The 56,097-nt window shown below is 73.1% G+C and carries 55 protein-coding genes and 1 riboswitch (1 of these 56 cut by a window edge); of the genes, 27 read left to right on the top strand and 28 right to left on the bottom strand.

Features of this window, described 5'->3' with window-relative positions; genetic code table 11:
* Positions 1-113: 113 nt before the first annotated feature.
* From ACIRQ9_RS13850 to ACIRQ9_RS13860, 3 genes are all read right to left on the bottom strand, one after another.
* On the bottom strand, positions 114-890 hold the full coding sequence (locus tag ACIRQ9_RS13850) for a polysaccharide lyase family 7 protein (protein WP_404171390.1): 777 nt from the start codon (positions 888-890) through the stop codon (positions 114-116).
* Positions 891-1,015: 125 nt separating this feature from the next.
* Positions 1,016-2,236 (bottom strand): carbohydrate-binding protein, encoded by a 1,221-nt coding sequence (locus ACIRQ9_RS13855; protein ID WP_404171393.1) that lies wholly within the window; start codon positions 2,234-2,236, stop codon positions 1,016-1,018.
* Positions 2,237-2,404: 168 nt separating this feature from the next.
* Positions 2,405-2,644 carry a DUF2071 domain-containing protein gene (locus tag ACIRQ9_RS13860; RefSeq protein WP_404171749.1) on the bottom strand — a complete coding sequence of 80 codons (240 nt, stop codon included), beginning with the start codon at positions 2,642-2,644 and terminating at the stop codon, positions 2,405-2,407.
* A 177-nt stretch (positions 2,645-2,821) separates the two neighbouring features.
* On the opposite strand from ACIRQ9_RS13860, the gene ACIRQ9_RS13865 reads away from it, so the two are divergent.
* The 4 genes from ACIRQ9_RS13865 (at position 2,822) to ACIRQ9_RS13880 (ending at position 8,528) form a co-directional block, all read left to right on the top strand.
* Entirely contained in the window at positions 2,822-4,633 is a 1,812-nt protein-coding gene (locus ACIRQ9_RS13865) for an FAD-binding dehydrogenase (protein ID WP_404171396.1), read from the top strand.
* A 305-nt stretch (positions 4,634-4,938) separates the two neighbouring features.
* On the top strand, positions 4,939-6,042 hold the full coding sequence (locus tag ACIRQ9_RS13870; RefSeq protein WP_404171399.1) for a GNAT family N-acetyltransferase: 1,104 nt from the start codon (positions 4,939-4,941) through the stop codon (positions 6,040-6,042).
* Positions 6,043-6,619: 577 nt separating this feature from the next.
* Entirely contained in the window at positions 6,620-7,444 is an 825-nt protein-coding gene (locus ACIRQ9_RS13875; RefSeq protein ID WP_404171402.1) for a PP2C family protein-serine/threonine phosphatase, read from the top strand.
* 82 nt (positions 7,445-7,526) lie between these two features.
* Positions 7,527-8,528 carry an MASE1 domain-containing protein gene (locus ACIRQ9_RS13880; protein WP_404171752.1) on the top strand — a complete coding sequence of 334 codons (1,002 nt, stop codon included), beginning with the start codon at positions 7,527-7,529 and terminating at the stop codon, positions 8,526-8,528.
* 44 nt (positions 8,529-8,572) lie between these two features.
* Here the strand turns inward: ACIRQ9_RS13880 and ACIRQ9_RS13885 are convergent, their stop codons facing one another.
* Both ACIRQ9_RS13885 and ACIRQ9_RS13890 read right to left on the bottom strand, forming a co-directional pair.
* On the bottom strand, positions 8,573-9,064 hold the full coding sequence (locus tag ACIRQ9_RS13885; RefSeq protein ID WP_404171405.1) for a peptidylprolyl isomerase: 492 nt from the start codon (positions 9,062-9,064) through the stop codon (positions 8,573-8,575).
* Positions 9,065-9,143: 79 nt separating this feature from the next.
* A complete protein-coding gene (locus ACIRQ9_RS13890) occupies positions 9,144-10,061 on the bottom strand; it encodes an SGNH/GDSL hydrolase family protein (protein ID WP_404171408.1) in 918 nt (305 codons plus the stop codon).
* A 285-nt stretch (positions 10,062-10,346) separates the two neighbouring features.
* On the opposite strand from ACIRQ9_RS13890, the gene ACIRQ9_RS13895 reads away from it, so the two are divergent.
* Complete coding sequence (locus ACIRQ9_RS13895) at positions 10,347-11,051, top strand: SDR family oxidoreductase (protein WP_404171411.1); 705 nt, start codon at positions 10,347-10,349, stop codon at positions 11,049-11,051.
* A 177-nt stretch (positions 11,052-11,228) separates the two neighbouring features.
* Entirely contained in the window at positions 11,229-13,361 is a 2,133-nt protein-coding gene (locus tag ACIRQ9_RS13900) for a discoidin domain-containing protein (RefSeq protein WP_404171414.1), read from the top strand.
* Positions 13,362-13,365: 4 nt separating this feature from the next.
* Here ACIRQ9_RS13900 and ACIRQ9_RS13905 read toward each other — a convergent pair whose 3' ends face one another.
* From ACIRQ9_RS13905 to ACIRQ9_RS13925, 5 genes are all read right to left on the bottom strand, one after another.
* A complete protein-coding gene (locus tag ACIRQ9_RS13905; protein WP_404171417.1) occupies positions 13,366-14,487 on the bottom strand; it encodes an acyltransferase family protein in 1,122 nt (373 codons plus the stop codon).
* 280 nt (positions 14,488-14,767) lie between these two features.
* The gene (locus ACIRQ9_RS13910) at positions 14,768-15,247 is read right to left on the bottom strand and encodes a hypothetical protein (RefSeq protein WP_404171420.1); all 480 of its coding nucleotides are present in this window, start codon (positions 15,245-15,247) and stop codon (positions 14,768-14,770) included.
* On the bottom strand, positions 15,231-15,722 hold the full coding sequence (locus tag ACIRQ9_RS13915) for an RNA polymerase sigma factor (RefSeq protein ID WP_351734333.1): 492 nt from the start codon (positions 15,720-15,722) through the stop codon (positions 15,231-15,233). The genes ACIRQ9_RS13910 and ACIRQ9_RS13915 overlap by 17 nt, the downstream gene beginning before the upstream one ends.
* A 93-nt stretch (positions 15,723-15,815) precedes the next feature.
* Entirely contained in the window at positions 15,816-16,424 is a 609-nt protein-coding gene (locus ACIRQ9_RS13920) for a class F sortase (protein WP_404171423.1), read from the bottom strand.
* On the bottom strand, positions 16,421-16,795 hold the full coding sequence (locus ACIRQ9_RS13925; RefSeq protein WP_404171426.1) for a sortase-dependent protein: 375 nt from the start codon (positions 16,793-16,795) through the stop codon (positions 16,421-16,423). The genes ACIRQ9_RS13920 and ACIRQ9_RS13925 overlap by 4 nt, the downstream gene beginning before the upstream one ends.
* Positions 16,796-17,029: 234 nt before the next feature.
* Between ACIRQ9_RS13925 and ACIRQ9_RS13930 the strand changes: the two genes are divergently transcribed.
* From ACIRQ9_RS13930 to ACIRQ9_RS13955, 6 genes are all read left to right on the top strand, one after another.
* Positions 17,030-17,467: a Fur family transcriptional regulator gene (locus ACIRQ9_RS13930; RefSeq protein ID WP_404171429.1), complete on the top strand. Its 438-nt coding sequence runs from the start codon at positions 17,030-17,032 to the stop codon at positions 17,465-17,467.
* A 37-nt stretch (positions 17,468-17,504) separates the two neighbouring features.
* Positions 17,505-19,697 (top strand): catalase/peroxidase HPI, encoded by a 2,193-nt coding sequence (gene katG / locus ACIRQ9_RS13935; RefSeq protein WP_404171432.1) that lies wholly within the window; start codon positions 17,505-17,507, stop codon positions 19,695-19,697.
* 321 nt (positions 19,698-20,018) lie between these two features.
* Positions 20,019-21,863, top strand: coding sequence for a M1 family aminopeptidase (locus ACIRQ9_RS13940; protein WP_404171435.1), 1,845 nt, complete (start codon positions 20,019-20,021; stop codon positions 21,861-21,863).
* Positions 21,864-22,123: 260 nt separating this feature from the next.
* Positions 22,124-22,747 carry a DUF6230 family protein gene (locus ACIRQ9_RS13945; protein WP_404171438.1) on the top strand — a complete coding sequence of 208 codons (624 nt, stop codon included), beginning with the start codon at positions 22,124-22,126 and terminating at the stop codon, positions 22,745-22,747.
* Entirely contained in the window at positions 22,738-23,268 is a 531-nt protein-coding gene (locus ACIRQ9_RS13950; RefSeq protein ID WP_404171441.1) for a DUF6114 domain-containing protein, read from the top strand. The genes ACIRQ9_RS13945 and ACIRQ9_RS13950 overlap by 10 nt, the downstream gene beginning before the upstream one ends.
* Positions 23,255-23,932 (top strand): hypothetical protein, encoded by a 678-nt coding sequence (locus ACIRQ9_RS13955; RefSeq protein WP_404171444.1) that lies wholly within the window; start codon positions 23,255-23,257, stop codon positions 23,930-23,932. Before ACIRQ9_RS13950 ends, ACIRQ9_RS13955 begins: the two co-directional genes overlap by 14 nt.
* Here ACIRQ9_RS13955 and ACIRQ9_RS13960 read toward each other — a convergent pair whose 3' ends face one another.
* Positions 23,933-24,739, bottom strand: a complete 807-nt coding sequence (locus ACIRQ9_RS13960) for a thioesterase family protein (RefSeq protein WP_404171447.1) — start codon at positions 24,737-24,739, stop codon at positions 23,933-23,935.
* Positions 24,740-24,854: 115 nt separating this feature from the next.
* A complete protein-coding gene (locus ACIRQ9_RS13965) occupies positions 24,855-25,559 on the bottom strand; it encodes a GNAT family N-acetyltransferase (protein WP_404171450.1) in 705 nt (234 codons plus the stop codon).
* Between the two features lie 214 nt (positions 25,560-25,773).
* Here ACIRQ9_RS13965 and ACIRQ9_RS13970 point away from each other — a divergent pair, with 214 nt between their 5' ends.
* The 5 genes from ACIRQ9_RS13970 (at position 25,774) to pgm (ending at position 30,238) form a co-directional block, all read left to right on the top strand.
* Entirely contained in the window at positions 25,774-26,832 is a 1,059-nt protein-coding gene (locus tag ACIRQ9_RS13970) for an enoyl-CoA hydratase/isomerase family protein (protein WP_404171453.1), read from the top strand.
* Between the two features lie 68 nt (positions 26,833-26,900).
* A riboswitch (cobalamin riboswitch) is annotated at positions 26,901-27,039 on the top strand.
* A gap of 38 nt (positions 27,040-27,077) precedes the next feature.
* The gene (locus ACIRQ9_RS13975) at positions 27,078-27,299 is read left to right on the top strand and encodes a CbtB-domain containing protein (RefSeq protein WP_046732744.1); all 222 of its coding nucleotides are present in this window, start codon (positions 27,078-27,080) and stop codon (positions 27,297-27,299) included.
* A gap of 21 nt (positions 27,300-27,320) precedes the next feature.
* Entirely contained in the window at positions 27,321-28,073 is a 753-nt protein-coding gene (locus ACIRQ9_RS13980) for a CbtA family protein (protein ID WP_404171456.1), read from the top strand.
* A 194-nt stretch (positions 28,074-28,267) separates the two neighbouring features.
* On the top strand, positions 28,268-28,477 hold the full coding sequence (locus tag ACIRQ9_RS13985; RefSeq protein ID WP_404171459.1) for a hypothetical protein: 210 nt from the start codon (positions 28,268-28,270) through the stop codon (positions 28,475-28,477).
* A gap of 120 nt (positions 28,478-28,597) precedes the next feature.
* The gene (gene pgm, locus ACIRQ9_RS13990) at positions 28,598-30,238 is read left to right on the top strand and encodes a phosphoglucomutase (alpha-D-glucose-1,6-bisphosphate-dependent) (protein ID WP_404171462.1); all 1,641 of its coding nucleotides are present in this window, start codon (positions 28,598-28,600) and stop codon (positions 30,236-30,238) included.
* A 160-nt stretch (positions 30,239-30,398) separates the two neighbouring features.
* On the opposite strand, the gene ACIRQ9_RS13995 is transcribed toward pgm, so the two are convergent.
* The 4 genes from ACIRQ9_RS13995 to ACIRQ9_RS14010 form a co-directional block, all read right to left on the bottom strand.
* On the bottom strand, positions 30,399-31,658 hold the full coding sequence (locus ACIRQ9_RS13995; RefSeq protein WP_404171465.1) for an RNA polymerase sigma factor: 1,260 nt from the start codon (positions 31,656-31,658) through the stop codon (positions 30,399-30,401).
* Positions 31,655-31,996, bottom strand: a complete 342-nt coding sequence (locus ACIRQ9_RS14000) for a YciI family protein (RefSeq protein WP_404171467.1) — start codon at positions 31,994-31,996, stop codon at positions 31,655-31,657. The genes ACIRQ9_RS13995 and ACIRQ9_RS14000 overlap by 4 nt, the downstream gene beginning before the upstream one ends.
* Positions 31,993-32,739 (bottom strand): nuclear transport factor 2 family protein, encoded by a 747-nt coding sequence (locus ACIRQ9_RS14005; RefSeq protein WP_404171470.1) that lies wholly within the window; start codon positions 32,737-32,739, stop codon positions 31,993-31,995. The genes ACIRQ9_RS14000 and ACIRQ9_RS14005 overlap by 4 nt, the downstream gene beginning before the upstream one ends.
* Positions 32,740-32,822: 83 nt before the next feature.
* On the bottom strand, positions 32,823-34,169 hold the full coding sequence (locus tag ACIRQ9_RS14010; protein WP_404171473.1) for an FAD-binding protein: 1,347 nt from the start codon (positions 34,167-34,169) through the stop codon (positions 32,823-32,825).
* Between the two features lie 331 nt (positions 34,170-34,500).
* On the opposite strand from ACIRQ9_RS14010, the gene ACIRQ9_RS14015 reads away from it, so the two are divergent.
* From ACIRQ9_RS14015 to hypE, 7 genes are all read left to right on the top strand, one after another.
* On the top strand, positions 34,501-35,595 hold the full coding sequence (locus tag ACIRQ9_RS14015; RefSeq protein ID WP_404171476.1) for an acyltransferase family protein: 1,095 nt from the start codon (positions 34,501-34,503) through the stop codon (positions 35,593-35,595).
* Positions 35,596-35,752: 157 nt separating this feature from the next.
* Positions 35,753-36,334, top strand: a complete 582-nt coding sequence (locus ACIRQ9_RS14020) for a hydrogenase maturation protease (RefSeq protein ID WP_404171479.1) — start codon at positions 35,753-35,755, stop codon at positions 36,332-36,334.
* A 64-nt stretch (positions 36,335-36,398) separates the two neighbouring features.
* Positions 36,399-37,115 carry a hydrogenase nickel incorporation protein HypB gene (hypB, locus tag ACIRQ9_RS14025; RefSeq protein WP_404171481.1) on the top strand — a complete coding sequence of 239 codons (717 nt, stop codon included), beginning with the start codon at positions 36,399-36,401 and terminating at the stop codon, positions 37,113-37,115.
* Complete coding sequence (gene hypF, locus ACIRQ9_RS14030; protein ID WP_404171484.1) at positions 37,112-39,472, top strand: carbamoyltransferase HypF; 2,361 nt, start codon at positions 37,112-37,114, stop codon at positions 39,470-39,472. The genes hypB and hypF overlap by 4 nt, the downstream gene beginning before the upstream one ends.
* Positions 39,473-39,475: 3 nt before the next feature.
* Positions 39,476-39,766: a HypC/HybG/HupF family hydrogenase formation chaperone gene (locus tag ACIRQ9_RS14035; RefSeq protein ID WP_351936011.1), complete on the top strand. Its 291-nt coding sequence runs from the start codon at positions 39,476-39,478 to the stop codon at positions 39,764-39,766.
* Positions 39,763-40,890 (top strand): hydrogenase formation protein HypD, encoded by a 1,128-nt coding sequence (hypD, locus tag ACIRQ9_RS14040; RefSeq protein ID WP_404171488.1) that lies wholly within the window; start codon positions 39,763-39,765, stop codon positions 40,888-40,890. Before ACIRQ9_RS14035 ends, hypD begins: the two co-directional genes overlap by 4 nt.
* A 67-nt stretch (positions 40,891-40,957) precedes the next feature.
* Positions 40,958-41,947 (top strand): hydrogenase expression/formation protein HypE, encoded by a 990-nt coding sequence (hypE, locus tag ACIRQ9_RS14045; protein ID WP_404171755.1) that lies wholly within the window; start codon positions 40,958-40,960, stop codon positions 41,945-41,947.
* Positions 41,948-41,999: 52 nt separating this feature from the next.
* Here hypE and hypA read toward each other — a convergent pair whose 3' ends face one another.
* The 10 genes from hypA to ACIRQ9_RS14095 form a co-directional block, all read right to left on the bottom strand.
* Positions 42,000-42,338, bottom strand: a complete 339-nt coding sequence (gene hypA / locus ACIRQ9_RS14050; protein WP_404171758.1) for a hydrogenase maturation nickel metallochaperone HypA — start codon at positions 42,336-42,338, stop codon at positions 42,000-42,002.
* A 7-nt stretch (positions 42,339-42,345) separates the two neighbouring features.
* Positions 42,346-42,522 carry a hypothetical protein gene (locus ACIRQ9_RS14055; RefSeq protein WP_404171491.1) on the bottom strand — a complete coding sequence of 59 codons (177 nt, stop codon included), beginning with the start codon at positions 42,520-42,522 and terminating at the stop codon, positions 42,346-42,348.
* 22 nt (positions 42,523-42,544) lie between these two features.
* Positions 42,545-42,751, bottom strand: coding sequence for a hypothetical protein (locus ACIRQ9_RS14060; protein ID WP_404171494.1), 207 nt, complete (start codon positions 42,749-42,751; stop codon positions 42,545-42,547).
* 29 nt (positions 42,752-42,780) lie between these two features.
* Positions 42,781-43,392 (bottom strand): DUF5947 family protein, encoded by a 612-nt coding sequence (locus ACIRQ9_RS14065; protein ID WP_404171497.1) that lies wholly within the window; start codon positions 43,390-43,392, stop codon positions 42,781-42,783.
* Positions 43,389-43,937, bottom strand: coding sequence for a NifU family protein (locus tag ACIRQ9_RS14070; protein WP_404171500.1), 549 nt, complete (start codon positions 43,935-43,937; stop codon positions 43,389-43,391). Before ACIRQ9_RS14070 ends, ACIRQ9_RS14065 begins: the two co-directional genes overlap by 4 nt.
* Positions 43,930-45,720 (bottom strand): nickel-dependent hydrogenase large subunit, encoded by a 1,791-nt coding sequence (locus tag ACIRQ9_RS14075; RefSeq protein ID WP_404171503.1) that lies wholly within the window; start codon positions 45,718-45,720, stop codon positions 43,930-43,932. The genes ACIRQ9_RS14070 and ACIRQ9_RS14075 overlap by 8 nt, the downstream gene beginning before the upstream one ends.
* 53 nt (positions 45,721-45,773) lie before the next feature.
* Entirely contained in the window at positions 45,774-46,862 is a 1,089-nt protein-coding gene (locus ACIRQ9_RS14080) for a hydrogenase expression protein HypE (RefSeq protein WP_404171506.1), read from the bottom strand.
* Between the two features lie 3 nt (positions 46,863-46,865).
* The gene (locus tag ACIRQ9_RS14085; protein ID WP_404171509.1) at positions 46,866-48,356 is read right to left on the bottom strand and encodes a hypothetical protein; all 1,491 of its coding nucleotides are present in this window, start codon (positions 48,354-48,356) and stop codon (positions 46,866-46,868) included.
* Positions 48,357-48,560: 204 nt separating this feature from the next.
* Positions 48,561-49,382 (bottom strand): maleylpyruvate isomerase family mycothiol-dependent enzyme, encoded by an 822-nt coding sequence (locus ACIRQ9_RS14090; RefSeq protein WP_404171512.1) that lies wholly within the window; start codon positions 49,380-49,382, stop codon positions 48,561-48,563.
* 68 nt (positions 49,383-49,450) lie between these two features.
* Entirely contained in the window at positions 49,451-49,939 is a 489-nt protein-coding gene (locus ACIRQ9_RS14095) for a TetR/AcrR family transcriptional regulator (protein ID WP_404171761.1), read from the bottom strand.
* A gap of 187 nt (positions 49,940-50,126) precedes the next feature.
* Between ACIRQ9_RS14095 and ACIRQ9_RS14100 the strand changes: the two genes are divergently transcribed.
* The 3 genes from ACIRQ9_RS14100 to ACIRQ9_RS14110 all read left to right on the top strand — a co-directional run bounded on the left by ACIRQ9_RS14100 (position 50,127) and on the right by ACIRQ9_RS14110 (position 55,470).
* A complete protein-coding gene (locus ACIRQ9_RS14100) occupies positions 50,127-51,575 on the top strand; it encodes an aldehyde dehydrogenase (protein ID WP_404171515.1) in 1,449 nt (482 codons plus the stop codon).
* 309 nt (positions 51,576-51,884) lie between these two features.
* Positions 51,885-54,200 carry an FUSC family protein gene (locus tag ACIRQ9_RS14105; RefSeq protein ID WP_404171518.1) on the top strand — a complete coding sequence of 772 codons (2,316 nt, stop codon included), beginning with the start codon at positions 51,885-51,887 and terminating at the stop codon, positions 54,198-54,200.
* A 166-nt stretch (positions 54,201-54,366) separates the two neighbouring features.
* Positions 54,367-55,470 carry an NADH:flavin oxidoreductase/NADH oxidase gene (locus tag ACIRQ9_RS14110; RefSeq protein ID WP_404171521.1) on the top strand — a complete coding sequence of 368 codons (1,104 nt, stop codon included), beginning with the start codon at positions 54,367-54,369 and terminating at the stop codon, positions 55,468-55,470.
* A 9-nt stretch (positions 55,471-55,479) separates the two neighbouring features.
* On the opposite strand, the gene ACIRQ9_RS14115 is transcribed toward ACIRQ9_RS14110, so the two are convergent.
* The gene (locus ACIRQ9_RS14115) at positions 55,480-55,776 is read right to left on the bottom strand and encodes a hypothetical protein (protein ID WP_404171524.1); all 297 of its coding nucleotides are present in this window, start codon (positions 55,774-55,776) and stop codon (positions 55,480-55,482) included.
* A gap of 42 nt (positions 55,777-55,818) precedes the next feature.
* Positions 55,819-56,097: the end of an FUSC family protein gene (locus tag ACIRQ9_RS14120; protein WP_404171526.1), read on the bottom strand. It continues 2,019 nt past the right edge of the window; only the last 279 of its 2,298 coding nucleotides appear in the window; the start codon falls outside the window, past its right edge; the stop codon is at positions 55,819-55,821.

Genomic DNA, 56,097 nt, shown 5'->3' on the forward strand with positions numbered 1-56,097 from the left:
GCCCGGGTCTCCCGCCGGGGGGGGGGGGGGGGCCGCCCCGCGGGGGGGGGGGCCGCCGGCGGGCCGCCGCGCCCGCGCCGCCCCCCCCCCCCGCCCGTTCGGTCCGGCCGGTGTCAGCCGTGCTGGACGGTCAGGCCGTAGAACGCGACCCGGGCGCCGTTGGTCGTGCTGTCGGAGGACGACTGGTTGTACGAGCCCGCCTTGAAGTACTGCTTGTACTGGTTGAACGAGGACGGGATGCCGTAGTGGGTCGTCGAGCCGTTGACGGTCAGGTCGATGGTGTTCCCGCCGGACACGGCGATGGAGTAGGTCCAGGTCTTGCCGACCGGCACATGGCCCACGGTGCGCGTGGTCTGGCCGCCGGACGGGGAGTTCTCGGTGCCGAGGACGATGTCGCCGTCGGAGTGGTAGTACAGCTCCAGCAGCGGCTTGGTGGAGGAGCCGCCGGTGCCGAGGTGGATCTGGCCCACGCACACGTTCTTGGTCACCGAGACCACCCGCAGCGTCGCGTTCATCCGGTGGCTGCCGCCGAGCGACCAGTTGGCGGCGCTGCCGTCGCGGTTCATCTCGCGCAGTTCGGAGCGGGCGTAGTTGGAGTTCGGGGTGGTGACGCCCTTTTCCGGTGCCCAGAAGGTCATCGCGCCGTCGCGGGTGTCGGTGTAGAAGTACGCGTCCTGGTAGCCGTTCGAGCCCTGCAGCCGGGACGAGGAGATGGTGGTGGGGGAGCCGGGGGAGCCGACCGGCTCCTGGAGCTGCCAGACGGACAGGTCGAAGTTGCCGCCGGGTGCCTTGCCCGGGTCAGCGGCTCCCGCGCTGCCGCCGGTGAGCAGGACGAGGGCGAGGGCGAGGCCCGCGGCGGCGGGAGCCGCCGACAGCCGGGAGAGGTTCATGTGGGGGGTCCTTTCGGGGAGGGACGCGCCCGGAGGTCCGGTGTTCATGTCCGTGAACTGCGGACGCATCCATAACCGTCGATGACCCGTGAAGCTAAAGGTCCGAACCAACCCCGTCAAGAGGTTCAGCAGGTGCCCTCGTCCTGCCAGGGGCCCCACTCCGAGGCGCCGGGCACCTCGTTCTGGGTCCACCACTTGGCCTTCCAGTTGTGGCCGCCGTACGAGGCCTCGTTGCCGGCCGTGTACACCGCCGCCGAACTCCACGCGGTCGTGCAGGAGGTGGACGAGGGGGTCGGGGTGGGCGTGGGGGTGGGCGTGGGCGTGCCGGTCGGCGGGGTGACCCCGGCGAACTTCACCGAGTACTTGGCGAAGTCCCAGTCGTTCTGCGCCACGCTGGAGCAGGTCCCGGACGTGGTGCCGTTGTTGTCGGGCGGGGTGCACTGCCGGTCGCGGTTCAGCGACCAGAACGTGAAGCGGTCCATGTGGTGGTTGGTCGCGTAGTCGAGGACCGTCTGGAAGTCGGCCTGGGAGAAGTACTCCCCGGAGTCGCTGCGCCCGTTCATCCCGGAGAAGCCCTCGTGGGCGTAGGCGGTCGCCTGGTCCCAGCCGAAGGTGGACTGCAGGATCGAGTTGAAGTTGGTGAGCGCGCCGGTCTGAGCCGCCGCTGAACTGAAGCCGCCGTCGAACGGCATGATGGAGAAGTTGTTCGGCGTGAAGCCCTGGGACTTCGCCTCCAGCAGCATCTGCTTGCCGAACCAGCCGGTGCCGTCCGCGGTGCCGGCCGTGGTCACCGAGACGTACAGGCCCGGGTTGTTCTGCTGGAGGATCTTCGCCGCTCCGATCTCGTTCTTGATCGCCGCGGTGTTCTCGTACTCCGGCTCCTCCAGGTCGAAGTCGATGGCGTGCAGTCCGTACTTGGTGACGACCTGCTGGTAGGCCGCCGCGGTGGCGGCGGGGTCCGCGCAGGTCTGGCCCAGCTTGGTGCCGCCGTAGCCGCCGATCGAGACGGAGACGTCACCGCCCTTGGCCCGGATCGTGTTGATGACGGACTGGACGGCCGTGTCCGAGGAGACCGCCGCGGTACCGCCCCAGGTGGGCGAGCAGCCGCCGCCGTTGGGGGCGAGGACGAAGGCCAGCTGGAAGGCCTTGAGGCCGGTGGCGTCCATGATCGTGGCCGCGTTCGGCGGGTTGTTGTCCAGCGGCATCAGGTACGGCGCGGCCGCGTACCAGCGGTTGCTCAGAGCGGTGGTCGCGCCCGAGGCGTTGCTCGCCACGAGCGCGGTCGTGCCGGCGGCGGCGAGGGTGACGGCGGCCGCCGCGCCCAGACATGCGCGAAGGGGTCTCACTGGTGCCTCCAGGGGGGAGCCGGGGAGGTGGGGGGTTGGTGCCCCAGCTTCCGGAGGTGTCGCGATCACGTCAATAGATTGGACTGGACCAAAGTGGGACTTTGGACTAGACCATACGAAGTCTTTACCTGGCCCGCCGCAGGAGTTCCGGCCGCCCGAAGCGCACCTTTACGCCCGGCGGCCAGGGCGCGCTGACCGGTGGCCCGGTGGCCCGGCGGGCGCGGGCGGCCCCGCGGCCGCCATCAAACCGTCGTCCAGGCCGAGGAGTTCGGCCCGGTGTGGCGGCCAGGGCGGGTGGTCGGCCGACTGGTGCAGGGTGTGCCCGTGCCAGGTGGTGTGCAGCCCCCAACGGGCGGTCAGGAAGTGCTCCAGCGGCGACGGCTCGGCGATCGGCGGCCCGGTCCGCAGTCAACTGGGCCCGGAAACACGTGCGTTGGCCAGCCTGTGAATATCTGACAATCCCCGTGTGCAGAACTCTGGCCGCCACCGTGAACCGTGGGCTACCGTCGGTAACACCCTGCCGTCGCGGCAGTCTCAGACCTGTCTCCCGCACCGCCCGCATCCGTACGGAAGGCATCCCCGCCCATGGAGAATCCCAGAGCAGACGCCGGCCCGGTCGACGGTTCCGGCCTGCCGTCCCGCTTCACCCGCCGTCAGGTGCTGACGGTGGCCGGCGGCACGCTCGCCGGCCTGACCCTCGGTCAGGCCGGCGCGTCCGCCGCCGAGTCCCAGGACGCGGACGCGATCGTCGTCGGCCACGGCCTCGCCGGCCTGGTCGCGACCGCCGAACTCGCCGCCGCCGGACGCAAGGTGCTGCTGCTCGACCAGGAACCGGAGGCGAGCCTCGGCGGCCAGGCGTTCTGGTCCTTCGGCGGACTGTTCTTCGTCGACTCCGACGAACAGCGGCTGATGGGCGTCAAGGACTCCCACGACCTCGCCTGGCAGGACTGGCTCGGCGCGGCCGGCTTCGACCGCGGCGTCGCCGACCCGAAGGGCCAGGACTACTGGGCCTACAAGTGGGCCCAGTCCTATGTGGACTTCGCCTCCGGAGAGAAGCGTTCCTGGCTGTCCTCCCTCGGCGTGCAGTGGTTCCCGATCGTCGGCTGGGCCGAGCGCGGCGGCGGCCTCGCCGACGGGCACGGCAACTCGGTGCCCCGCTTCCACGTCACCTGGGGCACCGGCCCGGCCGTCGTCGAGCCGTTCGAGAAGAAGGTCAGGGCGGCCGTCGCCGCCGGCAAGGTGACCTTCAGGTTCCGCCACCGGGTGGACGAGCTGGTGACCACCGCGGGTGCGGTGACCGGTGTGCGCGGCGCGGTCCTCGAGCCCAGCAGCGCGGCCCGGGGCACCCCGAGCAGCCGTACCGTCGTCGGCGACTTCGAACTGCGGGCGCCCGTCGTGGTCGTCACCTCGGGCGGCATCGGCGCCAACCACGACCTGGTCAGGCAGAACTGGCCGGCCCGGCTCGGCACCGCACCCAAGTTCATGGTCACCGGGGTCCCCGCGCACGTGGACGGCCGGATGCTGGCCATCACCGAGCGGGCGGGCGGCCGGATCGTCAACCCCGACCGGATGTGGCACTACACCGAGGGCCTGCGCAACTACGCCCCGATCTGGCCCCATCACGGCATCCGCATCCTGCCGGGCCCGTCCTCCCTGTGGTTCGACGCCAAGGGCCGCCGCTTCACCTCACCGGACGTGCCCGGCTACGACACCCTGCACACGCTGGGCTCGATCACCGCCTCCGGCTACGACTACTCCTGGTTCGTCACCACCCAGAAGATCATCGCCAAGGAGTTCGCGCTCTCCGGCTCGGAGCAGAACCCCGACCTCACCAACAAGAACGTCTGGCAGCTGCTCTCGCGGATCTGGCAGACCCCCGAACCCATCGAGAAGTTCAAGAACAACGGCGTCGACTTCGTGGTCGCGGGCCACCTCACCGATCTCGTCGCCGGGATGAACAAGCTGACCGGCGACAACCTCATCGACCTCCCCGACCTGCGGCGCCAGATCGAGGCCCGCGACCGCGAGATAGACAATCCGTACTCCAAGGACGTCCAGGTCCAGGGCATCCGCAACGCCCTGAGCTACGTCGGCGACTCCCTCAGCCGTACGGCGCCGATCCACCGGATCCTGGACTCCGCCGCCGGCCCGCTGATCGCCGTCCGGCTCAACATCCTCACCCGCAAGACCCTGGGCGGCCTCCAGACCGACCTGTCCGGACGCGTCCTGAACAGCGACGGCACCCCGGTGGCCGGCCTGTACGCCGCCGGTGAGGTCGCCGGCTTCGGCGGCGGCGGAGTGCACGGCTACCGCTCGCTGGAGGGCACCTTCCTCGGTGGCTGCCTCTACTCGGGCCGCCAGGCGGGCCGGGCGGCGGCGGCCGCGACGGCGACCTGACGCGAAGGGCCGGGAAAGTCCGGATCCCCCACCACAACCCGCCGTGACAGTGGCACTCTTGACAGTGTGCGTACTGTTTCGCGACGTTTGAGCGGCACCTCCGGACCGGCGACACCGTCGTCGGTCCGGACGGGCGGTGCCGGCGGGGAGCAGGAGCTGTTCGCGGCAACGGCGGGACGCGGATTCCGCGTGATGGGGGGAGCGGTCGCCCATGCGATCCAGAGGTCGGAGCAGAGATCGGTCCGGGAGCCGGTCCCGGAGTCAGGCGCCGGACACCTCGGCGGCCGAGGGGCGGTCGATCTGAGGTGCGGATCACGGTCCACAGACCCGGCGAGCTGACCCAGTCGCTCCGCCGGGCCTGGCATGACGCGATGGACGAGTCGCCGGAGTACGCCAACCCGTTCCTGGCACCGGAGTTCGCGACCGGCGTCGGCAGGTACCGCGGGGGCGTACGGGTGGCCGTCCTGCGCGATGCCGGTGAACCCGTCGGCTTCCTCCCGTACGAGCGCAACGCCCTGGGCGTCGGCCGGGCCGTCGGGCTCGGTCTCTCCGACTGTCAGGCGCTGGTCCACCGGCCCGGAGTCACCTGGGACGCGCAGGAGTTGCTGAGCGCGTGCGGGCTGTCCATCTTCGAGTTCGATCATCTGGTCGCCGAGCAGCGGCCGTTCGCCGGTCACGTCACCGGCACCTTCGCCTCGCCGGTGATCGACGTCAAACCCGGCGACGGCGGCTACCCGGACTGGCTGCGGGCCAGCTACCCGGGGCTGGCCAAGACCACGCTGAAGAAGGAGCGGCGCCTGGGCCGCGACATCGGCGAGCTGCGCTTCGAGTTCGACGAACGCGATCCGGCGGTGCTGCGGACCCTGATGCGCTGGAAGTCCGCACAGTACCGGCGCACCGGACGCATGGACCGCTTCGCGCGCCCCTGGATCGTCGACCTCGTGGACCATCTCTTCCACACCCGCGCGGAACACTTCACCGGCGTCCTCTCCGTGCTCTACGCGGGCGACCGCCCGGTGGCCGCGCACTTCGGGCCGCGATCGAGCACCGTGCTGGCCGCCTGGTTCACCGCCTACGACCCGGAACTGCACTACTACTCGCCCGGGTTGATGATGCACCTGCGCACCGCCGAGGGCGCGGCACGCGGGGGAGTGACCCTGGTGGACCTGGGGCGGGGCGACAAGGAGTACAAGGACTGGCTCAAGACCCGGGAGCTGCGGGTGGGCGAGGGCTTCGCCACCCGCGCCCACCCGGTGGCCGCGGCGCACCGGATGTGGCGCCGCCCGGTCCGAGGGCTGCGCAACACCGTCCTCGCCCATCCCCGGCTGCGCGAGCCCGCCGACCGGCTGCTCAGGACGGTCGGCACGATGCGGGCCTCGCGCCGCCCGGAGGGGATCCGGGAGGAATGACCGGGCGCCCCGGGCCGCGGGCCGGGCCCCGGGGCGGGGGGGCCCCCCGGGGTGGGCCCCCCCCCCCCGGGGGGTGCTGGGGGGTGTCCGCCCGGGCCCCCCCCCCCGGCCCCCCGCCCGGGGGCCGGGGGCGCCCCGCGGTCTTGCGCCGCCCGCCGAACCGTCCCGCCCCCAGCCGGCCGTCCCCCGCCCCAGCCGGACCGTGCCGCCCGCTGGGCCGCGCGGCTTCTCGGGCCGTGTGGCCCCTTGGGCTGTCCCAGCGACCCGACCGTCCCGGCCACCGGACCGTCCCGGCCACCGGACCGTCCCGGCCACCGGACTGTCCCGGCGGCCCGACCGTCCCGGCCACCGGACTGTCCCGGCGGCCCGACCGTCCCGGCCACCGGACCGTTCCGGCGGCCCGACCGTCCCGGCCACCGGACCGTCCCGTCCGCCCAACCGTGCCGTCTGCCGGGCGAAACCGCCCCGCGGTCCGCCCCCGCGAGCGGCCGTTCGTCCGATATTCGGCCTATGATCTGTCAAGGTGAAAACCTCGCGGTTCGCCCTGGAAAGGACGTCGCCTCCGCCGGAGTGGTCCATGCCCCGCAAGCTCTCCACGGACGACGAGCTGCTGGCCCGACTCAGGACGCTCACCGCCCAGGCGCGTGAGCGGGCCGAGTACCAGCGCTCCCAGGTCGAGCTGGCCATCGCCCTCCAGCGCGGCATGCTGCCCCGGAACCTGCCGGACACCCCGCGCTTCCACCTCGCCGTCCGGTACGCGCCCGCCACCTACGGGCTGAACGTGGGCGGCGACTGGTACGACGCGTTCACGTTGCCCGACGGCCGCATCGGCCTGTCCATCGGCGACGTCCAGGGCCACAACATCGAGGCCGCCGCCTTCATGGGCCAGGTCAGAGCGGGCCTGCGCGCGCTCGCCTCGGTGACCGGCGAACCGGGCGAACTGCTCGGCCGGACGAACGACCTGCTGATCACCCTCGGCAACGATCTCTTCGCCACCTGCACGTTCATGCGGCTGGACCCGGAGACCGGGGTGCTGGAGAGCGCGCGGGCCGGTCACATCCCCTTCGTCTGGGCCACCGCGGACGGGAAGTCCGGGATCGGCGAGGACGAGGGCGGGCCGCCGCTGGGCATCGAACCCGGTACGGAGTACCCGGTGTCCCGGTTCCGGCTCACCACCGGAGGCGTGGTCGTGCTGCTCACGGACGGCGTGGTGGAAGGGCCCTCGATGAACATCGAGGAAGGTCTCGACCAGGTGGCGCGGCTGGCCGGCATCGCCGCCGTGGCCGGCCTGGAGGCGCACTCGCTGGCGGCCGCCGTGATCAAGGGCGCGGAACAGGTGGGGCACGAGGACGACGCCGCGGTCCTGGTCATGGGCCACGACGGTCTCGACGGCGCGCCCTGACACCCCGGACACCGGGCCCGCACGTCAGCCGAAGGCGGCCTTCGCCTCGCCGACCTGGGTGGACCGGTGTCTGATGGCTGCTGTGGTGGGTATCCAGGAACAGCGCCGGCCGGTCGGGTACGCCGTCCAGGTGCTGGCGGTCGCCACCTGCTACTACGCGGCAGGGCGGCTGGGCCTGCTCCGTCGGCTCACCGTCGAGGGTGCCGTCTTCACCCCCGTCTATCCGTCGACCGGGGTCGCCCTGGCCTGCCTGCTGGTCCTCGGCCTGGGCTGCTGGCCGGGCATCGCGCTCGGCGCGTTCTTCCTCGTGCTGTCGCTGGGCACGCCCGGACCGGACGTCGTGGGCATCCTCGTCGGCAGCTCGGCCGGCCCCGTCTGCGCCTGCCTGCTGCTGCGCCGGGCCGGATTCCGTACCGATCTCGGCCGGCTCCGGGACGGCCTGTGCCTGGTGTTCCTCGGGGCGCTCGCGGCCATGGCGGTCAGCGCCACCGTCGACGTCATCACACTGGTCTGCGCCGGGAAACTCGACGCGGCGAACTTCTGGCCCATCTGGCTGGCGTGGTGGGTCGGCGACGCCATGGGCGTCCTGCTCGTCACTCCGGTCCTGCTGGTGCTGCTCGGGGCCCGCCGACCGCCGCTCACCCGCTGGAAGGAGACCCTGGCACTCGTCGTCGGCGCGGCCGTCCTGGTGCCGGTGGCCACGGGCAGCACACTGAGCGCGCTCTTCCTCGTCTACCCGCTGCTGATCTGGGCCGCGCTGCGCTTCCGGCTGGCCGGAAGCATGCCGTGCGCGCTGTTCGCGTCGGTGATGGCCACGATCGCGGCGACGGACGGCACCGGCGCCTTCACCGGGCTGTCGCACGTCGAGGTGATGCTGAAGCTCCAGCTCTTCAACGGGTCACTGGCCCTGACCGCGCTGCTGCTGTCGGCGGTGATCACCGAGCAGCGCAACACCCGGCTCTCCATCGAGGAGGCCTGCCAGGAACTGGCCGAGGCCCTGGAACACCTCAGCGCGCACGACCACCCGGCCGGCCGGGCGCCGCCGCGGGCCGGGGAGACCCGCCGACCGGAGGACGAACGGTGACCGGGCCGTCGCCCGGCCACCGTCGCCGTGCCGGTGGGACGCGGTCAGACCGTGCCGCTCGCCGTGATCTTGATCTCGGCCTTCGGGGTGCCGCTCGGTGTGCCGTAGCCCTCGATCTTGTCGACGATCTCCGAACCCTCGACGACCTCGCCGAAGACCACGTGCTTGCCGTCGAGCCACGGCGTCAGCACGGTGGTGACGAAGAACTGCGAGCCGTTGGTGTGCGGGCCCGCGTTGGCCATGCTCAGCAGGTACTTGCGGTCGTGCTTCAGGTTGAAGTTCTCGTCCTTGAACTTCTCGCCGTAGATGCTCTTGCCGCCGGTGCCGTCACCGCGGGTGAAGTCACCGCCCTGGAGCATGAACTGGGGGATGACCCGGTGGAAGCCGGAACCGGCGTAGCCGAAGCCGTTCTGCCCGGTGGCGAGCTCGCGGAAGTTGCGGGCCGTCTCCGGGACCACGTCATCGAACAGGTTGAACACGATCCGGCCGGCCGGCTCGTTGTTGATCGAGATGTCGAAGTAAACCTTGTCGCTCATGCAGGCCAACCTATCGCGAACCGTCCCCCGGCCCCTCCCGTGGGGGCACCGGGCCGGGGTGTCGGGGCGGCGGGAGCCGCTAGTGACGCCGGTCCAGCCGCGCCAGCACGGCCCCGGCCATGGCCGCCTCGCCCTTGGCGTTGGGATGGGCCGGAGCGGCCGGTGAGGCCGGCTGGAGGGGTTCGATCCAGCGGTCGGCGGGGGCCTTGCACATGTCGTGGCCGACGGTCGGGCCGTAGGTGTCCGCGTACCCGGCGCCGTTCCACGCGGCGACCAGGCGCAGCATGAGGTTCAGCCGCTTGCCGACGTCCCGCAGGTAGGGGAAGTCCTTGGCGGCGAAGGGCACCGTCGGATAGCAGCCGCTGCCGTCGTCGGGCAGCAGGTCGGGGTAGCCGACGACCAGGATCCGGGCGTGCGGGGCGCGGGCGCGGACGGCGCGCAGCACCTTGTCGACCTTGGGCGCGGTCTGCGCGATCCTGACCGTCAGCTGGTCGGTGCCGGAGGCGTTGTAGTAGCGCTGGCAGGGGTTGCCCGCGAGATCCGTGGCCCCGAGCGTCGCGCAGGTCCCGATGATGGAGCCAAAGCCGATGTCGTTGCCGCCGATCTGGACCGTGACCAGGTCGGTGTCCCGCCGTACGGCGTCGAGCTGCGGTCCGTTGGTGCCCTGCGCCTTCCACATCTCCGCGGTCGTCGCGCCCGCGCAGCTCACGTCCTTGAACGCGCTGACGTGCCGGGCCGCCGCCACCAGCGACGGGTAGTTGTGATCGGAACGGGCGCAGTCGGCGTCGACCTGCGTCGGGATGACGGGGCCCGAGGTGTAGGAGTCGCCGAGCGCCGCGTAGCGGATGCCGCGGTCGTGGCCGCCGTGACCGCCGCCGTGCGCCGCGGCCGGTGTCGTGGACGCGGCGACCAGGGCGCAGCCGCCCAGCGCCGCCGCCACGGTGGCCCTGCGCCGGTGCCGTGCCGCCGAACCGTCCCGTCCGGTGCCGTACGCCATACAGATCCCCCCTGGAAACGGGACGCGCGCGGAACCGGTCCCGACGGGCGGCCGCACGCGTGTGTCGGGGGTCTGTATACCGCCCGGTAGGAGTCCGTAGCCAGGGGTCGGACGCAAGGAACTGAAGCGAGTAACTCGCCCTGCCCGTACGGGCGTCCGGTGTGTCCGGCGGCTCCTGGCGGTAGATCGCGATTGAAGCCGGAAACCGATCGGTTTACACTGGCTCCGAACCGCTGGAAACCGATCGGTTTCCAGCGTCGCCATCCCGTCTGGAGAGTGAGTGTCATGACCGCGATCAAGGACTCCGTCGTCCTCGTCACCGGTGGCAGCCGAGGCGTCGGAAAGGCGCTGGTGGAGGAGTTGTACGCACGCGGCGCCGGCAAGGTCTACGCCACCGCCCGCGACCCGCGCTCGGTCGCCCACCCCGACGCGGTGGCGCTGGCGCTGGAGGTCACCGACCCCGACTCCGTGGCCGCCGTGGCCGAGCAGGCACAGGACGTCACCATCCTGGTGAACAACGCGGGCGTCGCCACCGGCACCCGCTTCCTGACCTCCTCGCTCGACGACATCCGCGCCGAGTTCGAGACCAACTTCTACGGCCCGCTGCTGGTCAGCCGCGCCTTCGTCCCGCTGATCGAGCGCAACGGCGGCGGCCACGTCCTCAACGTCCACTCGGTGCTGTCCTGGTTCGCCGAGGGCGGCGCCTACAGTGCCTCCAAGGCCGCCCTCTGGTCCCAGACCAACAGCCTCCGTCAGGCGCTCCAGCCGCTCGGCATCGGCGTCACCGGCCTGCACATGGGCTACGTCGACACCGACATGGCGGCCCACATCGACGCGCCCAAGACGAGCCCGCGGGACATCGCCTCGGCCGCTCTCGACGGCGTCGAGTCGGACGCCTACGAGGTGCTGGCCGACGATCTCACCCGCTGGGTCAAGGGCGCCCTGTCCGGCGACCCCGCCGCCATGTACCAGCAGCTCGCCGCCCGGTGACCTGGGCCCCGGGCCCCTCCGCCGGCCTCCCTCCGCGACCCCGCGGAGGGAGGGCCGTCGAAAAAACCGCTGCCGAAGGGTTGTCGCCCAGTTGCCTCACCACTTAAATCAAAACCTGAACTAAGCAGCGGGGCGCTCCGGTTGAGTGCGTCCCGTGCCCACTTCAGGGAGCCGCTGATGAGATTGAGATCGCTGGGCGTCGCGCTCGCCGCCATGGCAGCGCTGCTCGCCCTACCCACCGTGCACGCTCCGGCGGCCCAGGCCGCCGACTCCCTGCTGTCGCAGGGCAAGACGGCCACCGCCTCCTCCGAGGAGAACGGCGGGACCGTCGCGGGCAACGCGGTGGACGGCAACACCGGTACCCGCTGGTCGTCCGCCTTCACCGACGACCAGTGGCTCCAGGTCGACCTCGGCGCCAGCGCCACGGTCAGCCAGGTGGTCCTCAACTGGGAGACCGCCTACGGCAAGGATTACAAGGTCCAGATCTCCGCCAACGGCAGCAGCTGGACCGACCTCAAGTCGGTCACCGGCGGTGACGGCGGCACGGACACGCTCGCCGTGTCCGGACAGGGCCGCTACGTCCGGATGCAGGGCGTGCACCGTGCGACCCAGTACGGCTACTCGCTCTGGGAGTTCCAGGTCTTCGGCTCCACCACCGGCGCACCGCCGGTCCAGGGCGGCGGCGACCTCGGCCCCAACGTGATCGTCGTCGACCCCTCGACCCCCAATCTCCAGGCGAAGTTCGACTCGGTCTTCGCCCAGCAGGAGTCGGCGCAGTTCGGCAGCGGTCGCTACCAGTTCCTGCTCAAGCCGGGCACCTACAACAACATCAACGCCCAGATCGGCTTCTACACCTCGATCTCCGGTCTCGGTCTCAACCCCGACGACACGCAGATCAACGGTGACGTCACGGTCGACGCCGGCTGGTTCAACGGCAACGCCACCCAGAACTTCTGGCGTTCGGCCGAGAACCTCGCCATCACGCCGTCGAACGGGACGGACCGGTGGGCCGTGGCTCAGGCGGCCCCCTTCCGCCGCGTCCACGTCAAGGGCGGCCTCAACCTGGCGCCGAACGGCTACGGCTGGGCCTCCGGCGGATACATCGCCGACTCGAAGATCGACGGCACCGTCGGCCCGTACTCCCAGCAGCAGTGGTACACCCGCGACAGCTCGGTCGGCGGCTGGACCAACGGCGTCTGGAACATGACCTTCACCGGCGTCCAGGGCGCACCCGCGACCAACTTCGACTCCGGCCCGTACACCACGCTGGACACCACCCCCGTCTCGCGCGAGAAGCCGTTCCTGTACCTGGACGGCAGCACCTACAAGGTCTTCGTCCCGGCCAAGCGCACCAACGCCCGAGGCGTGTCCTGGCCGGCCAACGCGGGCAGCTCCATCCCGCTGGACCAGTTCTACGTCGTCAAGGCCGGCGCCACCGCGGCCACCATCAACCAGGCTCTCGCCCAGGGCCTCAACCTGCTCTTCACCCCGGGCGTCTACCACCTCGACCAGACCATCAACGTGACCCGCGCCAACACCGTCGTGCTCGGCCTCGGTCTGGCCACCCTGGTCCCGGACAACGGCATCGACGCCATGCACGTCGCCGACGTCGACGGCGTCAAGCTCGCCGGGTTCCTGATCGACGCGGGCTCGGTCAACTCCGACACCCTGCTGCGGATCGGCGACCCCGGCTCCACCGCCGACCACTCCGCCAACCCGACCAGCATGCAGGACGTGTTCGTCCGCATCGGCGGTGCCGGACCCGGCCTCGCGACCAACTCCGTGGTCGTCAACAGCAACAACGTCATCATCGACCACACCTGGCTGTGGCGCGCCGACCACGGCGCCGGGGTCGGCTGGAACACCAACCGCGCCGACTACGGCCTGCGGGTCAACGGCAACGACGTCCTGGCCACGGGTCTGTTCGTCGAGCACTTCAACAAGTACGACGTCTACTGGCAGGGCGAGAGAGGCCGCACCATCTTCTTCCAGAACGAGAAGGCCTACGACGCCCCGAACGCCGCCGCCATCACCCATGACGGCGTCGTCGGATACGCGGCCTATAAGGTCGCCGACACCGTGACCAACCACGAGGCGTGGGGCCTGGGCAGCTACTGCAACTACACGGCCGATCCGTCGATCGTGCAGTCCAACGGCTTCCAGGTGCCGACCGGTTCGGGCATCAAGATGCACGACCTGCTGGTGATCTCGCTCGGCGGCATGGGCCAGTACGCCCACGTCGTCAACACCACCGGATCGCCGACGTCGGGGACCAGCACCACCCCCTCCAAGGTGACGCAGTTCCCGTAGCCGGTCAGGCCGTCGTCCGCCGTGTCGGACGCCGCAGCAGCAGCCGTCGGGCCGGCCGTTCCACGCCCTCGTAGAGGAGCCAGGACAGGCCGAGCGACACGGCGAACGCGACGACGGCGGCGGCCGAGCCGGTGAGCGGGCCGAAACGCGGGCGGGTACCGAGCAGGTGGGTACCCGCCCGCAGCACCAGCAGATGGACCATGTAGAACGCGAACGACAGCTCTCCGAGGCGCACCAGCCACCGGCGCCGCCACAGCGAGGGCAGCCCGCGCAGGTCCGCGAGCGCCGCCGCCGGGATGAGCAGCGCGAAACCCGTGATGGTGCACGCGGTGGCCGCGTACTCGGCGGTGAACTGCGGGACCAGGAAGTAGCCGACGACCGCCAGTGCGAGCGAGGCCTCCAGGCCAGGGCCGCGCCAGCGGCCGAGCAGCACCAGCCGCGCGGTGGCCGCGCCGAGCACGAACTCGGGCAGCCGGGCCGCGGGGAACGAACTGATCGGCTGGGACCACCAGTGGTGGGCCTCGGTCCAGGCCAGCGCGAACACGGCGAGGACGCAGACGCCGGCCAGCAGCCGGGCGCCCCGCGCCTCCAGCCGGCGCAGCAGCAGGGCCAGCAGCGGGAAGGCGGCGTAGAAGAACGCCTCGCAGGCCAGCGACCAGCTGACCGGGTCCAGCGTCTGCCACCACGGCCGCCACCAGGAGTGCACCAGGAGGACGTCGGCGAGGCCCTGCGGCAGGGTCGGCCGCGGCTGCCGGGGCAGGGTGAGGGCCATCAGCAGGGCGATCGCGACGGTCACCAGGTGCACCGGGTAGACGCGGGCGACGCGCCGCCACCAGAAGCGCCCCGGCCGGTCGCCAGGCCGCGCCGACCACATCAGGACGAACCCGGACAGCAGGAAGAAGAACGACACCCCGGACGCGCCGGCCTCGAACCCCCACGACATGAATCGCGCGCCGGTGCCGCCGAAGTAGCGGAAGTTGTGCACGTGCAGACCGAAGACCAGCAGCGCGGCCATCCAGCGGAGCCCGGTGAGGGACGGCAGCGAGGGTGCGGGCGAGGACGGCTGGGTGCGGGAGGGCGGGGCGGCGGCCGGAGCGGTCAGCGGGGCCTTGGTCGCCGTCGTCATCGGGTCACCTGCCGGAGGGTTCGCGCGTGGAGCATGGAACGGAGCGTTGCCCGTTCCGTACCCTTCATTACGGCCTCGCGCGAAACATCACACCAACGCCGAGCCGGGAGGGCCGGATGGGCGGGTGCGACCCTACCCGGACGGCCGGTACCGGTCGCCGCCCCCGCCGAGCGCCGCACCCCCTGCCCGGACGCCCCGGACCGTGCGTGCCCGGCACGGACGGTCCGTCGAAACACGGGAGCACGAACGGGTGATGCGGCCCTCCGCCGGCTTGACGCGGTCAGGACGGTGACCGGGTGGCGGCGGTCCTGCGCGTTCCGTCGGACGGCGTGCTCCGGATCTCGGACGGCGTGCTCCGGGCCGCGGACGGAGTCGACGACTGCGTGCGGCCGGGGTCCAGGGCGGCGCGGCTGCGCTCCGGCGTGACGCTCGTACGCGGCGCGCGGGCGCTGGGCGCCTGGGACGGCGGGACGTGGTGCGGGGCCGTCGGGCTGACGGCCGGCGGTGCGAGCGGGACCTGTGGGGTGACCGGCGCCGAGGGGGCGGTCAGCCGCATCGGCAGCGCGATGAGCAGGCCCACGGCGCAGGTCGCCCCGGCCCCGGCCGCCACGCGCAGCAGCCGGCGGCGGCCCGCGGCGCGCCGGATCTCCTCGTAGCGGCCCGCCGGCGGGCCGAGATACGCGGCCGGCGGCCGCAGGACGACGGTGAGCGGATCGTCGGGGCCGTCGAACTCCGGCTCCTCGTCAAGGCGTGTGGTCAAGGCTTCTCCTCAGATGGCCGCGGAGCAGTTCACGGGCCGCGTGCAGGTCGGCCTTGACGGTTCCCTCCTTGCGTCCGGTCAGCTCGGACACCTCCCGGATCGGCATGTCAGCGTAGTAGTGCAGCAGGATCGGGACCCGCAGTCGCTCCGGCAGCGACTGCACCAGCAGCCGCACCGAGGGGTCGGCCTGCTCGGGGTGCGGGCGGGTCGCGGCCTCCGAGCCGACGCGGCGCACGGTCCGGCGCTCGCGCTCCAGTTTGCGCCAGTGGTCCCGCACGAGGTTGGCCGCTGTGACGTAGAGGAACCCGCGGGGCTCCTCCACCGACGTCCAGCGGGCCCACAGCCGGGTGAAGGCCTCCGAGGCGATCTCGTGGGCCGTCTCGTCGTCGTCGACCAGACGGCGGCACCAGCCGGCCAGGCGCGGGTACAGGGCGGCGAACAGCTCCGACGCCGCCTTGTCACGGGACCGTTTCAACGTTCTCCAGGGTCGAGGGGCTCATCGTGGCGATGAGGAGGATGCGGGACCGGCCGGACGCGTTCCGCCGGTCCCGCACCGCCGTACCGGGGGTCAGGCGGTCGTGCCGGTCAGCGAGGCGAAGACGATCACGTTGTCGAGGTAGCCGTCGCCGCCGCGCGGGCCTCCGCAGGTGATCAGCCGCAGCTCGGGGCGGTCCACGTCTCCGTACACGTCCTTCGTCGGGAACGCGGACTTGGCGACCGTACGCACCTCGTCGACGGTGAACACCGCCGACCGGCCGTTCTCCAGACGCGCCACCGCCCGCTCGCCCCGGCGCAGCTCCGCGAGTCGGCGGAAGACGCCGTCGCCGTAGCTGCCGACCGTGACATGGCCGAGGATCACCGACGGGCCGACCTGCCCCGGGGTGGGGGAGTGGCGGTACCAGCCGGCCCGGTCGTGCGCGGTGACCGGCGGCACCTGCACCGTGCCGTCGGGCGCCAGCCCGAGCCGCAGCAGCGGGGTGTCCACGCCGATCGCCGGGATGCGCAGCCGGACCGGCACGGAACGCCCGAGCGCGGCAGGCGTCGCGGACGGCGCGGGCGCGGACGGCCGCTCGTCGCGGACGGCGCCGGCCGTGCGGTGGGCCGTCGGCCCCGCGCAGCCCGCGAGCAGCGCGACCGTGGCCGCGGAGACGAAGGCGCGCCTGGAGAGGGAGGTCATGCCCCGGTCGCCCGGCGGCGACGCACGGTGACCAGGACGGCGCCCGCGGCCAGCACCGCCGCGGCGCCGCCGCCGATCAGGGCGTTCTCCGTCCCGGAGTCCGAGGCCGGCTCGGCCACCCCGGTGTCGGGCGCACCCGCGGGCACGGCCGCGACCTGGCGGCGGTCCCGGGCCGTGGCCGGGGTCGAGGCCTGGGTGGGCTCGGCGGACCGGACCTCGGAGGGGGCGTCGGAGGGCTCCGCGGACGTGGCGGGGGTCGGCGTCGCGGTGCGGACCGGGCGCGGGGTGGTGCCGTCGGCGAACGCGGGGACGGTGGCGCCCAGGACGGCGGTACAGGCCAGTGCCGTGGCGGTCAGGACGGTTCGGCGCATGGAGACGCTCTCTTTCGTCGGCCCGCCGTGGTCGGGGCGGGCTGAGTAACGGATCGAGCGAAGAGACGACCCGGCACCGGGACGGGTTGTAAAGGGATGGCAAAGTCCGTGAGGGGGGCGGTGGCGAGGCGGCCTCGGGGGGCCGGGGCGGGGCCGGGGTTCTGCGTGCCGTCACCAGACTTGAATTGTTTGTTTTCTTGAATCACTCGTGTTTGTGGAGGTAGGTTGGCGGCCATGACCGCATCCCAGCCCCCGACCACCGCCGACGAGCTCCGTGGTGTCGGCCTGCGGGTGACGGCCGCCCGCGTCGCGCTGCTGGAGACCGTCCGCCGCGGTGACCACCTCGACGTCGAAGGGGTCGCCTCGGGCGTTCGTGAGCGCGTAGGCCACATATCGCTCCAAGCCGTGTACGACGCGCTGCACGCGCTCACCACGGCCGGACTCATACGCCGTATCGAACCGGCCGGCAGCCCGGCCCGGTTCGAGGGACGCGTCGGCGACAACCACCACCACGTCCTGTGCCGGTCCTGCGGCGCGGTCGCCGACGTCGACTGCGCGGTCGGCGACGCGCCGTGCCTGACCGCCTCGGACGACCACGGCTTCGCCATCGACGAGGCCGAGGTCATCTACTGGGGCCTGTGCCCCGCCTGCTCCACCGTCACTGATTCCTGAGTATGTCGATCCGCCCCCTCCGGAAGGATTTCCCCCAATGTCCGAGACCCAGGAGAACGCCGCGGGCACGTGCCCGGTCGCACACGACCGGGCGCCCCACCCCACCCAGGGTGGCGGCAACCGCCAGTGGTGGCCCGAGGGACTCAACCTGAAGATCCTTGCCAAGAACCCCGCCGTCTCGAACCCGCTCGGCGAGGGTTTCGACTACGCGCAGGCGTTCCAGGGCCTGGATCTCGCGGCCGTGAAACGGGACATCGCGGAGGTGCTCACCACCTCGCAGGACTGGTGGCCTGCCGACTTCGGCAACTACGGCCCGCTGATGATCCGGATGGCCTGGCACAGCGCGGGCACCTACCGCATCACCGACGGCCGCGGCGGCGCAGGCGCCGGCCAGCAGCGCTTCGCCCCGCTCAACAGCTGGCCGGACAACGGCAACCTGGACAAGGCCCGCCGTCTGCTGTGGCCGGTCAAGAAGAAGTACGGCCGGGCCATCTCCTGGGCCGACCTGATGATCCTCACCGGCAACGTGGCCCTGGAGACGATGGGCTTCGAGACCTTCGGCTTCGGCGGCGGCCGCGAGGACGTCTGGGAGCCGGAGGACGACGTCTACTGGGGTCCCGAGAAGGTCTGGCTCGACGACCAGCGCTACACCGGCGACCGCGACCTGGAGAGCCCGCTCGGCGCCGTCCAGATGGGCCTCATCTACGTCAACCCGGAGGGCCCCAACGGCAACCCGGACCCGGTCGCCGCGGCCCGCGACATCCGGGAGACCTTCCGCCGGATGGCGATGAACGACGAGGAGACCGTCGCCCTCATCGCCGGCGGCCACACCTTCGGCAAGACGCACGGCGCCGGCCCCGCGGAGAACGTGGGCGCCGAGCCCGAGGGCGCGCCGATGGAGCAGCAGGGCCTGGGCTGGAAGAGCACCTACCGCACCGGCAAGGGCGGCGACGCGATCACCAGCGGCCTGGAGGTCACCTGGACCACCAGGCCCACCCAGTGGACCAACGACTTCTTCGGCATCCTCTTCGGCTACGAGTGGGAGCTGACCGAGTCCCCGGCCGGCGCCAAGCAGTGGGTGGCCAAGGACGCCGAGGCGATCATCCCCGACGCGCACGACGCGTCGAAGAAGCAGCTTCCGCGGATGCTCACCACCGACCTGTCGCTGCGCTTCGACCCGATCTACGAGCCCATCTCCCGCCGGTTCCACGAGAACCCGCAGGAGTTCGCGGACGCCTTCGCCCGCGCCTGGTTCAAGCTGACCCACCGTGACATGGGCCCCAAGTCCCTGTACCTCGGCCCGGAGGTCCCGGCGGAGACCCTGCTGTGGCAGGACCCGCTGCCGGCCGCCGAGGGCGAGGCCATCGACGCCGCCGACGTCACGGCCCTCAAGGCCAAGCTCCTCGACTCCGGCCTGACGGTCGCTCAGCTGGTCTCCACCGCCTGGGCGTCGGCCTCGACGTTCCGCGGCAGCGACAAGCGCGGCGGTGCCAACGGCGCCCGGATCCGTCTGGAGCCGCAGCGCGGCTGGGAGGTCAACGACCCCGAGGAGCTGGCGCAGGTCCTGCGCGTCCTGGAGGGCGTCCAGCGGGAGTTCAACTCCGGCGCGAAGAAGGTCTCCCTCGCCGACCTCATCGTCCTCGGCGGTGCCGCCGCCGTGGAGAAGGCCGCCCAGGCCGCCGGTGTGGACGTCGAGGTGCCCTTCACCCCGGGCCGGGTCGACGCGACCGAGGAGCACACGGACGTCGAGTCCTTCGCGGCCATGGAGCCGACGGCCGACGGCTTCCGCAACTACCTCGGCAAGGGCAACCGCCTGCCGGCCGAGTACCTGCTGCTCGACCGCGCCAACCTGCTCGGCCTCAGCGCCCCCGAACTGACCGTCCTGGTCGGCGGTCTGCGCGTGCTCGGCGCCAACCAGGGCGGGTCCAGGCACGGTGTCCTCACCGAGACCCCGGGCGTGCTGACCAACGACTTCTTCGTCAACCTGCTCGACATGGGCACGGAGTGGAAGTCGACCTCCGAGGACCAGACCACGTTCGAGGGCCGCGACCTGGCCACCGGCGCGGTCAAGTGGACCGGCACCCGTGCCGACCTGGTCTTCGGCGCCAACTCCGAGCTGCGCGCGGTCGCCGAGGTCTACGCGAGCGACGACGCCAAGGAGAAGTTCGTGCGGGACTTCGTCGCCGCCTGGGCGAAGGTCGCCGACGCGGACCGGTTCGACCTGATCTGATCCCGGCGACGCCCGGGACCTGACGCCCGGGCCGGCCTCACCAGGCCGGCCCGGGCGTCCTCGCGTCCGCGCGCCCCACCCGTGACTGCGCGCGAGGCGCGCGGCCCGCCGGCGCCCTTCGACATACCCGATCCCAGCCCCTGCCGCGTGGACCGTTCCCGACGCGCGGGTAATCCCTTAGTGACATGGCCTGGTCAAGTCTGTCAGGCTTCGGACTCGCACCACTCAGAGCGCGTGACCCGTGGCCGTCCCCGGCGCACCCCAGCCGGCCCGGCGGCCACCGAGCAGACCGGGACCCCGGTCGCCGCAAAGGAGTTTCGTGTGAGATCGACCCCCCACAAGGCCTTCGTCACGAGCGCGTTGGCCGTCGCGGCACTGGCCGCGGCCCTGCTCCCCGGCAGTACGGCGTCGGCCGCCCCGGCGGCGGCCTGCACCCCGGCCCAGGTGCTCTCCAACGGCGGATTCGAGAGCGGCACCTCACCCTGGACGCAGTCGTCGACCAGCGTGATCACCAGCCGCACCGGGCAGAGCGCCCACAGCGGCACCAGCTTCGCCTGGCTCGACGGCGTCGGCGGCACGCACACCGACACGCTCTCCCAGAGCGTCACGATCCCGTCCGGGTGCAGCAGCGCCACCCTCACCTTCTGGCTGCACGTCGACACCGCCGAGACGACGTCGTCCACCGCGTACGACAAGCTCACGGCGAAGATCGGCAGCACGACCCTGGCGACGTACTCGAACCTGAACAAGGCCACCGGCTACGTCCAGAAGTCCTTCGACGTCTCGGCGTTCGCCGGCCAGACCGTGACCCTCGCCTTCACCGGCACCGAGGACTCCAGCCTCCAGACCAGCTTCGTCCTGGACGACCTCGCCCTCGACACCTCCGGCGACACCGCCCCGCCGGCCGACTCGACGCGCACGCCGGCCGCCCCGGCGTACACGGTCAGTCTCAGCAGCAACACCGCCGGCACCGTGTGGACCGGACACGAGAGCGCGACCTTCACCAACGCCTCGGCCACCCCGCTCACCGAGGTCTACCTGCGGCTGTGGGACAACTACCACGGCACCTGCTCCGCGCCGCCGATCACGGTCGGCAACGTCACCGGCGGCACCGCGGGCGCTCTCTCGGTGGCCTGCACGGCCCTCCAGATCGCGCTGCCGACCCCGCTGGCGCAGGGCCAGTCGACCACGATCGGCTTCGACCTCGGCATCACCGTGCCGAGCGGCGCCGACCGGTTCGGCCACGACGGCGCCTTCAACATGATCGGCAACGCGCTGCCGGTCCTCGCGGTCAAGGACGGCTCGGGCTGGCACCTGGACCCGTACACCAACAACGGCGAGTCGTTCTACTCCCTGGCCGCCGACTTCAAGGTCACCCTGGACCACCCCACCAGCCTCCTGGTGCCGGCCACGGGCACCTCGACCGACACCCCCGGCACCAGCGGCCGTACCGTCACCACCGCGACCGCCTCCAAGGTCCGTGACTTCGCGTGGGCGGCCGGGCCCTTCACCAAGATCTCCGGCACCTCCCCGGGCGGTGTCCCGGTCAACATCTACTCGGTCTCGGGCATCAGTTCCTCCAGCGCCCAGTCCATGCTCAGCACCGCCAAGTCCGCGGTGGACGCCCACGCCGGCCGCTTCGGGGCCTACCCGTACGGCGAACTGGACGCGGTCATCGACAACAACTTCTGGTTCGGCGGCATGGAGTACCCGGGCTTCGTCCTCGACCTGGTAAGCACCACCGCGCTCACCCACGAGATCGGCCACCAGTGGTGGTACGGCATCGTCGGCGACGACGAGTACAACAGCCCCTGGCTGGACGAGGCGTTCACCGACTACGCGACCGACCTCGCGCAGGGGCTGAGCGGCACCAACTGCTGGAACAGCGTGTCCTGGGCCTCGTCCGCCGAGAAGATCACCAACTCGATGGCCTACTGGGACGCCCACTCCTCCCGCTACTCCACCGTCGTCTACGGCTACGGCAAGTGCGCCCTGCACGACCTGCGCCGCCTCATCGGCGACTCGGCCATGACCACGCTGCTGCGGACCTACGCGAGCGCGCACTGGTACGGCGTCTCCACCACCGCCGAGTTCAAGGCGGCGGCGCAGGCGGCCACCGGTACCGACCTGACGTCGTTCTGGACCACCCACCGCATCGACGGCTGACGCACACCCCGTTCACGGGTCCGGGACCGGCACGAACGTGCCGGTCCCGGACCTTTCGCGTTTCCGGGCGCCGCGCCCTCTCCCGCCGTGGGGCACGCCCGTCGCCCGATGGGACCAGCGAAACGCGCATCACTCGGACGGCGGGCCTGGCGTGCAGCCGATCGCGCGACCCGGAAGCCTAGGATCCGTGACCGGACAAACAGGACATCTCGCCTGGTTCGGGAGGGGCGGGGCCGTACCTCACGACTGAAGGAGTCGGGATGTCGCACCGCGCCGGGAGGACCCGCTGGCGGCTCTTCGGGGTGGTTCTGGTGCCCGCCGTCGCCGCGTGCGCGACCGTCGGCATCGGCATGGCGCAGGGGGTGCTCGCCGCGTCGTTCTTCGTCTCGGGCCAGAAGTTCCAGGTCACCGCCGACTCGCTGACGGCCCGGGGAGTCAGCCTCTACAGCATGATCGACGTGACCAGGAAGCGCGAACTCGTCCCCGTCGTGGTCACCGGCTTCCGGCACGCGACGATCAGCGGCCTGTGCGAGGCCATCTCGGTCGACGTCCCCGTGCTGGGCACCCAGACCCTCCTGATCAGCGGAGGCGACAAGCGGCTGGTCGGAGCGACGGACCTGTTCCTCGACGTCACGGCGGAGGCCGCCGCGCAGGCGAACTTCACCGGCCTGGACATCGGGGTCGCCCAGGGCGCCATCTCCAAGGGCCCGGTCAGATCCGGCGACCGCGACTCCCGGTTCTTCGACCCGGACGGCGTCGCCCTGCAGTCCACGTCGGTCACCCTGACCGACGTACGGGTGAACACGGTCGCGGTGTCCGCCGGCACCCTGAACGTCCCCGGGCTGCGGATCCGTATCGAATCGGGCGCCCGTTCATGCCCCTGACCCGACGGACCGCGACCGCACTGATCAGGACGGCCCGACTGATCAATCCCGCCGGCAGGCGCCGCGAACTGCTCGCCGCGGCACCGGAACTGCGCCGCGGGTTCCGCGACTGGCGCGGCGAACGCCCCTTCTGGGCGGGCTTGTTCACCTTCACCGCCGGGCTGCCGATCCTCTACTGGCCCTACGCGAGACTGGACCTGGCCGGCATCCCGCTCGCCCTGTCCACCACCTCGGGCGCGGGCGCGCTGGTGATCGGGACCCTGCTGCTGGTCCTGGGCGTCTCGCTGTGCTGCCGCCCGCACCTGAGGGTCTTCGCCGGAGTCGCCACCCTCCTGCTCGCCGTCATCTCCTTTCCCGTGGCGAACTTCGGCGGCCTCTTCCTGGGCGTCGCCTGCGGCCTGATCGGCGGCTCCCTGGCCTGCGCCTGGCTGCCGCCCGAGGCGGAGGCGGACCGGGCCGTCCAGGGCGACGGCACGGCCACGGCCGTCGCGGCGGCGGAGGGTCCCGGTGACGACCACTGACGACGGCGCGAGCACGCGCACCGGCCGACCCGCCCGTCCACGCCGTACCGGCCCGGCCACCGCCGCGCTCGCCCGCGCGTCCGCGCCGCTCGCCTGCGCGGCGGCCGTGGCCTGCCTGTCCCTGTCCCTCGTCCCGCACCCGGCGGCGAGCGGCCGGCAGGCGGCGACCGGCGCGCCGCGGCCCGGCCCGTCCGCCGCCGACAGGGGCTCCCTGGTGCTGCGGGCGGACCGGCTCGTGCTGCGCGGCGCCAGGTTCCGGGGGACGGCCACCGTGCGCACCGCGACGGGCACCGTCCGGGCCGTGAAGCTCACCGTGCGGTCGCTGGACGCCGTCGACCTCGACCTCACCGCCGGCCGGGGCCGCGCGGCGCTGCGGCTGCGGGCCCGGCCCGCGACCACCGCCACGCTCAAGGGCCAGGGCGCCACCGGCGAGGTCACCCTCTACGTCCGCAAGCTGTCCGGCCGGGTCACGGGCGTCGGTGGCGGCCCGCTCCCTGCGCACCGCGCCCTCGCCGTCACACCGGACGCCGTCCCGCGCTGGCTCGCGCGTCCCGCGGGCCAAACCCGCACGATCACCCTCGTCTCGGCGACCGTCACCCAGGTCGTGCAGCGCGGCGGCCGGCTGTCCGTCAAGGGCGCGGAGCTGAGGGCCGCGCCCCGCTGACTAGGCGGCCGGCAGCGGCCGGACCGTGAGGATCTGCGAGGCGTGCCCGACCGGGCCGTCCATGTCGTGCAGGACCGTGCTGGTGAGGCCCTGTCCGGTGGGACCGAAGCTGACCTTCGTGTCCAGCCCCGTCCAGACACCCCGGGGCTGGCGGTGCAGGTGGACGGTCAGATCGACGTTCGGGAACATCCACTCGGTGGGCGACCGCCGTACGGCGATGCCGTTGGCGGTGTCGACCAGGGTGAGGAACGAGGCGAGCGGGCTGACCCGGACACCGGCGACCAGGTCCACGGGCGTGGAGATCCAGGCGGCCGTACGGCCCGGACGGCGCGGTGCGACCGGGCGGATCTCCACCGAGCCGATGTAGCCACCGGGCCACAGTTCGCCCGCCGGCCACGGGGCGAGGGAGTCGGGCGGGACGAGACGGTCGTCGGGGCCGCCGGCCACCGCGGCGGTGTCCAGCTCGGCCAGGTACCAGGCGCGGGCCCGCAGGACCGCGCGGCCGGAGATCCGCACGACCGCTTCGAGGAGTTCGATGGTGCGTCCGGGACGGACGGTCTCCACCTCGATCTCGCACTCGTCCAGGGGAAGCCGGCCGAGGATGTCGTAGCTGATCCGCGACAGCAGCAGGCCGTTGTCCGGGCGCGCGGCCCGGTACCGGTCGAGGGCGTGCACCACGAGCCCCGACAGCGGACTGAAGTGCTGCTCGTCCGGGGCCCAGGCGCCGCCCGCGCGCGGCGTCGGCTTGTAGCGGTGGTCGTCGACGGCCTCGAAGTAACTGCCCTGGGTCGCGCCGGGGATGGCCAACGGACGTCTCTCCTCTCATCTGGACACCCGGGACGCCGCCGGCATCCGTGCCGTCGCGCCGGGTGAGAAGGTGCACACGGCACCCAGTGTGCCGAGGCGCGGTGCGCGGACGGGGTCACGGGGTGCGGAAGCCGCGGAAGGTCACGTGCGCGCGGCTCTCGAACCCGAGCCGTTCGTACAGCGCGATCGCGCCGGTGTTCGACTCCGCCGCGTGCAGGAAGGGACGTTCGTCCCGGGCCAGCACGCGCGCGGCCAGCGCGCCCACCAAGCGGCCGGCGTGACCCCGTCCGCGTGCCTCGGGGGCGGTGCAGACCGCGCTGATCTCGGTCCATCCCGGCGGCCTGAGCCGCTCGCCGGCCATGGCGACCAGCGTGCCCCGGTCGCGGATGCCGAGGTAGGTGCCGAGTTCGCGGGTGCGCGGCCGGAACGGTCCCGGTGCGGTCCGCGCGACGAGCGCGAGCATCTCGGGGACGTCGGCCGCACCGAGTTCGACCAGGTCGGTGCCGTCCGCCCGGGGAGCGGGCGCGGGCCGGCGGCCGCGGGGCCAGACCAGCTGCCGCCCTTCGAGGACGAACACCGGCTCCCAGTCCGCGGGCGGCGGCGCCGGGCAGTTGAACATGTCGGCGAACGCGCCGGGACCGAGCAGCCGGGCCAGGTCGGCCCAGTCCTCGGGACCGGGGTCGGCGGACACCGACGAGAAGGTCGCCACGTCCGGCACATAGCTCGCGGCCCGGCCGGCCCGCCGCCCCAGCCGGGCGTGGTGACCGAGCAGGGAGGCGCCCACCGGGTCGTCGAGTACGGCGCTCTCCTCGGCTGTCATCGTGCAACTCCCCGTTCGCCGTGCCGCTGTCGGTGCCGCCATGATCGTAACCAGCGTGCGCCGAGGAGCCCGCGCGGGGCCGCGGCGGCGCCCGGGGCACGGGCGCGTACGGTAGCGGGAAGATCGTCCGCGGAGCGCGGGCCCACCGGATCGCGGAAGGAACCGACCAGATCATGCGCGTCAACGCGACCCGCGGCCGTACGGAGGTCCACGGATGAGCGACGTCCTGTTCCGCACCGAGGGCCGGACGGCCCACATCACGCTGAACCGGCCCCAGGCCCTGAACGCGCTCACCCACGCGATGGTGCTCGCCATGGACGAGGCGCTCGCCGCCTGGGAGCGGGATCCGGCGGTCGCGGCGGTGGTGATCAGCGGTGCGGGGGAGCGGGGGCTGTGCGCGGGCGGTGACATCCGGGCCGTGCACGACGACGCGCGGGACGGGGACGGCAGTGCGGCGGCCGCGTTCTGGCGGGACGAGTACCGTCTCAACGCGCGGATCGCCCGGTATCCGAAGCCGTACGTCGCGGTGATGGACGGGATCGTGATGGGCGGCGGGGTCGGTGTCTCGGCGCACGGCAGTGTCCGGATCGCCACCGAACGCTCCCGGATCGCCATGCCGGAGACCGGGATCGGGTTCGTGCCCGACGTCGGCGGGACGCATCTGCTCGCCCTCGCCCCGGGAGAACTCGGCACCCACCTCGCGCTGACCGGCGCCCAGATCGGCGCCGCCGACGCCCTGCTGTGCGGACTCGCCGACCACTGCGTCCCCTCCGACCGCATCGGGCAGTTGACCGCCGACCTCGCCGAACAGCCCGTACAGGACGCGCTCACCGGGCATGTGCGGCCCGCGCCGGACGGCGAACTGGCCGCTCACCGCGGGTGGATCGACGCCTGTTACGCCGCCGGCACGGTCGAGGAGATCGTGGACCGACTGCTCGCCCACCCCGACCCGGCCGCCAAGGAGGCCGGGCAGACCCTGCTCACCAGGTCGCCCACCGCGCTCAAGGTCACCCTGGCCGCGCTCCGCGGGGCCCGGCGTCTCGGCAGCCTGGAGCGGGTCCTCGACCAGGAGTACCGCGTCTCCTGCGCCGCCCTGTCCACCGCCGACCTGGTGGAGGGCATCCGCGCCCAGGTCGTCGACAAGGACCGCGACCCGCACTGGTCCCCGGCCACCCTCGCCGAGGTCACCGACGCCGACGTCGACCGCTTCTTCGCCCCGCTCGGCGACCGCGAACTCGGGCTGGCCGACGGGGCCGGACACCCGCACCGCTGATCCGGCGGCGGCAGGTCACCGGGCGGGAGAGGAAGATCACGCCTGATGGGGCGGTCTTGGCCGTGCCCCTGACACGCGGTACCGTCTGTCCGGAATCGACGACGACAGAACGGAAGCCGGTGCAAGTCCGGCACGGTCGCGCCACTGTGTGCGAGCACCCCCCCCGGGAACTCGCGAGTCAGACCCGTAGCCGTCGTCCAGTGCACCACCGAGATGGGACGCGAACTCCCAGAGGAGGTTCTGCCATGGCGCAGACCGTCGCGCAGCCGACAGCCACCACCCCCGTAGTTCCCGCCAAGCTGCCGCTGAGCGCGATAGCTCCCTGGGCGGTCTTCTTCGGCATCCTCATGCTCGTCCTGCTCTACTTCGTCGGCGCCGAGCAGGGCGCCACCTCCGTGTTCAGCGGCACCGACGTCCACGAATGGGTGCACGACGCCCGTCACCTCCTCGGCTTCCCCTGCCACTGACGCGAGGGACGCCGTCCGCTCATGAACTCCGCAACCGTAAGAAACCTCCTGGTGCGGGGCATGCTCGCCGGCCTCGCCGCCGGCGTGCTCGCCCTCGTCGTCGCCTATCTCCTCGGTGAGCCGAACGTCGACAAGGCCATCGGCTTCGAGGACGCCCACGCGCACGAGCACGAGATGGAGGTCGTCTCCCGCTCGCTCCAGTCCACGGCGGGCCTGGCCACCGGCGTGCTGGTCTACGGGGTCGCCTTCGGCGGCATCGCCGCGCTCGCCTTCTGCTTCGCCCTGGGCCGCGTCGGCCGCTTCTCGCCGCGGGCGACGGCGCTGCTGCTGTCCGGCTGCGCGCTGCTCGCCGTCTACGTGGTGCCCTTCCTCAAGTACCCGGCCAACCCGCCGTCGGTGGGCGATCCGGACACCATCGGCAAGCGGACCACGCTGTACTTCCTGATGATGGTGCTCAGCGTGCTGCTCGCGGTCGCCGCCACCCTCCTCGGCAAGCGGCTGCGGCCGAGCCTCGGCACCTGGTGGGCGACCGTCACCGCGGTGGCCGCGTTCGCCGTCGTCGTCGCCCTGGCCTACCAGTTCCTGCCCGTCGTCAACGAGGTGCCGGCCGACTTCCCGGCCACCCTGCTGTGGCGGTTCCGGCTCTCCGCGCTGGCCGTCCAGCTGGTGCTGTGGGGCGGATTCGGCCTGGTCTTCGGCGAGTTGGCGCACCGGCAGCTCAACCCCAAGCCCGCGACGGCTCCGGCCGGACGTACGGTTCCCGCCGCGAACTGAACGATTCACGCCACGCGAGGGCCCTTCGGAACCCACCGGGGGCCCTCTCGCGTTCTCCGGGCACCGGCGGACCCGGCGCGGACGACCCGAGGCGAGGAGCGGCGGATCCGAGTGGCACGACACCCCTGCCACGTCGCATCACCCTCGGCGGCCACCAGGCCGTCGCGCTCACCGTCCGCGAGGACGAACAACTGGTGGCCGGCCGCCGCCGGATCGGCGGCCGGAGCGCCCGGGTCCGGGTGCTCGCCCAGCAGGTGAAGCGGACCGAACAGCTCCTGAGCGAACCGGAGAACGTGGTCGGCGGCGCCGCGGACCGCCACCCGCCGGACGCCGAGTGCCTGCGCTGCGCGATCGCGGACCTGCTCCGCCGCCATCGGCCCCCGGGTACCCCGCGACGGGTGTGAACCGGCCGTGAATCCGCCGTGTCTTCGCGGGAGTGCCGGTGCCGCACTCGCGCCCGCCGCCGCGGGCAGGGAAAGATGGGCGTCCAGCGATCGATCAACGACTGCGGAGGAAGTGGACTCATGCCGCATGAGCGAGCGGGCCGGCCGGCGGCTCCGGAGGACCTCGTCGACGTGGCCCGGCTGGTCACGGCCTACTACGCGCGCCACCCCGAACCGGCCGATCCGGCCCAGCGGGTGGCGTTCGGCACCTCGGGGCACCGCGGGTCGTCCCTGGCGACCGCGTTCAACGAGGACCACATCGCGGCCACCAGCCAGGCCATCTGCGAGTACCGGAGCGGCCAGGGCACCGACGGCCCCCTCTTCCTGGGCGCCGACACGCACGCCCTGTCCGAGCCCGCGAAGGTGACCGCCCTTGAGGTGTTCGCCGCCAACGACGTCACCGTCCTGGTCGACAGCGCCGACGGCTACACACCGACCCCAGCCGTCTCGCACGCCATCCTCACCCACAACCGCGGCCGGACCACCGGCCTCGCGGACGGCGTCGTGGTCACCCCCTCGCACAACCCGCCCGCCGACGGCGGCTTCAAGTACAACCCGCCCAGCGGCGGCCCCGCCGCCTCCGACGCCACCTCCTGGATCCAGGACCGCGCCAACCAGATCATCGCGGGCGGCATGAAGGACGTGCGGCGCCTCCCGTACGAACGTGCGCTCGCCGCGCCCACCACCGGCCGGTACGACTTCATGGGCGTCTACGTCGACGACCTGCCCAGCGTCCTCGACCTCGACGCGGTCCGGGCGTCCGGACTGCGCATCGGCGCCGACCCGCTCGGCGGCGCCTCCGTCGCCTACTGGGGCCGGATCGCCGAACGGCACGGCCTGGACCTCACCGTGGTCAACCCGTACACCGATCCCACCTGGCGGTTCATGACGCTGGACTGGGACGGCAAGATCCGCATGGACTGCTCCTCGCCGTACGCGATGGCCTCGCTGATCGGGAAGCGGGACGAGTTCCGGGTCGCCACCGGCAACGACGCGGACGCCGACCGGCACGGCATCGTCACCCGCGACGCCGGCCTGATGAACCCCAACCACTACCTGGCCGTCGCCATCTCCTACCTCTACCGGCACCGCGACCGGTGGCCCACGGGCACCGGCATCGGCAAGACCCTCGTCTCGTCCTCGATGATCGACCGGGTGGCCTCCGACCTCGGCCGGCAACTGGTCCAGGTCCCCGTCGGGTTCAAGTGGTTCGTGGACGGACTGGCGGGCGGCGCGATCGGGTTCGGCGGCGAGGAGTCGGCCGGTGCCTCCTTCCTGCGCCGGGACGGCTCGGTGTGGACCACCGACAAGGACGGCATCCTGCTCGCCCTGCTCGCCTCCGAGATCACGGCGGTGACCGACAGGACGCCGTCCGAGCACTACGCCGACCTGACCGGCCGCTTCGGCGAGCCCGCCTACGCCCGCATCGACGCCCCGGCGACGCGCGAGGAGAAGGCTCTCCTCGCCAAGCTCTCCCCGGCCCAGGTCACGGCCGAGACCCTGGCCGGCGAGCCGGTCACCGGCGTCCTCACCGAGGCGCCGGGCAACGGCGCGGCCATCGGCGGCATCAAGGTGACCACGGAGAACGCCTGGTTCGCGGCCCGCCCGTCCGGCACCGAGGACGTCTACAAGATCTACGCCGAGTCCTTCCAGGGACCCGACCACCTCGCCCGAGTGCAGGAGGAGGCCAAGGCGGTGGTGACGGCCGCGCTCGGCGGCTGAGGACCGCGCGCCGGACGGTCCGTGCCGGGCGGCGGCCGGCGACCCGCCGGCCGCCGCCCGCGCCGGCACGGCCTGTCCCGGCCGCGGGCGCGGCGGCGGGAGTCCGGGGAACCGGCGCGGGCGGCGCGGCCGACCCGGTCGCGGCCCGCACCGGCCCCCGCTACCCGGCCCGGCACGCGGCGAGCCGCTTCTCCAGGAACCGCCGCTCCGCCGCGTTCTCCACCAGTTCCAGGGCCCGTTCGTAGGCCGCGGCCGCCTCGGCGCCGCGGCCCATGCGGCGCAGCAGGTCGGCGCGGGTGGCCGGCAGCAGGTGGTAGCCCGCCAGGTCGCCCTCCGCCTCCAGCTCCGCCACCAGGGCGAGACCGGCCGCGCCGCCCTCGGCCATGCCCACGGCCACCGCCCGGTTGAGCCGGACCACCGGCGAGGGCACATACCGCTGGAGTTCGCCGTAGAGACCGGCGATGTCCGCCCAGTCGGTGCCGGCGGCGGTCGCGGCGGTGGCGTGACAGGCGGCGACGGCGGCCTGGATCTGGTAGGGACCGGGACGGCCGCGGCGCAGCGCCCTCTCCAGGAGGGCCGCGCCCTCGTCGATCTCGGCACGGTCCCACGCCGAGCGGTCCTGGTCCTCCAGGGTCACCAGATCACCGGCCGCGTCCACCCGGGTCTCCCGGCGCGCGTCGTGCAGCAGCAGGAGCGCGAGCAGCCCGAGGACCTCCGGTTCGTCGGGCATCAGCCGGGCGAGGAGCCGGGCCAGCCGCACGGCCTCCGCACACAGCCCGGTCCGCATCAGATCGGCGCCCGCCGTGGCCGCGTACCCCTCGTTGAACAGCAGGTAGAGCACGGCCAGGACGCCCGTGGTGCGGTCGGGCAGCAGGTGCGCGGGCGGCACCCGGTACGGGATGCCGGCGTTGCGGATCTTCCGCTTCGCGCGCACCAGCCGCTGCGCCATCGTCGCCTCGGGGACCAGGAAGGCACGGGCGATCTCCGGGGTGGTCAGCCCGGCCAGGGTGCGCAGGGTCAGCGCGACCCGCGCCTCCACGGCCAGCGCCGGATGGCAGCAGGTGAAGATCAGCCGCAGCCGGTCGTCGGCCACACCGCTGTCGTCGCCCTCGTGGTCCGGGTCGCGGGGTCCCTCGTCGCGTGCCAGCACGGCCGCCTCCCGCAGCTTCGCCGCTCCCACCGTCTCCCGGCGCAGCACGTCCAGGGCGCGGTTGCGCGCGGTCGTGGTCAGCCAGGCACCCGGCCGGCGCGGCACCCCGTCCCGCCGCCACCGCTCGAGCGCCTGCGCGAAGGCGTCCTGCGCGCACTCCTCGGCGAGGTCCCAGTCGCCCGTCACCCGGATCAGGGTGGCGACGACCTGGGACCACTCCTCGCGGAAGGCGGCGGCGACGGCCTTCTCGACGTCGTCCGTGACCGTCACTCCCAGACCGGCCGGACCTCGACCGAGCCGCCGGCCAGCGCCGCGGGGTGCCGTGAGGCGAGAGCGACGGCCTCGTCGAGGTCGGCGACCTCGATGATGTCGAACCCCGCGACGTACTCCTTGGTCTCGGCGAACGGCCCGTCGCTCAGCAGCACGTCGTCCCCCCGGACGCGCACCGTGGTCGCGTCGGCGGCGGGCCGCAGCCGGGCACCGCCCTTGACGACGTCACGGTTGCGGACCTCCTCGATGTACGCGGTGAAGCGCGGGTCCTCGGCGATCTCGGCGGGGCTGAGTTCCTCGCCGCCCACCGGCGTGCAGATGAACAGGACGTACTTCACGACCGCTCCTCTCCGGTGCTCCCGGCCGACGCGGCCGACAGGTGTTCGTGGGCGATCAGCCAGCCGAAGCCGGTGTCCCGGTGGCCGGTGGTGACCCGTACCGTCCGGTCCAGGGGCTCCCCGGTCACGCGGGTGCCGCGCACGCGGACCAGGGCATGGCTGAAGGCGCTGCCCTCCCCGGGGCGTACCCGCAGGTCGAGCACCTCGCGGTGGACGGGCCCCGCGAGCGTCGCGAACCACCCCTCGACCGCCTTGCGGAGCGCGGCGATCCCCGACAGCGCGTCGCCGCCGGTGAGCCCGAAGGCCTCCACGTCGGGCGCGTAGCAGGCGGTGAACCGCTCGACGTCCCGCTCGCGCGCGGCCTCGGTCAGCTCGGCGTCCAGTGCCCGGATCGCCGCCGCGGGGTCCTCGGCGAGCCCCTCGTCCCAGAACGGCCGCACCTCCATGGCCCCGACGGTGGCCACCGGATGCCCGGCGGCGATCCGTACGGCCTCCTCCAGGCTGTCGCAGTCGACGACGTCGAAACCGGCCACGTACTCCTTCGTCTCCGCGAACGGGCCGTCGGTGCGCAGCACCTCGCCGTCGCGGACGCGGACGGTGACCGCCGTGTCGGGCAGCCGCAGCCGGTGGCCGTACAGCCGGGCCCCGGTGCGCACGCCGTGCTCCTCCACCCAGGGCTCGACCGGCGCCGTCCCGGAGGCGTCCGCGGTGTCGTCGCCGCAGACCAGCAGCATGTATTTCATCGTTCCTCCCGGTCCTCAAGAGCTTCCTACACCGCACCGACGAACGGCGCCCCGCGGAATCGACACCCGGCGGACGGACCTTCTCAGCCCGCCATCCCGTGGCCTTGGCCCAGGACGCCGTACGGGTCGTGGACGCCCTTGGCGCGGGCCAGGCCGTCCCACCCGTCGCCGTAGTGCGCACGCCAGTCGTCCGGGCTCATCGGCAGCGCGTTGACCGGATAGGCGACGGCCCCGCGTGCCCGCGCGAACGCGTACGCGCCGCGGTTGGCGGCCACCATCGGGCCTGCCGCGCCCGGCTCGGCCGTGCGCAGCAGGGCGAGCAGGAAGACGACCTCGCCGCGCGGGCGACGGAACAGCGGGGCCCGCAGGGCGCGGGTGAGCAGGGGATAGAGCAGGACCAGGCCGTTCTCGCGCAGGTCCCGGAAGCCGGGGTCGGTGAGCACGCCCGTCACGACGGACGCCGTGGTGTCCTCGGGGAGCAGCAGGTTCAGCCAGGGGTGCGGATGCCGCCACTCGCCGGTCTCGCGCAGCAGTTCCTCGTCGGCGGCGACCCGGTGCGCGAACTCGGCGTGCCCGAGGTCCGTGACCTCGGCCGAGTCGAAGGCGAGGTCCGCGAGGAGGGTCCGGTCGTCGGGCGGGGTCCGGTCCCGGTGCGGGGCCACCGCCTCGATCACGTAGGTCCACTCGTCCACGGTGCCCTCGACCGGGCGGGCCTGGCCTTCGAGGTGGTCGAAGCGCGGGGCGGTCGCGAGCAGGCGCTGGTCGGCGAGGTAGGTGTCGAGCGAGCGGTAGGACAGGCAGTAGCGGCGCACCGTGGCGGGCGCGGGCGACAGCCTGAGCGTGGCACGGACGATCACGGCCACCTGGCCGAGGCCGGCGAGGACGGTGTCGAAGAGGTCGCGGTGCCGCTCCGGCGAGCAGAGCAGGTGCCCGCCGGCGCCGGTCACCACCTCCAGCTCCAGCACCGAGTCGGCGACCAGACCGTGCCGGTGACTCGCGCCGCCCAGGCCGCCGGCGCTCAGCACCCCGCCGACGCCGGCACCGAGGTAGTCGGTGAGGACGGGCGGGGTGAGGCCGTGCGGCCCGGTCGCCGCCAGCACGTCCCGCCACAGTGCCCCGGCCCCCACCGTCACCCGGTCGCCGGTGACCGGACCGACCGCGTCGAGCGCTGACAGGTCCAGGACGATCCCGCCGGGCGCCTGTCCCTGGCCGTACAGCGAGTGCCCGCCGGCCCGCGCCGCGACCGGGATCCCGCGCGGGCCCGCGTACTCCAGCGCCTCCCTGATCTCGGCCGCGGACCGGGGCCGCAGCACGCCCAGCGGTGGCCGGCGCACCAGGTGGCCGAAGTCGTCGGCCGCCTCGGCGAGGGCGTCCGGGCGGGTGTCCAGCAACTCCGCGACTCGCGCGGCGACTCGGTCCGACGGCGTCACGCGGCACGCTCCCCTGGGGCATCGGTCGACACGGGCGGGGACCATCCTCGCGCCGGGAGCCCGCGGCCGTGTGAGGTTTCCCGCATGGACGCCGGAGCGTCACGACGGGTTTACTTCCCGGGATTCGGGAGATCCGCGTGTCCGGAGTACCGCCCGGGTACCGCCGCCGTGCACCTCTCCCTCACGGAGCCCCGCGCACGGCCCCCTTCGCTCTCCGGAGCGCACGTCGTGTGAGAGGTGTTCTGGTCTGTCCGGCTCCCGCGATACAGCAGCCACGGTCGACGCGCCGCCCGCCAGGGCGGCGGACCGGACCCAGGTCCGGTCCGCCGCCGTGCGGAGCGGACCGGAAACCCGCAACGGACCGCCCGCCGTCCGCCGCGACGCCTACTTCGACAACGCGAAGTACCTGGCGATCGTGCTGGTGGCGGTGGGGCACGCCTGGGAGCCGCTGCGCTCGGACAGCCGTACCGTCACCGCGCTGTACACGTTCGTCTACGCCTTCCACATGCCGGCGTTCATCATCATCTCCGGCTACTTCTCGCGCAGTTTCGACGCCAGCCCCGCCCGGATCAAACGGCTGGTCACCGGGGTCGCCGTGCCCTACGTGGTGTTCGAGGTCGCCTACACCCTCTTCACCCGCTGGAGCGACCACGCCCCCGACCGCGAGATCAGCCTGCTGGACCCGCTCTACCTGACCTGGTTCCTGGCGGCCCTGTTCATCTGGCGGCTGACCACGCCGATCTGGCGGCTCGTTCGATGGCCGCTGCCGGTCGCGCTCGCCGTCGCCGCGCTGGCGAGCCTGACGCCGTCCATCGGCAGCGACTTCGACCTGCAGCGCGTCCTGCAGTTCCTGCCCTACTTCGTGCTCGGCCTGTGCCTGCGGCCGGAGCACTTCGGCCTGCTGCGCCGGTGGAGCGTGCGGCTGGTCGCCGTCCCCGTCGCCCTGTGCGCGCTCGCCGTGGCGTACTGGTCGGCGCCCCACCTGGGCTACCGCTGGTTCTTCCACCGGGACAGCGCCCAGCAGCTCGGCCTTCCCGCCTGGTACGGGCCCGTCATGACCTTCGCCGTCTTCGGCTGCTCGCTGGTGCTGGCGGCCTGCTTCCTGGCCTGGGTGCCGGGCCGCCGCACCTGGTTCACCGCTCTCGGCGCCGGCACGCTCTACGGCTACCTGCTGCACGGCTTCGTCGCGCAGAGCGCCAAGCCCGCCCACTGGTACGACCCCGCCTGGATGCACGGCCCGCTGGGCGCGGTGACGGTCACCCTCGGCGCCGCCGCGGTGGTCACGCTGCTGTGCACGCCCCCGGTGCGCCGGGTCTTCCGGTTCGTGCTGGAGCCCAGGATGGACTGGGCGTTCCGGGCACGCGCGGAGCGCGCGGTCCACGACGGCGGGCGAAACGCCGCGGGGGTGCTTTCCGGACGACGCTGATGCGGTAAACATGCCGCATCATGGACATTCTGCTCGCCGTCGGCTCCGTCAACAGCTTCTCCCCGCGGGGGTGCCACGCACCGCCCTCGGGTGAGCCGGCGCCCCCGGGCGGCCCCGGCGAGGCAAGCGGCTGCGCCGCGGCGCGGGACGGCGTCCGGTGACGCGGCTGCTGGTCGCGGGCGTCGGCAACATCTTCCTCGGCGACGACTCCTTCGGCCCCGAGGTGATCCGGGCCCTGGACCGGCACCCGCTGCCTCCCGAGGTACCGGTCCGGGACTACGGGATCCGCGGCATGGACCTCGCCTACACCCTGCTCGACGGCTGGACGGTCGCCGTGCTCGTGGACGCCGCCGCCCGCGGCCTGCCGCCGGGCACGCTCTCGCTGATCGAGCCCGAACTCCCGGCCGGCGCCCCGGCGGCCCCGCCCGAGGCGCACGGCATGGACCCGGCGAAGGTGCTCGCCCTCGCCGCCCACCTCGGCGACGAACCCCTGCCGCGCGTCCTGGTGCTCGCCTGCGAGCCCGGCCGGCTGCCCCGCGGCGACGAGGACATCGCCCCCGGCCTGAGCGAGCCGGTGCGGGCGGCGGTCGGCCAGGCAGTCCGAGCGCTGCACGTCCTGGTCCCGGCCCTGCTCGCCGATCCCCGGGCCACACCCGCGTTGGCCCGCCCGGAGGAATCCGCGGGCCCCGCCGCGGCCGGGCTCCCGCACCCGGCGGCCACCGGCGCGGAGGATCGCTAGCGGACCGGGGCCGGACCCGTCCGGTCCGGCGGTTCCACGGCACCCCAGCGATCGAGGAGCACCCATGTGTCAGTCCGAGGAGGTCACCCGGGCCGTCCTGGCGAGGAACGACGACCTGGCCGCCGGCCTGCGTGACGACCTGGCCGCGCGCGGGGTGAGCGTGGTGAACCTGCTCTCCAGCCCCGGCAGCGGGAAGACCGAACTGCTCGGCCGGGTGCTGGCCCGGGCGCTGGAACGGCACGTGCCCGTCGCCGCGTTCACCGCCGACCTCGCCACCGAGAACGACGCCAGGCGCCTGGCCCTCTCCGGGGCGCCGGTGAAGCAGCTGCTCACCGACGGGCTGTGCCACCTGGAGGCCCGGCAGGTGCGCGGCCACCTGGAGGGCTGGCTGCCCGAGGACACCGCGCTGCTCTTCGTGGAGAACGTCGGCAACCTCGTCTGCCCGGCCTCCTACGATCTCGGTGAACGGCTGCGGATCGTGCTGATGGCGGTGACCGAGGGCGAGGACAAGCCCGCGAAGTACCCCACCGCCTTCGGCTCCGCGCACCTGGTCGTCCTCACCAAGACCGACCTCGCCGGGCCGGCCGGCTTCGACGAGACCGCCTTCGCCGACCAGGTGCGGCGGGTCAACCCCGGGGTGGAGATCATCCGTTCCTGCGCCCGCACCGGTGAGGGCGTCGACACCGTCCTGGACCGGGTCCTCGCGGTACGGGACGGCGCTCCCGCGCACCGGCCGCCCCTGGCCCCGCACCCGCACGTGCACGCGCCCAGCGCCCCGTGACGGCGCCCACGGCGACGGACGTCCGCCGGCGCGTCACCGTGCACGGGACCGTGCAGGGCGTCGGCTTCCGCCCGTACGTCCACCGCCTCGCCGCCGGTCTCGGGCTCACCGGGTTCGTCGGCAACACGGCGAACGGCGTGGTCATCGAGGTCGAGGGGACGGCGGCCGGCGTCGAGCGGTTCTGCGGGCTGCTCGCCGCCGAACCGCCGCCGCTGGCCACGGTGACCGCCGTCGCCGTCGAGGACCTGCCCGCCACCGGCGCGGACCCCGGCTTCACCATCCGCGCCACCGAGCACGCCGCCGCGGGCCGCACCCTGCTCCCGGCCGACACCGCCACCTGCGCCGACTGCCTGCGCGAGCTGGCCGACCCGGCCGACCGACGGCACCGCCACCCCTTCATCAACTGCACCCACTGCGGTCCCCGCTTCACCATCGCCAACGCCATGCCCTACGACCGCGGGGCCACCACGATGTCCGGCTTCCCGCTGTGCCCGCGGTGCGCCCACGAGTACGACGCCCCGGCCGACCGCCGCTTCCACGCCCAGCCCGTGGCCTGCCCCGACTGCGGACCCCGGCTGCGGCTGGTACCCGCCGCGGGCAGCGGAGTGCGAGCCGCTCGCGACGGTGACGCCCTCTCACGGGCGCGAGAGCTGCTCGCGGCGGGGCGGATCGTCGCCGTGAAGGGCGTCGGCGGCTACCACCTGGCCTGCGACGCCGGCAACGCCCGGGCCGTCGAGACGCTGCGCACCCGCAAGGCGCGCGGCGACAAGCCGTTCGCCGTGATGTGCGCGGACCTCGCGGAGGCCGAGCGGATCGCCGTCGTCGGGGCCGCCGAACGCGCCGCGCTCACCGGACCCCGCCGCCCCATCGTCCTGCTCCGCCCCCGCGACGGCGCCCGTCCCGCCCCCGGCGTCTGCCCCGGCAGCCCGCACCTCGGCGTGATGCTGCCCTACACCCCGGTCCACACCCTCCTGTTCGGGCTGCCCGGCGACCCGCCCGGCCCCCGCGTCCTGGTCATGACCAGCGGCAACCGGTCGGGCGAACCGATCGTCACCGACGACGACGAGGCGCTCACCCGGCTGTTCGGCCTGGCCGACGCCTGGCTCGCCCACGACCGGCCCATCGCCTCGCCCTGCGACGACTCCCTGCTGCGGGTGCGCACCGACGGCACCGAACAGGTCCTGCGCCGCTCCCGCGGCTACGTGCCCAGCCCGCTGCGCCTGCCCGTCCCGGTACGGCCCGCGCTCGCGGTGGGCGGCGACCTCAAGAACGCGCTCTGCGTCGGCGAGGGCGAACTGGCCTGGTTCGGACCGCACATCGGCGACATGGGCGACCTGGCGACACTGGAGGCCGCCGTCCGCGTGGAACGCCACCTGCACCGGCTCACCGGGGTCCGCCCCGAACTCGTCGCCGCCGACCGCCACCCCGGCTACCACGCGTCCGCCTGGGCCCGCCGCCGCGCCGCCCGGCTCCCGCTGGACCGGCCGGTGTTCGTCCAGCACCACCACGCCCATGTCGCCGCCGCCATGGCCGAGGCCGGACTCGACGGCACCACCCCGGTCATCGGCGTCGCCTTCGACGGCACCGGCTACGGCGACGACGGCACCGTGTGGGGCGGCGAGGTGCTGGTCGCCGACTACAGCGGCTACCGGCGCCTGGCCCACCTCGCGCCTGCCCCGCTCCCCGGCGGGGACGCCGGGGTCGCCAACCCGTGCCGGACGGCGCTGGCCAGACTCTGGGCCGCCGGCCTGCCCTGGGACCAGGACCTGCCCAGCGTCGCCGCCTGCTCACCGGACGAACTCGGCCTCCTGGCGAAGCAGTTGCCCAGCCAGGTCGGCTGCGTGGCCACCTCCAGCATGGGCCGGCTCTTCGACGCGGTGTCCTCCCTCGCCGGCGTCTGCCACCGCGCCGGTTACGAGGCGCAGGCCGCCGTGGAGCTGGAGGCACAGGCCTGCGTGGCCTGGGACGACGACACGGCCGCCCATCCGTTCGGCGACCGGTTCGACCCGGCCCCGGCGCTGCGCGCGATCATCGCCGACCTGCGGCGCGGCACCCCGGTGCCGGTGATCGCGGCCCGCTTCCACCGCGGGGTCGCCCGGACCGTCCTCGGCCTGTGCCGCGGCGTGCGCCGGGACACCGGCCTGGCCACCGTCGCCCTCACCGGCGGCGTCTTCGCCAACGCGCTTCTGGAGCAGGCCGCCGCCGACCTGCTGCGGGACGACGGATTCACGGTCCTGCGGCACCGCGAGGTCCCGCCGAACGACGGCGGGCTCGCCCTCGGCCAGCTGATGGTCGCGGCCCGGGGACGACGACCCGACGACGGACGACGTACGGCAATCAGCGACGAGACGGAGTGACCCATGTGTTTGGCAGTGCCCGGCAGAGTCGTGAGCATCGACGCCACCGCCGATCCGCTCACCGGCATGATCGACTTCGGTGGCGTGCAGAAGCAGGCGTGTCTGGAGTACGTCTCCGACGTCCGCGTCGGTGAGTACGTCATCGTCCACGTGGGCTTCGCCCTGCAGAAGCTCGACGAGGAGTCGGCTCTGGCCTCCCTCCGGCTCTTCGAGGAACTGGGCCTGCTGGAGGAGGAGTTCGGCGACGCGTGGCAGCAGGCCGCCCGGCAGGCCGAGGAGAAGGAGGCCCGGTGAAGTACCTCGACGAGTTCAACGACCCGCAGCTGGCCCGCCGGCTGCTGGACGGGATCCGGTCCGCCGTCACCCGGCCCTGGGCCCTGATGGAGGTGTGCGGCGGCCAGACCCACTCGATCATCCGGCACGGCATCGACCAGCTGCTGCCCGACGAGGTGGAGCTGATCCACGGCCCGGGCTGCCCGGTCTGCGTGACCCCGCTGGAATGCATCGACAAGGCACTGGAGATCGCGGCCCGCCCCGGAGTGATCTTCTGCTCCTTCGGGGACATGCTGCGGGTGCCCGGCACCGACCGGGACCTGTTCCGGGTCAAGGGCGAGGGCGGTGACGTCCGGGTGGTGTACTCGCCGCTGGACGCGCTGCAGCTGGCCCGGCGCCACCCCGACCGCCAGGTGGTGTTCTTCGCCATCGGCTTCGAGACGACCGCGCCCGCCAACGCCATGGCCGTCCACCAGGCCAGGCGCCTGGGCCTGACCAACTTCAGCCTCCTGGTCTCCCACGTGCGGGTCCCCCCGGCCATCGAGGCGATCATGACCGCGCCCGAGTGCCGGGTGCAGGGCTTCCTGGCCGCCGGACACGTGTGCAGCGTGATGGGCATGAGCGAGTACCCGGAACTGGCCGCACGCCACCGGGTCCCGGTCGTCGTCACCGGCTTCGAACCCCTCGACATCCTGGAGGGCATCCGCCGCACGGTCCTCCAGCTGGAGCGCGGCGAGCACCGGGTGGAGAACGCCTACGCCCGCGCCGTGCGCGAGGACGGCAACCCGGCGGCCATCCGCATGATCGAGGAGGTCTTCGAGGTCACCGACCGCTCCTGGCGGGGCATCGGCCCCATTCCGGCCAGCGGCTGGCGGCTCTCCGAGGCCTACCGGGGATTCGACGCCGAGCACCGCTTCGACGTCACCGGCATCCGCACCGAGGAACCCGCCGAGTGCCGGGCCGGAGAGGTCCTGCAAGGGCTCATCAAGCCCACGGAGTGCGCGGCCTTCGGGACCACGTGCACCCCGCGCACCCCGCTCGGCGCCACCATGGTCTCCAGCGAGGGCGCCTGCGCCGCCTACTACCTGTACCGCCGGATGTCCGAACCGGCGCCCGCGCGCGAGGAGATGAACCCCGTTGGCTGAACCGACCGTCGTCGACCCGGCGAACTGGAGCTGCCCGGCGCCGATCCGCGACCAGCCGGTCGTGGTGATGGGCCATGGCGGCGGTGGCGCCCTCTCCGCCGAACTCATCGAGCAGATCTTCGTCCCCGCCTACGGCAACGCCCTGCTGGCCGGGATGACCGACGCGGCGGTCCTCCAGCTCGGCGGCGCCCGGCTGGCGTTCTCCACCGACTCCTACGTGGTGCGGCCGCTGTTCTTCCCCGGCGGCTGTCTCGGCGACCTCGCGGTCAACGGCACGGTCAACGACCTGGCGATGAGCGGCGCGCGGCCCGCCTATCTGTCCGCCGCGTTCGTCCTGGAGGAGGGCGTGGAGCTGGCCGTCGTCGAGCGGGTCGCACGCGCGATGGGCGCGGCCGCCGAGACGGCCGGGGTCACCATCGCCACCGGTGACACCAAGGTGGTCGAGTCCGGGCACGGCGACGGCGTGTACGTCACCACCGCGGGCGTCGGCCTGGTCCCCGAGCGCGTCGACATCCGGCCGCAGCGGGCCAGGCCCGGTGACGCGGTCATCGTCAGCGGGCCGATCGGGCTGCACGGGGTGGCCGTGCTGAGCGTGCGCGAGGGCCTGGAGTTCGGTGTCGAGATCGCCAGCGACACCGCCCCGCTGGCCGACCTGGTCGCCACCATGCTGGACGTCACCCCGGACGTCCACGTCCTGCGCGACCCCACCCGCGGTGGCCTGGCCGCCTCGCTCAACGAGATCGCCCGCGCCTCGCGCACCGGGGTGCGGCTGACCGAGCGGGCCGTCCCGGTACCGGACGAGGTCGCCAACGCCTGCGGGTTCCTCGGGCTCGACCCGCTCTACGTGGCCAACGAGGGCCGGCTCGTGGCCTTCGTCCCGCCCGGCGAGGCCGACGCCGTCCTGGCGGCGATGCGGGCCCATCCGCAGGGGGCGGGCGCGACCCGGATCGGCGAGTGCGTGGCCGAGCATCCCGGGATGGTCGTGGTGGCCACCGGACTGGGCGGCACCCGGGTCGTGGACCTGCCGCTCGGCGAGCAGCTGCCGCGCATCTGCTGAAGACCGGTGTCCGCGCGCGGTGCCCCGGGACCGGCCGGGGCACCGCGCGGGCTCACTCCACCGCGGTGATCTCCAGTTCGCGGCCACTGCGCAGCTCGTTGCTGGGCCGGTCGCACACCGGGCACCAGAAGAACGGCGGCATGCCGAGAGCGAACTCCTCGCCGCACGGCCCGCACCAGGCCCGGCCGGGCACCTGCTCCACCACCAGCCGGGCCGCGGCCAGCGCGGTGCCGTCGCGGGCCATCTCGAAGGCGAAGTCGAGGGCGTCGGGGACCACCCCGGACAGCTCGCCGACCCGGACGGTCACGGCGGAGACGCGGTCCGCCCCGTCCGCCCGGGCCCACGCGTCGGCCTGCTCCACGATCGCGGTCGCGATCGACAGTTCGTGCACGGCCGGCTCACGGATACCGGTGACCGGCACGCAGACCGCCCGCGATCCGCCAGATCTTCATCTCGCGCATGATCGAGGGCAGCTCCGTGACGAGCAGCGCCAGCGCGAGCGCGCCCACGACGGCGATCTCGGCCGTCAGCACGCGCTGCGCGGCGGTTCCGGTTCTCTTTCGCTGGACCTTCATGGGGAGAACTCCCTGTTCTGTGTCATCCCGGAGGGATGTTCGGCATGACGTCCAGCAGGGTGTCGTGCCGCTTCCAGTGGATGCCGGTGGAGCGCCGCGCGTCGGCGGTGCCGTCCGGGTGGTGCCCTGGCTGGGTGGTGTGCGGCCCCTGGTTGCCCTGGTGCAGACCGCGTACGTGGGAGGGCGTGTCGGGCCTCGCCTGCGGTCGGCCGACTCGGATGCTTCCCATGGGGTTTCTCCTTCCTGTGCTGCCGTTCCTCAAGGCCGCTCGGTGAGCTCCTCGAAGAAGCGCTCCACGGCCGGCCACATCCGCCCGCCGCCGGACAGGCCGCGCCACTCCCGGCGGACCACGGCGAGCATGCGGAAGCAGTCGTCGACCGGGACGATCCAGTGGTGCTCAAGGCCGTGCACGGTGTTGACCAGCAGTGCCTCGACGTCCGGGGCCAGGCCGGCCAGCGGCGGGCAGCCGGCGGCCGCGCGCTGCCAGGCCGCCGCGTCCACCTCCCAGCGCATGGCACCCGCCGGGCTCGGCCCCTCGGCGGTGACCGAGCCGTCGGCGCGCGGGACGAAGAAGACCAGGCCGACCGGGACCCCCAGCGTCGCCGTGTCCACCTTCGGGAGCCGGACGCGGCGGGTCGGGATCAGCCGGAACTGCGCGTCGCCGCCTTGTCCCGGCCGTCCGCGCTCTCCGGGGAACAGCAGCGAGCACGGCCGGCAGGCGCAGCGCACCTCGCCCTGCCCGATGTCGTACAGGTGCGGGTGGTCCTCGGGCACCGGGGCGGCGCACAGGTCGCACACCTCCGCCTCCGACGCCGGCCGGTGGTCGGCGGCGGAGCGGATGAGGCGGGCCAGGGCTCCGTCGGTGCTCACCGTGTCTCCTGCGGCCGGCGCAGCGACGCGAGGGGCACGAAGGCGGGGGCCGGGTCCTCGGGCAGCGGCTGCACGTCCGCCAGCTCGGGGGCCGCGGCGAGCACCGCCTCGCGGACCGCGTCGGCCACCTCCGTGGTACCTCCGCCGCACCCGGAGCCGCAACCGCCGCCCGTGGTCAGCCGCACCCGGCCCACCTGGCCCTCCAGGCCGGCCCACTCGACGTCGCCGCCGCGTTCGCGCACGGCCGGGCGCAGCCGCTCGACCGCACGCGCCGCCCGCCGCTCGGGCGGCTCGGGGTGCACGTCGTGCAGGACCATGAGGTGGTCGAGGAGTTCGTCGTCGAGGAGGCGCCCGGTCAGCTCCGCGTCCGCGCCGTCCAGGACGCGGGCGAGCGCCTCGCCGTAGACCTCGGTGAGCAGGCGCACCGCCTCGACGGCCGGTCCGGTGGCCGGGCCGGGCGTGGACTCCAGGCGTTCGAGCAGCGTGTCGAGGCGGGCCAGCCGGGCCTCGACCGCCGCTCCGTCCAGCCGCCCGGGGTCAGCCATGGTTCGCCCCGTACGTCGGCGAGTGCGTGACGCTGAGCGTCTTGCCCTTGCCGGTGTACATGTGCACACCGCACGGCAGGCACGGGTCGAAGCTGCGGACCGTGCGCATGATGTCGACGCCCTTGAAGTCGTCCGGACCGTTCTCCTCGAAGATCGGCTGGCCCTGGACGGCGTCCTCGTAGGGGCCGGGGGTGCCGAACTTGTCGCGGGGGCTGGCGTTCCACGGGGTCGGCGGGTACGGGTGGTAGTTGGCGATCTTCTTGTCCTTGATGACCAGGTGGTGGGAGAGGACACCGCGCACGGCCTCGTGGAAGCCGCAGCCGATCGCCTCGTCCGGCACCTCGAAGTCCTCGAACACCTTGGTGTCGCCGGACCGCACCAGGCCCATCGCCTCGTCCAGGAACTGCAGGGCCATGGCCGCCGCGTAGGCGACGAAGTACGGCCGGGCGCGGTCGCGTTCGAGGGTGTTGGACCACTTCGGGATCTTCCACTCCAGCGTGGTCTCCGGCAGGGACTCGCCCTTGGGCAGCGAGATCCGCACGCTGGTGCCGGTGGCCTTGATGTACGGCGTGTCGACGATGCCGCTCAGCGCGGTCGACCAGAGCCGGGCCAGCGGGCCGCCGCCGGTGTCGAGCGCCAGATGGTCGCCGGTGCGCTGGTCGAACCAGCGCGGGCTCATCACCCAGCTGTAGTTGGCGTCGAAGTCCCGCTTCTGCGGCACCGGGAGGGTGGTCTGGTTCCACGGGTGGCGCATGTCGACGGGGTTGCCGAGCGGGTCGTGGGTGACGAACGGGTCCTCGTTCACCCAGTCCTCGTAGAACGAGCTGCCGAGCATGATCCTGAGGCCCAGGTTGATGTCGACCAGGTTGTTGGTGACCAGTTCGCCGTCGACCACGATGCCGGGGGTGACGTACATCGCCTTGCCCCAGCGGTCCATGTTCTCGTACCGGTAGTCGCAGACCTTCGGGTCCTGCCAGGCGCCCCAGCAGCCCAGCAGGATCCGGCGCTTGCCGACCTCCTCGTAGCCGGGCAGCGCCTCGTAGAAGAAGTCGAAGACGTCGTCGTTCATGGCGACGGCCTTCTTCACGAAGTCGATGACGTGCATCAGCCGGCTGAGGTAGTCGGTGAACGCGGTCGGCGACGGCATGGTGCCGACACCGCCCGGATACAGCGTGGAGGGGTGGACGTGCCGGCCCTCCATCAGGCAGAACATCTCGCGGGTGGTCCGGGAGACCTTCAGGGCCTCCTTGTAGACCTCGCCCTCGAAGGGGTTGAAGGCCTTCATGATGTCCGCGATGGTCCGGTACCCGTGGATGTCGCCGCGCGGCGCGGCGGTCTTCTGCGCGCGGGCCAGGACGCTCGGGTTGGTGGCCTTGACCATCTGCTCGCAGAAGTCCACGAAGACCAGGTTGTCCTGGAAGATCGTGTGGTCGAACATGTACTCGGCCGCCTCGCCGAGGTTGACGATGTGCTCGGCCAGCGGCGGCGGCTTCACCCCGTACGCCATCTGCTGTGCGTAGTCGGAGCACGTGGTGTGGTTGTCGCCGCAGATCCCGCAGATCCGCGAGGTGATGAAGCCCGCGTCGCGCGGGTCCTTGCCCTTCATGAAGACGGAGTAGCCGCGGAAGAGGGAGGAGGTGCTGTGACACTCCACCACCTCCCGGTTGGCGAAGTCGATCTTCGTGTAGATGCCCAGGTTTCCGATGATCCGGGTGATCGGATCCCAGGACATGTCCACGATCTGCGCGGGCTTGCGCCCTGCCTGCCGGGCCTCGGTTGTCATCGGCGTCGCTGACCTTTGCTGTGGGGGACGTGGGGAGGGAGGTCGCCGGCGTGTCAGGGCCGCCAGCGCGGGGCGTACCCGCTGGTGAGCTTGCGCTTGTTGTGGCGCCACTTGGGCTCGTGGTTGACCAGGTCGTTGGTGAAGCCGCGCAGCCGGCGGATGACCGCCCCGTACGGCTTGATGGCCAGCGAGGAGAGGGTGCCGCCGGGCGGCTCGTCCATGAACGGCATGAACGCGTCCGGGAAGCCCGGCATGGTGCAGCCGATGCAGATGCCGCCGACGTTGGGGCAGCCGCCGATGCCGGCCATCCAGCCCCGCTTGGGCACGTTGCAGTTCACGACCGGACCCCAGCAGCCGGTCTTCACCAGGCACTTGGGGGAGTTGTAGTCCATCGCGAAGGACGCCTGCTCGTAGTACGAGCCCCGGTCGCAGCCCTCGTGCACCGTCCGGCCGAACAGCCACTGCGGACGCAGCATGTGGTCCAGCGGCGGCGGCGGAGCGGTGCCCGCCGCGTGGTAGAGCACCCAGATCAGGGTCTCCATGAAGTTCTCCGGCTGCACCGGGCAGCCCGGAATGTTCACCACGGGCAGGCCGCCCTGTGACGTGTAGTCCCAGCCCAGGTAGTCCGCGAGGCCCATCGAACCGGTCGGGTTGCCGGCCATCGCGTGGATGCCGCCGAAGGTGGCGCAGGTCCCGATGGCCACCACCGCCCAGGCCTTGGGCGCCAGTTGGTCGATCCAGTGGTTGATGGTCTGCGGCTGGCCGGTCTCCGGGTCGTTGCCGAAGGACGTCCAGAAACCCTCGCCCTCGATGATGTTCTGGTTCGGGACCGAACCCTCGATGACGAGGATGAACGGCTCCAGCTCGCCGCGCGCGGCCTTCCGGTACGGCGCGAGGAAGTCCTCGCCGCCCAGGCTCGGCGACAGCACCTTGTTGACCAGGTTGACCTTCGGTATCCCCGGGATCAGGCCGAGGACCAGGTCCTCGATGGAGGGCTGGTCGGCCGCGGTGACGGAGACCGTGTCGCCGTCGCAGCTCATGCCCTCGGAGATCCACAGGATGGTGATCTCGTCGAACCCCCGGCGCTCGCCGGTCGCGTCCGGTGCGCCGTCCACCGCGGTGGTGCCGTTGTCGGTGCTCATACGCTAGGCCTCCGATGGAGTGGGTCCCGTGGGCGGCTCCTGCGCCGTCACTGGGTCCGGGACGTCGGTGCCCCCGAGCGGCTCGACTTCGTCGGGCCGGAAGTAGTGGAAACGGCCGTACCAGCCGTGCAGTTCGGCCGCCGGGTCGTCGTCGACGGTGACGGCGAGGTGGGTGCTGCCGTCCACGTCGTGGAAGACGGCGGCGACGGTCGCGGTCCGTCCCGCGAGGAACATGTCCTGGGCGTCGGCGCCCCGGCCCCGCGGTCGGAGCCGTACCGCGCTGCCGCCGCCGACCCGGACGGCGCCGACCAGGACCGTGTCGGTGGCCGGGGAGAGTCCTTCGTCGGCGCCCTCCTGCCACCAGGCGGGACGGCCGGCGGCGGGCTTCAGCGAACGGATCGCGCCGTGCAGGCGCCCGAGGACCTCGGGCGGCATCGTGTCGACCCGGTCGAGGATCTCGGCGGCCCGCGGGTCGGTGGCGCGGGCCTCCCGCTTCTCCTGGTCCGTCAGCAGCATGGTGCGCAGGGTGAGGATCTCGTCGATCTCCCCGGCGTCGTGCAGGTCTCCGGGGCTCTCCGGTGCCACCTGCGGATGGTCGGGAAGGATGATCGGCGAGGAGAGCAGCAGCGCGGAGACCGAGCCGTCGGCGGGGGAGACGGCGGGGGGTGCGCCGCCGAGCACCGGGAAGGTGAAGTCGTTGCGGCAGCTCCGGGCGGCCTCCTGGCGGTCCGGGCCGGGGTCGACCAGCGAGACGAACGCGGCGCCCTCGGCGGCCAGCAGGGTGTGGGTGGCGATGAGGGCGTGCCGCAGCGCGTGGTCGCGCGGGGCGTGCGGATCCGCGGTGCGGCCCTCGTGCGCGGTGCGCACCCGGAGCCGGAGCAGGTCCTCGCCCTCCCGCTCGATCTCCAGGGCGGTGCTCGCCGTGCTCTCCTCCCGGCGCCTGACGATCCGTCCGGCCCCGTCGGGCAGGGTCTCCGTGTCCGTACCGGAGGGGGAGCCCACCGCGAAGCGGTGCTCGCCCTCGGCCAGCGGGACGACGAGGTCCCTCTCGCGCGGCACGGCCTCCTCGAAGGTCAGGTGCACGGTCCCGTCGCCGCACGTCAGCGACTCGACCGGCTGTCTCTCGGCGTCCTCGACCTGCTTGTGCTGCATCTGGAGGTACCGCACCCGCACCCGCAGGACCGCGTCGGGCCGTGCCACCCGCACCAGGCACTCCGTCCGCTGGTACCAGGAGTCGGCCGAACCGGAGACGCCCGGGCTGACCGGCCCGCCCGCCTCCGCCCAGTCCCTCGGGAAGAGCACCCCGAACTGCCAGCGGGCACGGTTCTTCGGCGAGGACCGCCGATAGGGGTAGAGGAGGTAGCCCTCGTAGAGGACGGCGTCGGCGACGGCGCTCAACTGCCCGAAGACGTGCCCGGACGGCTCACCGGGCCCTCGCGAGACGGCGGCGGGGGCACCGCGGTGCGCCCTGCCGTCGACCAGTCCCTCGGCCATGCAGCCTCCTCGGATCCGTACGCGCGCCCATACCTTCCACCACGGTCACATCGGTCACGCCCGCGCGCCTCTTCTGGCGGAGGGGGGCTGGGCCGAACGGGGGTGCCGGGGCGTACGGGCGGGGCTGCCGACGGAGGGCCGGGCGGACCGACGGGGAGGCGTCGCGGGGCCCGGGGTGCCGGGCCGGGGCGGGCGGTCAGGCGCTCAAGGGGCGGTGAAGAGGGCGGGGAAGCGGGGGGCCAGCCAGGGCTTGCGGCCTGCGGCGAGGATCTGTCCGCGGGCCATGGCCGACCACGGACCGCGACGGCCGAGGGCGATGAGGAGGAAGGCCACCGGGTCGATGAGGATCGTGCAGTCCGCACGGTCCCGCGGTTCCGGTGTGACCTGTACGGCGCCGTCGGCGAGGTCGACGCCGAAGGCGCCGCCGCCGCGCAGCCGGATCGTGTAACGGGCGGTCAGCCCCGCGATGGCCCGGGCGTCGGCCACGGTGGGCATCACCGTGAGCATGAACGGCATGCACAGCGCGACCCGTTCGGCGTCGACCATGTGCGGGCGCCGCAGCGCGCGGGCGAGATCGTAGCCGTGGCCCAGCATGTGCGTGAGGAGGTAGGAGCCGAGCACCGACCGGTCCAACGGGCCGAGCGGTGTGACGGGCGCCGGTCCGTCCGGAGCCGTGGTCAGCGCGTCGGCGCAGCGTGCGGCCTGCTCGGTGATCATGGCGGCCAGCGGTGCGGCCCGCCGTTCGGTGAACACGGCCAGCGACTTCGCGTTGGCCGCCGCCAGGCTCCCCGGTGTGCCGTCCCCGTAGGGGCGTTCGGTGCCGAGGGCGAGGTCGGCCATCAGCTCGTTGGCCAGGGCCAGATGGGCCGCCGCCTCGCCGACGGTCCACTGCGACCCCGGTACGGCCCCGCGCGTGTCCGCCAGGCCCTCCAGTACGGCCGCGATGTCGTCGCCGGTCCGCCGTATCGCCTGCCCCAGTCCCTCGGGCAGCGCCCCTCGGACGCCCTGCCCCACACCCTGATCCATCTCGGTCGCTCCCGTCCGCCGGGCCGAACCCAATCAGACGCGAGAGCGCGCCACAAGACCCGTGACGATCATCGCGTGCCGAGGCCGTGCAGGAAGCTGTCGACCACGACGTCGGCGGCCTGGGCGGCGGTGAGCTCGGACAACTCCTGCGAGGCGAGGTGCATCAGCTGCGGCAGCAGCGAACTCGCCCAGGCGAGCGGGAGGTCCGCGCGCAGCAGCCCCTCGTCGGTGGCGCGCCGCAGGAAGTCGTCCAGCTCCCCGATCAGGGCGTCGCGCCGGCGCCTGATCGCTTCGTCGGCCCGCAGCCGGCCGAGTTCCACCGGCCACGTGCGGTTCACGCCGATGATCTCCTCGACGTACCGGTGCAGCGCCACGGCGACGGGAGCCGCCCGCAGCCTGGCGTTGGCCACGGCCTGCTCGACGGCGTCGTACCGCGCCTCGTAGATGGCCGCCAGCAACTCCTCGCGGGAGGCGAACCGCCGGTAGACGGTGCGCCGGTCGACACCCGCCTCGGCGGCGATCGCCGCGATGCTCGCGGCCGGATCGGCGGCGAGCATGCGGGCCCCGGTCGTCAGGACCGCTTCCAGGTTGCGTGCTGCGTCTGCTCTCACGCGCCGAGCATACCCGCAGGTGTGGAGTCTGGCTCGACTAAGGACTCACTGCTGAGGCTTTCTGGCTTTCAACTGCTACATTGAAGTGACAGTTAATCGATCGTCTTCACTCGACCCCCTCCGGAGCGGGCACATGATCACCTTCGACCGTCTCTTCATCGCCGGATCCTGGGAGGCGCCCAGCGACCCCGGGCTGCTCGACATCAGGTCCCCGCACGACCAGTCGGTCATCGGCCGCGCCGCGCAGGCCCGGCCCGCCGACGTCGACCGCGCGGTGGCCGCCGCGCGGGCCGCCTTCGACGACGGGCCCTGGCCGCGTACGGCACCGGCGGACCGCATCGCCGTCCTGCGGCGCCTGAACGCGCTCCGCGAGGCCGAGGCCGAGAAGATCGCCGGCCTGATCTCGGCCGAGAACGGCTCGGCGGCCTGGTTCACCAGCGCCGGGCAGCCGGGCCTCACCCGGCAGGCCGAGGCCTACCTGCGGGCCGCGGAGGCCTTCGGCTGGGAGGAGACCCTGGAGCCGGGATCCGCGGTGCGCACCGTCGTACGTCGGGAACCCATCGGTGTCGTCGCCGCCGTCATCCCGTGGAACTCCCCGTTCTCCTCGGCCATGGCGAAGATCGTCCCGGCGCTGCTGGCCGGCAACACGGTCGTCCTGAAGGTGTCCCCGGAGAACTCGCTGAGCATGGGGCTCCTCGCCGGACTGCTGGAGCGGGCCGGCCTGCCCGACGGGGTGATCAGCGTGCTCCCCGCCGACCGGGAGACCAGCGAGTACCTGGTCTCGCACCGCGACGTCGACAAGATCGCGTTCACCGGTTCGACCCGGGCCGGGCGCCGGATCGCCGCCATCGCGGGCGAACAGCTGAAGCGGGTCAGCCTCGAACTGGGCGGCAAGTCGGCCGCGATCGTCCTGCCGGACGCCGACGTCGACCGGGCGGTGCGGGGGCTCAGGTTCGCCTCGCTGCTCAACAACGGCGAGTCCTGCATCGCGCAGACCCGCGTCCTCGCGCCGCGGAGCCGGTACGACGAGGTCGTCACCGGCCTGAAGGACCTCGTGGAGTCGCTCAAGGTCGGTGACCCCGCCGACCCCGACACCTTCATCGGGCCGATGATCCGCCGCGACCAGCAGCAGCGCGTGCGCGACTACATCGAGGCCGGCATCGCGGAAGGAGCCCGGCTGGTCACCGGCGGACCCGGGGTCCCGCCCGGTCTCGAACAGGGCAACTACGTGACGCCGACCGTGTTCGCCGACGTCGACAACTCCATGCGGATCGCCCAGGAGGAGATCTTCGGCCCGGTCCTCGTGGTCATCCCCTACGACGACGAGGACGAGGCGGTACGGATCGCCAACGACTCCGAGTACGGACTCTCCGGAGGCGTGTGGTCCGCCGACGAGACGCACGCGCTGGAGGTCGCCCGCCGGCTGCGGACCGGCACGGTCACCGTCAACGGCGCGGCCATCTCCTTCGACGGGCCGTTCGGCGGCTACAAGGCGAGCGGGATCGGCCGCGAGTACGGGGCGGTGGGGCTGGCCCAGTACGTCGAGCACAAGTCCGTCACCCTGCCGGCGTCCGCCGCCTGACCCGGCCGGCGCCACGGGCCGGAAGGGCCGGCGCGCCCGCGGCCGGGGCGCGTGCCGCCGTCTCGACGGGTGGCTCGTGCCGTCCTGGCGGGGCCGGTCGCGGGAGGCGGCGGCCCGGGGACATGATGGTGGGGAGCCGGGCTCGTCCCGCTCCGCCTCGCGCGCGGTTCTCGGGGGAACCGGACCGCCGAGGCGGAACGGAGTCCGGCGGGCGCCGTCGCGAGGAAGAGAGGTGTCCTCCATGAAGGTGCTCCGCATCGGCAGCGCCCCGAAGCGGGCGGACGGCGTCGGACGCGACCGGCCGTCCTGATGTTCCGGCGGATACGGGAGCACGATCCGGGTCTGTCGGCGCTGCGGCGCGGACTGCGCACCGCGATCATCACGCCCTCGCTGTTCGCCGTGACCTATCTCGGGATCGGCAACCCGGTGATGGCGGTCTTCGCCGCCTTCAGCCCCATGGTGCTGATGATGTTCGTGGACTTCGGCGGTCCGATCAGGGAGCGGGCCGCCCAGCAGCTGAGCCTGGTGCTGGTCTCCACCGCGCTGGTCTGCCTCGGGAGCCTGGCGGGCCGACTGGTCTGGCTCGCCGGGGTCGCCACCTTCGTGGTCGCCTTCGCCGTGCTCTTCGCCGGCGTCGTCAGCTCCGCGCTGGTCGGCGCGGGAACGTCGCTGCTGATCAGCTTCGTGCTGGCCGCCACCATCACCGGCCCGGTCGCCTCGATCCCGGACCGGGTGGCCGGCTGGTCGCTGGGCGGCGCCGCGACCGTCGTCGCCGTGACGCTGCTGTGGCCCCGCCCGCCCGTCGATCCGCTGCGTGCCTCCCTGGCCGAGGCCTGTGCCCGGCAGGCCGGACACCTGCGCGCCGAGACGGACTGCGTCCGAGCCGGCCTGCCGCGCGCCGCGGCGCTGGACGCGGCGGCACGCGACACCGGGACCGCCGTCGCCGCTCTCCGCAAGACCTTCTACGCCACCCCCTACCGTCCGACCGGGCTCTCCACGACGGCCCGGGCCCTGGTCCGGCTGGTCGACGAGGTCCTGTGGCTCGGCAGCGTCCTGCAGCAGGCACCCTCGCACCGACGGGACCGGGCGGGCCGGCTGGTGGTGTGCGACGTGGAACTCGCGGCCGCCGCCGTGCTGGAGCGCGGAGCGGCACTGCTGCGGTCCGGCACGGGACCGCTGCACGGCCTCGCCGCCGACATCGCGCGGCTGAAGGCGGCGGGCGGACGCCTCGAAGAGGTCATGACCGGATCGCTGCCCGAGAGCTCGGCGCCCCGGTCCGCCCGGATCCAGGCCGGGACGGGTCCCGTGACGGCCGTCGATCCGGCCGCCGAGCTGATCGCCTCGCTGGAGCCCGGTTTCCGGGCCCGGCGGATCGCCTTCATCGTGGCGGTGACGGCGACGGACATCGAACTCGCCCTCGCGGCCCGCCGCCGCGTCTGGTGGCGACGGCTGCTCGGGCAGCGCCCCGCGATCACCGCGCCCGCCCTGTCCTCGGCCCGTGACCGGCTCGCGGCCCACCTCGACCGCCACTCCGTGTGGCTGCACAACAGCCTGCGCAGCGCCGCCGCGCTCAGCCTCGCCGTGGTCGTCGCGCAGCTCAGCGGCGTGGGCCACTCGTTCTGGGTCGTCTTCGGCACGCTGGCCGTGCTCCGCTCCAACGCGGTGAACACGGGCCAGACCGCGGGACGCGCCCTGCTCGGCACCGCCATCGGCTTCGTCGTCGGCGTGGCTCTCATCCTCGCCCTCGGCGCCCATCCGGTCGCCCTGTGGGTGCTGCTCCCGTTCGCGATCGTCCTGATCGGACTGGAGCCGTCCGTCACCTCGTTCACCGCCGGGCAGGCCGGTTTCACCGTGGTCCTGCTGATCCTCTTCAGCATCATCAGTCCCGTCGGGTGGAAGGTGGGGCTGATCCGGATCGAGGACATGGCGCTCGGGTGCGCGGTGAGCCTGGTCGTGGGGATCCTCTTCTGGCCCCGCGGGGCGGGTGCCGCGCTGGGCTGCGTGCTGTGCGTGGCGTTCCAGGACGCGGCCCGGTACCTGCGCAGCGCCGTCGCGTTCGGCCTGCTGCGCTGCGACGGCCTGGCGGCGCCCTCGGCGACCTCGGGCGAGGACCGGCGGTCGGCCGCGGCCGCGGCCCGGCGGCTGGACGACGCCTTCCGCGGGTTCCTGGCCGAGCGCGGTACGAAACGACTCCCGTTGCCCGAGGTCGCCCGCATGGTCAACTCGGTCACGGCCGTGCGGCTGACCGGCGACGCCATCGCCGACCTGTGGTCGCGCGAGGGATACCGGCCCGGCGGCGACCGGGCCGCCGCCCGTGCCGCGGTGCTCGGCGCCTGCGAGCCGATCGCGGCCTGGTTCGAGAGGTCCGGCCGCGCACTGGCGGGCCGCGCGTCCGTCCCGGAGCGTACGGTGGGGCCCCGGGAGGCGGACCAAGCCCTCGAACAGGCGCTGCGCCGTGAGCTGAGCACGGACGGGGCCGGAGGCGACGCCGCCGCGGTCGTGCGGATGATCTGGACGGCGGACCACCTCGACGCGCTGCGCCTCCTGCAGGCGCAGCTCATCGGCCCGGTTCGGCAGGCCGCCGGCATCGTCGCGCGGCACAGGCCTCGGGACCGGCGGCCGTGACGGGGCCGGGCGGCGACCGTGCGACGGGCCGGGAAGATTCTTACCTGATCGCGGGTAGTGGGCGGAAATAAAAAACCCGCGCATGCAATTATTGGGGATGTGCGGAGCGCGGGCCGGACCTCGGCCGTCTCCGCTGACGTCACCCCGTCCGCCCTCAAGGAGTCCCGTGTCGACCTCGCTGTTCACCCCCTTCGATCTCAAGTCGCTGACGATCCCCAACCGCGTCTGGATGGCGGCGATGTGCCAGTACAGCGCCGAGCCCGGCGGCGAGCTGGCGGGCGTGCCCACGGACTGGCACTTCACGCACCTGGCCGCGCGCGCGGCGGGCGGCACCGGGCTGATCATCACCGAGGCCACCGCCGTCAGCCCCGAGGGCCGCATCTCGCCCTACGACCTCGGCATCTGGAACGACGAGCAGGTGGCCGCCTTCCGGCGCATCACCGCGTTCCTGAAGTCGCAGGGCAGCGTCCCCGGGATCCAGCTGGCGCACGCCGGACGCAAGGCGTCGACCGAGCGCAGCTGGGTGGACCGCGGCCGCCCGATCACGCCGTCCGAGCCCTTCGGCTGGACCCCGGTCGGCCCCAGCGCCGTCCCCTTCGACGAGAAGTCCACCGTCCCCGAGGAACTGACCGCGGAGGGCATCCGTGAGATCGTCGGGCAGTTCGCCGACGCGGCCCGGCGCGCCCTGGACGCCGGATTCCAGGTCGCCGAGATCCACGGCGCCCACGGCTACCTGATCCACCAGTTCCTCTCCCCGCAGAGCAACCGCCGCACCGACGAGTACGGCGACTCCTTCGAGGGCCGCACCCGGTTCGCGCTGGAGGTCGTCGACGCCGTCCGTGCCGTATGGCCCGAGGAACTGCCGGTGTTCTTCCGGATCTCCGCCACCGACTGGCTGTCGGAGAACCCCGAGGACGGTCGTGAGGGCTGGACCGCCGACGACACCGTCCGCTTCGCCAAGGAACTGCTGGCGCACGGCGTCGACCTGATGGACGTCTCCACCGGCGGCATCGTCCCGGACGCGCGGATCACGGCCGGCCCCGGCTACCAGGTCCCCTTCGCCGAGCGCGTGCGCAGCGAGACGGGCATGCCCGTCGCCGCCGTCGGCATGATCACCGACCCCGGGCAGGCCCAGCAGATCGTCGGCTCGGGCGACGCCGACGCCGTCCTGCTGGCCCGTGAACTCCTGCGTGACCCGTACTGGGCCCGGCACGCCGCCGAGCAGCTCGGCGGCACCGTCGGCGCCCCGGTCCAGTACCACCGCGCCTGACGCGAGGCGTCAGGCGGACGTCGGTCGCCGACCGCTCCACGGGAGGGCCTGCTCCAGGGTGCGGGACACCTGGAGCAGCAGGTCCTCCCGCCACCGCGCGGCGACGAGCCGGACACCGACCGGCAGTCCGGTCGTCGACGACGTCGCCTGGGCCGTGCCCGCGTACCTCCTCCGGACGCCGACGCGGCACGGCGGGAGCTGACGGGAGGCGCCGCCGGTCGCCGTCGGCAACGGCGGCCGGGCGGCCCGGCTCGCCTCCCGCGGAAGCCGCGCGGTCCGGCGGGCGGGCGGCGCCGGGACCGTCACCGCGCCGCCACCCGCGCGGGCCGTGCGGCGGTCGCCGGGGCGTCAGCCTGCGGGCCACTTCCGCAGGCGGCCGCGGTGTGCCGCGGCCTGGGTGCGGGCGGCGTCCGCGAGGCCGGGCTGGAGGCGGCGGGCTGCGTCGACGTGGTCGTCGGTCCAGATGATCCGGACCGCGACGGGAGTGGCCCGGCCCTGTCCGTCGCTGAGTTCGCCGCGGACCGAACGCACCAGACGCGCCGCCCCCTCGGGGCGCAGCGGGACGACGTCGGGGACGGGGGAGTGGTTGCCGAGGCCCGCGGCGAACCCGTGGTACCAGCCGGTGAC

This window comes from Streptomyces sp. NPDC101237 (genome assembly GCF_044767465.1).
Classification (GTDB): Bacteria; Actinomycetota; Actinomycetes; order Streptomycetales; family Streptomycetaceae; genus Streptomyces; species Streptomyces gramineus.

Bases quoted from the DNA above. Each gene is read 5' to 3' on its own strand.
- ACIRQ9_RS13905 (WP_404171417.1), bottom strand. From the start codon at position 14,487: ATGACGACGGCGACCAAGGCCCCGCTGACCGCTCCGGCCGCCGCCCCG.
- ACIRQ9_RS13975 (WP_046732744.1), top strand. From the start codon at position 27,078: ATGGCGCAGACCGTCGCGCAGCCGACAGCCACCACCCCCGTAGTTCCC.
- ACIRQ9_RS13970 (WP_404171453.1), top strand. From the start codon at position 25,774: ATGAGCGACGTCCTGTTCCGCACCGAGGGCCGGACGGCCCACATCACG.
- ACIRQ9_RS13850 (WP_404171390.1), bottom strand. From the start codon at position 890: ATGAACCTCTCCCGGCTGTCGGCGGCTCCCGCCGCCGCGGGCCTCGCC.
- hypB (WP_404171481.1), top strand. From the start codon at position 36,399: ATGTGTCAGTCCGAGGAGGTCACCCGGGCCGTCCTGGCGAGGAACGAC.
- ACIRQ9_RS13895 (WP_404171411.1), top strand. From the start codon at position 10,347: ATGACCGCGATCAAGGACTCCGTCGTCCTCGTCACCGGTGGCAGCCGA.
- ACIRQ9_RS14080 (WP_404171506.1), bottom strand. From the start codon at position 46,862: ATGAGCACCGACAACGGCACCACCGCGGTGGACGGCGCACCGGACGCG.
- ACIRQ9_RS14075 (WP_404171503.1), bottom strand. From the start codon at position 45,720: ATGACAACCGAGGCCCGGCAGGCAGGGCGCAAGCCCGCGCAGATCGTG.
- ACIRQ9_RS14070 (WP_404171500.1), bottom strand. From the start codon at position 43,937: ATGGCTGACCCCGGGCGGCTGGACGGAGCGGCGGTCGAGGCCCGGCTG.
- ACIRQ9_RS14035 (WP_351936011.1), top strand. From the start codon at position 39,476: ATGTGTTTGGCAGTGCCCGGCAGAGTCGTGAGCATCGACGCCACCGCC.
- ACIRQ9_RS13945 (WP_404171438.1), top strand. From the start codon at position 22,124: ATGTCGCACCGCGCCGGGAGGACCCGCTGGCGGCTCTTCGGGGTGGTT.
- pgm (WP_404171462.1), top strand. From the start codon at position 28,598: ATGCCGCATGAGCGAGCGGGCCGGCCGGCGGCTCCGGAGGACCTCGTC.
- ACIRQ9_RS13890 (WP_404171408.1), bottom strand. From the start codon at position 10,061: ATGGCGTACGGCACCGGACGGGACGGTTCGGCGGCACGGCACCGGCGC.
- ACIRQ9_RS14055 (WP_404171491.1), bottom strand. From the start codon at position 42,522: ATGAAGGTCCAGCGAAAGAGAACCGGAACCGCCGCGCAGCGCGTGCTG.
- ACIRQ9_RS14060 (WP_404171494.1), bottom strand. From the start codon at position 42,751: ATGGGAAGCATCCGAGTCGGCCGACCGCAGGCGAGGCCCGACACGCCC.
- ACIRQ9_RS13900 (WP_404171414.1), top strand. From the start codon at position 11,229: ATGAGATTGAGATCGCTGGGCGTCGCGCTCGCCGCCATGGCAGCGCTG.
- ACIRQ9_RS13950 (WP_404171441.1), top strand. From the start codon at position 22,738: ATGCCCCTGACCCGACGGACCGCGACCGCACTGATCAGGACGGCCCGA.
- ACIRQ9_RS14100 (WP_404171515.1), top strand. From the start codon at position 50,127: ATGATCACCTTCGACCGTCTCTTCATCGCCGGATCCTGGGAGGCGCCC.
- ACIRQ9_RS13885 (WP_404171405.1), bottom strand. From the start codon at position 9,064: ATGAGCGACAAGGTTTACTTCGACATCTCGATCAACAACGAGCCGGCC.
- ACIRQ9_RS13980 (WP_404171456.1), top strand. From the start codon at position 27,321: ATGAACTCCGCAACCGTAAGAAACCTCCTGGTGCGGGGCATGCTCGCC.
- ACIRQ9_RS14090 (WP_404171512.1), bottom strand. From the start codon at position 49,382: ATGGATCAGGGTGTGGGGCAGGGCGTCCGAGGGGCGCTGCCCGAGGGA.
- ACIRQ9_RS13875 (WP_404171402.1), top strand. From the start codon at position 6,620: ATGCCCCGCAAGCTCTCCACGGACGACGAGCTGCTGGCCCGACTCAGG.
- ACIRQ9_RS13865 (WP_404171396.1), top strand. From the start codon at position 2,822: ATGGAGAATCCCAGAGCAGACGCCGGCCCGGTCGACGGTTCCGGCCTG.
- ACIRQ9_RS14085 (WP_404171509.1), bottom strand. From the start codon at position 48,356: ATGGCCGAGGGACTGGTCGACGGCAGGGCGCACCGCGGTGCCCCCGCC.
- hypE (WP_404171755.1), top strand. From the start codon at position 40,958: ATGGGCCATGGCGGCGGTGGCGCCCTCTCCGCCGAACTCATCGAGCAG.
- ACIRQ9_RS13920 (WP_404171423.1), bottom strand. From the start codon at position 16,424: ATGACCTCCCTCTCCAGGCGCGCCTTCGTCTCCGCGGCCACGGTCGCG.
- ACIRQ9_RS13925 (WP_404171426.1), bottom strand. From the start codon at position 16,795: ATGCGCCGAACCGTCCTGACCGCCACGGCACTGGCCTGTACCGCCGTC.
- ACIRQ9_RS14105 (WP_404171518.1), top strand. From the start codon at position 51,885: ATGTTCCGGCGGATACGGGAGCACGATCCGGGTCTGTCGGCGCTGCGG.
- katG (WP_404171432.1), top strand. From the start codon at position 17,505: ATGTCCGAGACCCAGGAGAACGCCGCGGGCACGTGCCCGGTCGCACAC.
- ACIRQ9_RS13930 (WP_404171429.1), top strand. From the start codon at position 17,030: ATGACCGCATCCCAGCCCCCGACCACCGCCGACGAGCTCCGTGGTGTC.
- ACIRQ9_RS14005 (WP_404171470.1), bottom strand. From the start codon at position 32,739: ATGAAATACATGCTGCTGGTCTGCGGCGACGACACCGCGGACGCCTCC.
- ACIRQ9_RS13965 (WP_404171450.1), bottom strand. From the start codon at position 25,559: ATGACAGCCGAGGAGAGCGCCGTACTCGACGACCCGGTGGGCGCCTCC.
- ACIRQ9_RS14095 (WP_404171761.1), bottom strand. From the start codon at position 49,939: ATGCTCGCCGCCGATCCGGCCGCGAGCATCGCGGCGATCGCCGCCGAG.